At 39.1% G+C, this 57,671-nt stretch carries 56 protein-coding genes and 1 other annotated feature (2 of these 57 running past the window's edge); of the genes, 51 read left to right on the top strand and 5 right to left on the bottom strand.

Annotated features, from left to right (window positions below; genetic code table 11):
• From IGL13_RS12275 to IGL13_RS12235, 9 genes are all read left to right on the top strand, one after another.
• A protein-coding gene (locus IGL13_RS12275; protein ID WP_002354903.1) for a PTS system mannose/fructose/sorbose family transporter subunit IID crosses the window boundary here: on the top strand, positions 1-58 show its 3' end. Its footprint begins 815 nt before the window's first position; 58 of the gene's 873 nt are visible here — the last part of the coding sequence; the start codon falls outside the window, past its left edge; it ends in the stop codon at positions 56-58.
• 21 nt (positions 59-79) lie between these two features.
• A complete protein-coding gene (locus tag IGL13_RS12270) occupies positions 80-586 on the top strand; it encodes a PTS system mannose/fructose/N-acetylgalactosamine-transporter subunit IIB (RefSeq protein ID WP_002354904.1) in 507 nt (168 codons plus the stop codon).
• Positions 587-663: 77 nt separating this feature from the next.
• A complete protein-coding gene (locus tag IGL13_RS12265) occupies positions 664-1,116 on the top strand; it encodes a PTS sugar transporter subunit IIA (RefSeq protein ID WP_002354905.1) in 453 nt (150 codons plus the stop codon).
• A gap of 23 nt (positions 1,117-1,139) precedes the next feature.
• Positions 1,140-2,213 carry a mannonate dehydratase gene (uxuA, locus tag IGL13_RS12260; protein WP_002388613.1) on the top strand — a complete coding sequence of 358 codons (1,074 nt, stop codon included), beginning with the start codon at positions 1,140-1,142 and terminating at the stop codon, positions 2,211-2,213.
• 4 nt (positions 2,214-2,217) lie between these two features.
• Positions 2,218-2,871 carry a bifunctional 4-hydroxy-2-oxoglutarate aldolase/2-dehydro-3-deoxy-phosphogluconate aldolase gene (locus tag IGL13_RS12255; protein ID WP_002354907.1) on the top strand — a complete coding sequence of 218 codons (654 nt, stop codon included), beginning with the start codon at positions 2,218-2,220 and terminating at the stop codon, positions 2,869-2,871.
• A gap of 312 nt (positions 2,872-3,183) precedes the next feature.
• Positions 3,184-3,654: an ASCH domain-containing protein gene (locus IGL13_RS12250; protein ID WP_002354908.1), complete on the top strand. Its 471-nt coding sequence runs from the start codon at positions 3,184-3,186 to the stop codon at positions 3,652-3,654.
• Between the two features lie 175 nt (positions 3,655-3,829).
• Positions 3,830-4,048, top strand: coding sequence for a YdbC family protein (locus tag IGL13_RS12245; RefSeq protein ID WP_002381076.1), 219 nt, complete (start codon positions 3,830-3,832; stop codon positions 4,046-4,048).
• A 16-nt stretch (positions 4,049-4,064) separates the two neighbouring features.
• Positions 4,065-4,949, top strand: a complete 885-nt coding sequence (locus IGL13_RS12240; RefSeq protein WP_002359037.1) for a YicC/YloC family endoribonuclease — start codon at positions 4,065-4,067, stop codon at positions 4,947-4,949.
• A gap of 55 nt (positions 4,950-5,004) precedes the next feature.
• Positions 5,005-5,310 (top strand): hypothetical protein, encoded by a 306-nt coding sequence (locus tag IGL13_RS12235; RefSeq protein WP_002383233.1) that lies wholly within the window; start codon positions 5,005-5,007, stop codon positions 5,308-5,310.
• A 43-nt stretch (positions 5,311-5,353) separates the two neighbouring features.
• Here the strand turns inward: IGL13_RS12235 and IGL13_RS12230 are convergent, their stop codons facing one another.
• Positions 5,354-6,835 (bottom strand): DUF1958 domain-containing protein, encoded by a 1,482-nt coding sequence (locus tag IGL13_RS12230; RefSeq protein WP_002389422.1) that lies wholly within the window; start codon positions 6,833-6,835, stop codon positions 5,354-5,356.
• Between the two features lie 222 nt (positions 6,836-7,057).
• On the opposite strand from IGL13_RS12230, the gene gmk reads away from it, so the two are divergent.
• The 11 genes from gmk to IGL13_RS12175 all read left to right on the top strand — a co-directional run bounded on the left by gmk (position 7,058) and on the right by IGL13_RS12175 (position 18,770).
• Positions 7,058-7,672: a guanylate kinase gene (gene gmk / locus IGL13_RS12225; protein ID WP_002354915.1), complete on the top strand. Its 615-nt coding sequence runs from the start codon at positions 7,058-7,060 to the stop codon at positions 7,670-7,672.
• A 4-nt stretch (positions 7,673-7,676) separates the two neighbouring features.
• Positions 7,677-7,979 carry a DNA-directed RNA polymerase subunit omega gene (rpoZ, locus tag IGL13_RS12220; RefSeq protein ID WP_002354916.1) on the top strand — a complete coding sequence of 101 codons (303 nt, stop codon included), beginning with the start codon at positions 7,677-7,679 and terminating at the stop codon, positions 7,977-7,979.
• A gap of 154 nt (positions 7,980-8,133) precedes the next feature.
• A complete protein-coding gene (gene priA, locus IGL13_RS12215) occupies positions 8,134-10,566 on the top strand; it encodes a primosomal protein N' (protein ID WP_002378816.1) in 2,433 nt (810 codons plus the stop codon).
• Positions 10,567-10,592: 26 nt separating this feature from the next.
• Positions 10,593-11,087, top strand: a complete 495-nt coding sequence (gene def, locus IGL13_RS12210; protein ID WP_002371656.1) for a peptide deformylase — start codon at positions 10,593-10,595, stop codon at positions 11,085-11,087.
• The gene (gene fmt / locus IGL13_RS12205; protein ID WP_002378815.1) at positions 11,080-12,021 is read left to right on the top strand and encodes a methionyl-tRNA formyltransferase; all 942 of its coding nucleotides are present in this window, start codon (positions 11,080-11,082) and stop codon (positions 12,019-12,021) included. Before def ends, fmt begins: the two co-directional genes overlap by 8 nt.
• 5 nt (positions 12,022-12,026) lie before the next feature.
• Complete coding sequence (rsmB, locus tag IGL13_RS12200; protein ID WP_002354921.1) at positions 12,027-13,406, top strand: 16S rRNA (cytosine(967)-C(5))-methyltransferase RsmB; 1,380 nt, start codon at positions 12,027-12,029, stop codon at positions 13,404-13,406.
• A gap of 1 nt (position 13,407) precedes the next feature.
• On the top strand, positions 13,408-14,157 hold the full coding sequence (locus tag IGL13_RS12195; protein WP_430604607.1) for a Stp1/IreP family PP2C-type Ser/Thr phosphatase: 750 nt from the start codon (positions 13,408-13,410) through the stop codon (positions 14,155-14,157).
• On the top strand, positions 14,154-16,310 hold the full coding sequence (gene ireK / locus IGL13_RS12190; RefSeq protein WP_002370103.1) for a serine/threonine protein kinase IreK: 2,157 nt from the start codon (positions 14,154-14,156) through the stop codon (positions 16,308-16,310). Before IGL13_RS12195 ends, ireK begins: the two co-directional genes overlap by 4 nt.
• Before the next feature lie 248 nt (positions 16,311-16,558).
• Positions 16,559-17,452: a ribosome small subunit-dependent GTPase A gene (rsgA, locus tag IGL13_RS12185; protein ID WP_002378814.1), complete on the top strand. Its 894-nt coding sequence runs from the start codon at positions 16,559-16,561 to the stop codon at positions 17,450-17,452.
• A gap of 23 nt (positions 17,453-17,475) precedes the next feature.
• On the top strand, positions 17,476-18,129 hold the full coding sequence (rpe, locus tag IGL13_RS12180) for a ribulose-phosphate 3-epimerase (protein WP_002354925.1): 654 nt from the start codon (positions 17,476-17,478) through the stop codon (positions 18,127-18,129).
• Positions 18,126-18,770, top strand: coding sequence for a thiamine diphosphokinase (locus tag IGL13_RS12175; RefSeq protein ID WP_002361010.1), 645 nt, complete (start codon positions 18,126-18,128; stop codon positions 18,768-18,770). Before rpe ends, IGL13_RS12175 begins: the two co-directional genes overlap by 4 nt.
• Positions 18,771-18,872: 102 nt before the next feature.
• Here IGL13_RS12175 and rpmB read toward each other — a convergent pair whose 3' ends face one another.
• A complete protein-coding gene (gene rpmB, locus IGL13_RS12170; RefSeq protein ID WP_002354928.1) occupies positions 18,873-19,061 on the bottom strand; it encodes a 50S ribosomal protein L28 in 189 nt (62 codons plus the stop codon).
• Positions 19,062-19,327: 266 nt separating this feature from the next.
• Between rpmB and IGL13_RS12165 the strand changes: the two genes are divergently transcribed.
• The 20 genes from IGL13_RS12165 (at position 19,328) to IGL13_RS12070 (ending at position 43,648) form a co-directional block, all read left to right on the top strand.
• Entirely contained in the window at positions 19,328-20,236 is a 909-nt protein-coding gene (locus IGL13_RS12165; protein WP_002401681.1) for an ABC transporter ATP-binding protein, read from the top strand.
• Complete coding sequence (locus IGL13_RS12160) at positions 20,229-21,470, top strand: ABC transporter permease (RefSeq protein WP_002365363.1); 1,242 nt, start codon at positions 20,229-20,231, stop codon at positions 21,468-21,470. The genes IGL13_RS12165 and IGL13_RS12160 overlap by 8 nt, the downstream gene beginning before the upstream one ends.
• 228 nt (positions 21,471-21,698) lie before the next feature.
• A complete protein-coding gene (locus IGL13_RS12155; RefSeq protein WP_025187359.1) occupies positions 21,699-23,027 on the top strand; it encodes a sensor histidine kinase in 1,329 nt (442 codons plus the stop codon).
• 1 nt (position 23,028) lies between these two features.
• Positions 23,029-23,748 (top strand): LytR/AlgR family response regulator transcription factor, encoded by a 720-nt coding sequence (locus IGL13_RS12150; protein WP_002388606.1) that lies wholly within the window; start codon positions 23,029-23,031, stop codon positions 23,746-23,748.
• Between the two features lie 211 nt (positions 23,749-23,959).
• Positions 23,960-24,322, top strand: coding sequence for an Asp23/Gls24 family envelope stress response protein (locus IGL13_RS12145; protein ID WP_002354933.1), 363 nt, complete (start codon positions 23,960-23,962; stop codon positions 24,320-24,322).
• An 82-nt stretch (positions 24,323-24,404) separates the two neighbouring features.
• Entirely contained in the window at positions 24,405-26,081 is a 1,677-nt protein-coding gene (locus tag IGL13_RS12140) for a DAK2 domain-containing protein (protein ID WP_002354936.1), read from the top strand.
• Between the two features lie 115 nt (positions 26,082-26,196).
• Complete coding sequence (gene recG, locus IGL13_RS12135; RefSeq protein ID WP_002370092.1) at positions 26,197-28,233, top strand: ATP-dependent DNA helicase RecG; 2,037 nt, start codon at positions 26,197-26,199, stop codon at positions 28,231-28,233.
• Positions 28,234-28,335: 102 nt separating this feature from the next.
• A complete protein-coding gene (gene plsX, locus IGL13_RS12130) occupies positions 28,336-29,337 on the top strand; it encodes a phosphate acyltransferase PlsX (protein ID WP_002354938.1) in 1,002 nt (333 codons plus the stop codon).
• 136 nt (positions 29,338-29,473) lie between these two features.
• Positions 29,474-29,713: an acyl carrier protein gene (acpP, locus tag IGL13_RS12125; RefSeq protein WP_002354939.1), complete on the top strand. Its 240-nt coding sequence runs from the start codon at positions 29,474-29,476 to the stop codon at positions 29,711-29,713.
• Between the two features lie 263 nt (positions 29,714-29,976).
• Positions 29,977-31,017 carry an oligopeptide ABC transporter ATP-binding protein Opp2D gene (gene opp2D / locus IGL13_RS12120; RefSeq protein ID WP_002365359.1) on the top strand — a complete coding sequence of 347 codons (1,041 nt, stop codon included), beginning with the start codon at positions 29,977-29,979 and terminating at the stop codon, positions 31,015-31,017.
• The gene (gene opp2F, locus IGL13_RS12115) at positions 31,017-31,961 is read left to right on the top strand and encodes an oligopeptide ABC transporter ATP-binding protein Opp2F (RefSeq protein ID WP_002354942.1); all 945 of its coding nucleotides are present in this window, start codon (positions 31,017-31,019) and stop codon (positions 31,959-31,961) included. Before opp2D ends, opp2F begins: the two co-directional genes overlap by 1 nt.
• Positions 31,961-32,923 carry an oligopeptide ABC transporter permease Opp2B gene (opp2B, locus tag IGL13_RS12110; protein ID WP_002354943.1) on the top strand — a complete coding sequence of 321 codons (963 nt, stop codon included), beginning with the start codon at positions 31,961-31,963 and terminating at the stop codon, positions 32,921-32,923. The genes opp2F and opp2B overlap by 1 nt, the downstream gene beginning before the upstream one ends.
• A 27-nt stretch (positions 32,924-32,950) precedes the next feature.
• Positions 32,951-33,874, top strand: coding sequence for an oligopeptide ABC transporter permease Opp2C (gene opp2C / locus IGL13_RS12105; protein WP_002365358.1), 924 nt, complete (start codon positions 32,951-32,953; stop codon positions 33,872-33,874).
• Between the two features lie 28 nt (positions 33,875-33,902).
• Positions 33,903-35,681, top strand: a complete 1,779-nt coding sequence (gene opp2A / locus IGL13_RS12100; protein ID WP_002365357.1) for an oligopeptide ABC transporter substrate-binding protein Opp2A — start codon at positions 33,903-33,905, stop codon at positions 35,679-35,681.
• A 329-nt stretch (positions 35,682-36,010) separates the two neighbouring features.
• The gene (rnc, locus tag IGL13_RS12095) at positions 36,011-36,703 is read left to right on the top strand and encodes a ribonuclease III (RefSeq protein WP_002354946.1); all 693 of its coding nucleotides are present in this window, start codon (positions 36,011-36,013) and stop codon (positions 36,701-36,703) included.
• A 20-nt stretch (positions 36,704-36,723) separates the two neighbouring features.
• Positions 36,724-40,302, top strand: coding sequence for a chromosome segregation protein SMC (gene smc / locus IGL13_RS12090; RefSeq protein ID WP_194180216.1), 3,579 nt, complete (start codon positions 36,724-36,726; stop codon positions 40,300-40,302).
• A gap of 24 nt (positions 40,303-40,326) precedes the next feature.
• A complete protein-coding gene (locus IGL13_RS12085; RefSeq protein WP_002354948.1) occupies positions 40,327-41,154 on the top strand; it encodes a Cof-type HAD-IIB family hydrolase in 828 nt (275 codons plus the stop codon).
• Between the two features lie 2 nt (positions 41,155-41,156).
• Entirely contained in the window at positions 41,157-42,485 is a 1,329-nt protein-coding gene (ftsY, locus tag IGL13_RS12080) for a signal recognition particle-docking protein FtsY (protein WP_002385216.1), read from the top strand.
• 159 nt (positions 42,486-42,644) lie between these two features.
• Positions 42,645-43,130: a cupin domain-containing protein gene (locus IGL13_RS12075; RefSeq protein WP_002381091.1), complete on the top strand. Its 486-nt coding sequence runs from the start codon at positions 42,645-42,647 to the stop codon at positions 43,128-43,130.
• A 119-nt stretch (positions 43,131-43,249) separates the two neighbouring features.
• Complete coding sequence (locus tag IGL13_RS12070) at positions 43,250-43,648, top strand: VOC family protein (RefSeq protein ID WP_002354951.1); 399 nt, start codon at positions 43,250-43,252, stop codon at positions 43,646-43,648.
• 50 nt (positions 43,649-43,698) lie between these two features.
• On the opposite strand, the gene IGL13_RS12065 is transcribed toward IGL13_RS12070, so the two are convergent.
• Both IGL13_RS12065 and IGL13_RS12060 read right to left on the bottom strand, forming a co-directional pair.
• Positions 43,699-44,595: a YitT family protein gene (locus IGL13_RS12065; protein ID WP_002365354.1), complete on the bottom strand. Its 897-nt coding sequence runs from the start codon at positions 44,593-44,595 to the stop codon at positions 43,699-43,701.
• A 189-nt stretch (positions 44,596-44,784) separates the two neighbouring features.
• On the bottom strand, positions 44,785-45,291 hold the full coding sequence (locus IGL13_RS12060) for a cysteine hydrolase family protein (protein ID WP_002378810.1): 507 nt from the start codon (positions 45,289-45,291) through the stop codon (positions 44,785-44,787).
• 170 nt (positions 45,292-45,461) lie between these two features.
• On the opposite strand from IGL13_RS12060, the gene gshAB reads away from it, so the two are divergent.
• Both gshAB and IGL13_RS12050 read left to right on the top strand, forming a co-directional pair.
• Complete coding sequence (gshAB, locus tag IGL13_RS12055) at positions 45,462-47,732, top strand: bifunctional glutamate--cysteine ligase/glutathione synthetase (protein ID WP_002378809.1); 2,271 nt, start codon at positions 45,462-45,464, stop codon at positions 47,730-47,732.
• Between the two features lie 190 nt (positions 47,733-47,922).
• Positions 47,923-48,024: a putative holin-like toxin gene (locus IGL13_RS12050; RefSeq protein WP_224561205.1), complete on the top strand. Its 102-nt coding sequence runs from the start codon at positions 47,923-47,925 to the stop codon at positions 48,022-48,024.
• A 185-nt stretch (positions 48,025-48,209) separates the two neighbouring features.
• Here IGL13_RS12050 and IGL13_RS12045 read toward each other — a convergent pair whose 3' ends face one another.
• Positions 48,210-48,662: a YueI family protein gene (locus IGL13_RS12045; RefSeq protein ID WP_002378807.1), complete on the bottom strand. Its 453-nt coding sequence runs from the start codon at positions 48,660-48,662 to the stop codon at positions 48,210-48,212.
• Between the two features lie 184 nt (positions 48,663-48,846).
• On the opposite strand from IGL13_RS12045, the gene IGL13_RS12040 reads away from it, so the two are divergent.
• The 9 genes from IGL13_RS12040 to IGL13_RS12000 all read left to right on the top strand — a co-directional run.
• Positions 48,847-49,794, top strand: a complete 948-nt coding sequence (locus IGL13_RS12040; protein WP_002354960.1) for an ABC transporter permease — start codon at positions 48,847-48,849, stop codon at positions 49,792-49,794.
• Complete coding sequence (locus IGL13_RS12035; RefSeq protein ID WP_002371665.1) at positions 49,791-50,756, top strand: iron chelate uptake ABC transporter family permease subunit; 966 nt, start codon at positions 49,791-49,793, stop codon at positions 50,754-50,756. Before IGL13_RS12040 ends, IGL13_RS12035 begins: the two co-directional genes overlap by 4 nt.
• The gene (locus IGL13_RS12030) at positions 50,753-51,508 is read left to right on the top strand and encodes an ABC transporter ATP-binding protein (protein ID WP_002354962.1); all 756 of its coding nucleotides are present in this window, start codon (positions 50,753-50,755) and stop codon (positions 51,506-51,508) included. The genes IGL13_RS12035 and IGL13_RS12030 overlap by 4 nt, the downstream gene beginning before the upstream one ends.
• 38 nt (positions 51,509-51,546) lie before the next feature.
• On the top strand, positions 51,547-52,500 hold the full coding sequence (locus tag IGL13_RS12025; protein ID WP_002359060.1) for a siderophore ABC transporter substrate-binding protein: 954 nt from the start codon (positions 51,547-51,549) through the stop codon (positions 52,498-52,500).
• Positions 52,501-52,780: 280 nt separating this feature from the next.
• Positions 52,781-53,026 (top strand) — a binding site (T-box leader).
• Positions 53,027-53,075: 49 nt separating this feature from the next.
• Positions 53,076-54,719 carry a peptide ABC transporter substrate-binding protein gene (locus tag IGL13_RS12020; protein ID WP_002359061.1) on the top strand — a complete coding sequence of 548 codons (1,644 nt, stop codon included), beginning with the start codon at positions 53,076-53,078 and terminating at the stop codon, positions 54,717-54,719.
• A 21-nt stretch (positions 54,720-54,740) separates the two neighbouring features.
• Entirely contained in the window at positions 54,741-55,961 is a 1,221-nt protein-coding gene (gene pepT, locus IGL13_RS12015; protein ID WP_002354968.1) for a peptidase T, read from the top strand.
• Positions 55,962-56,046: 85 nt separating this feature from the next.
• Positions 56,047-56,604: a GNAT family N-acetyltransferase gene (locus tag IGL13_RS12010; RefSeq protein WP_002386268.1), complete on the top strand. Its 558-nt coding sequence runs from the start codon at positions 56,047-56,049 to the stop codon at positions 56,602-56,604.
• A gap of 34 nt (positions 56,605-56,638) precedes the next feature.
• Entirely contained in the window at positions 56,639-57,250 is a 612-nt protein-coding gene (locus tag IGL13_RS12005) for a YktB family protein (protein WP_002368423.1), read from the top strand.
• Positions 57,251-57,635: 385 nt separating this feature from the next.
• On the top strand, positions 57,636-57,671 hold the 5' portion of the coding sequence (locus IGL13_RS12000; RefSeq protein ID WP_174082762.1) for an LPXTG cell wall anchor domain-containing protein. 306 nt of this gene lie beyond the right edge of the window; only the first 36 of its 342 coding nucleotides appear in the window; it begins with the start codon at positions 57,636-57,638; its stop codon lies off the right edge, out of view.

The following is a 57,671-nucleotide window of genomic DNA, read 5'->3' as shown; positions in this document are numbered from 1 at the left end:
AGCATTATTGTGGTTAACAGGTATTTTAATTGTCTTAGCAACAGTCGGTATTTTATAAAAAGAAAAGGACGTGAATCAGATGGGCGTAGTAAATTTAGCAAGAGTAGATGAACGATTAATTCATGGACAAGTGATGGTGACCTTGTCCCAAAAAAGTGGCGTTAATTCCATTTTCGTTGTTGATGAAGTGGTGGCAAAGGATAAATTTATGCGTGATTTATACAAAAGTGCAGGCAGTCGGACAGGACAAAAAACCATTGTCATTACGCCGGAAAAAGCTAAATTTTATTGGGATGAATACCAATTCAAAGAGTACAACTGTATTTTAATCGCTAAAACCGTCTCTGTAATTTATGACTTAGTAAAACACGGAGTCCCTATGAAGGAGTTAAACATCGGCGGTATTGCACAGAAGAATCCAGAAAAAGATTTATTAGTAACCAAATCAGTTTATTTAAACAAAGAAGATGCCGAAAAATTAAAAGAACTACATGAGGTGTATGGCGTAGAAGATATTTATTTCCAAGCAACGCCTTCTGCACCAAAAACTAGTTTAAAAGAGGTTTTAGGCAAATTTAATTTATAAAAAAGGCCAGTCGCTTGAGTCATTGCATGACTGTTTGAAGTAATGACTCAAGCCACCGAACTGAAGGAGGAACTTTTATGTTAGGGATTGTGATTGCTACACATGGTGCACTAAGTGACGGTGCGAAAGACGCAGCTACCGTGATTATGGGCGCAACCGAAAATATCGAAACCGTTAATCTAAATAGTGGAGACGATGTCCAAGCACTAGGCGGACAAATTAAAACAGCGATTGAGAACGTCCAACAAGGGGATGGCGTGTTGGTCATGGTTGACTTATTAAGTGCGAGTCCTTACAATCAGGCAGTTTTGGTGATTAACGAACTCGAACCAGCTCTACAAAAGAAAATCTTTGTGGTGAGTGGTACCAACCTACCAATGGTCTTAGAAGCGATAAACCATCAATTATTGGGCACACCGATTGCTGAAGCGGCGCAAGCGATTGTTGCGCAAGGCAAAGAAAGTGTGCAAGCATGGGATATTTCTATGACTTCCTTTGAGGATGAAGAGGATGAGGACGATGATTTTTAAGAATGTAGTAAAGGGTGAAAGCAATGAAATGGGGATTTAGATGGTACGGAGCGGCAGGCGATGCCATTCCGTTAAAACACATTCGACAGATTCCAGGAATTACTGGCGTTGTCGGTACCTTGTTAAATAAACTACCAGGTGATGTTTGGACAGTAGCCGAAATTCAGGCACTTAAACAATCGGTGGAACAAGAAGGATTAGCACTTTTAGGAATTGAAAGTGTTGCTATTCATGATGCCATTAAAGCGGGAACGGATCAACGAGACCACTATATTGATAATTATCGCCAAACGTTGCGTAACTTGGGGAAATGTGGAATTTCCTTAGTGTGCTACAGCTTCAAACCTATTTTTGGTTGGGCTAAAACGGACTTGGCGTATGAGAATGAAGATGGTAGCTTATCGTTGTTATTTGATCAAGCTGTGGTAGAGAACATGCAGCCAGAAGACATGTATCAATTGATTCACAGTCAGTCAAAAGGATTCCGGTTACCAGGTTGGGAAGAGGAGCGTTTGCAACAATTTCAAGAATTGAAAGCCATGTATGCCGGCGTAACGGAAGAAGATTTGGTCGAAAATTTGCGCTACTTTTTAGAACGTGTGATTCCTGTCTGTGAAGAAGAAAATATCAAAATGGGGATTCACCCCGATGATCCACCTTGGGAAATTTTTGGTTTGCCAAGAATCACTAAAAATTTAGCGGATTTAAAACGGATCCTTTCCTTGGTGGACTCACCAGCAAATGGGATTACATTTTGTACAGGTTCCCTCGGTGCGGACCCGACGAATGATTTGCCTACTATGATTCGTGAAATAGGTCACAGAATTAATTTTGTTCATTTCCGCAATGTGAAGTATTTAGGTGAGCATCGTTTTGAAGAAACGGCGCATCCGAGTGTCGCTGGTTCGTTAGATATGGCGGAATTAATGCAAGCACTGGTAGATGTAGGGTATGAAGGTGTTATTCGTCCTGATCATGGGCGGGCAATTTGGGATGAAAAAGCGATGCCTGGTTATGGTTTATATGATCGAGCAATGGGGTTGACCTATATTCAAGGACTGTACGAAGCAACCAAAGCCAAACAAAATAGGAAGTGACAGAATGGAAACAAAAGTTGAAAAAAATCAACTGTATCAACAATTAGCGACATGTAAACTTTTACCACTATATACTGCAACAGATTTACGCTATTTGCCACAAGTAGAATCAGTCTTAGTAGAAAACGAATTACCGTTTATTGAAGTCACTTTTCGGAGTCAGCTGGCCTTGCCTGCCATCAAACAACTTGCTGCTTCAGGGAATTTAATAGTAGGCGCAGGAACTGTTCGAACCTTGAAAGAAGCCCAAGAGGCAGTAGCGAACGGTGCACAGTTCATTGTTTCCCCAGCGATTGTTCCAGAAGTCATTGATTTTTGTCTGGCAAATGAGGTGCCTATTTTTCCAGGAACAGCTACGCCTGGGGAGATTCAGCGAGCGCTGGCGTATGGCTTACGAGTGGTTAAATTTTTCCCAGCCGATATTTACGGCGGGTTAAAAGCCATTAAAAGTTTAAGCGGTCCGTTTTATGATGTTCAATTTTTACCAACTGGTGGGATTGATGAAACAAACTTTATAGAGTATGTGGAAGCCAAAGAAGTATTAGCAGTGGGCGGCTCCTTTATTTTATCGGAAAAGATGCTTCAAGAAGATGAAGCTTCGGCACGCCAGCATGTTCAATCTTTACTCACGAAAATCAAAGAACGACAAGCAAAATAAAAAGATGAGGTCGGGACAGAAGCGTTTAACTCCGAGAAATAAGAAGGAATTTCCGAAAATTGTTCTGTAATTTTTGGAGAATTTCGGCTTATTTCCGAAGGAGTTGCTTCTGTTCCCGCCGTTTATAAGTTTTTGAGCGTGGAGCAAAAATCCAAAGTGATTTTTGTCCCACGCTCTCTTTTTTTTTGTCCAAATGTTACTGACATTATTTTAGTTTTCATTTTGTAAAAATAGTATAGGAGAAAAGCAATCAGTTATGTATAATTAGTGAAAGAAGGTTGCGTGAAGTAAAAATAAAAAGGAGAGCAAAGGATGTTAAAAAATGTAGAAGTGTTCTGGCAAAACTTTTTAGATAAACATGAATTAGATATGTTGATGCCCGATGTGTGGATGTTTGGTGATGGCTCTTCTGAGATGGGTAATCGTTTGGGTCAATTGGTTGTTTCTGGTCGTAAGACAGCGACATGTTCTTCTTTAGATATTTATAAGATGGAAGAAGAACAACTCCCTAAAGCTGGTCAATACGACATAATTTTAGATGGTCAGTCTCAACCGCTGGCTATTATTCGAACAACCAAAGTTGAAATTATGCCCATGAATAAGGTCTCAGAATCTTTTGCGCAAGCGGAAGGTGAAGGAGATTTGACGCTGGATTATTGGTATGAAGAGCATGCGCGGTTCTTTAAAGAAGAACTGGCCCCCTATCAGCTACAATTTTATCCCGACATGTTGTTAGTTTGCCAAAGTTTTGAAGTGGTGGATCTTTATACAGAAAAAGAATAAACAGAGAAGCGGTGACTGACACGATTGAAACGAGCAGTTGTCGCTTTTTTTACTGATTTTTTGAAAAAGTTGCGTATGTTTATATAGACAGGGTGATAGAAAAGAGATGTGTATTTTAAGTGTCGAGGAAAAGATGGTACAATAACCTAAGGAATACTAACAAGGAGTGAATGTTATGAAAGAAGAATTTTCATATGAAATTTTAGAAGAAGTCGCTGTGTTATCTGAGAATGCTCGTGGCTGGCGTAAAGAATTGAATTTAATTAGTTGGAATGGTCGTCCACCAAAATTTGATTTGCGTGAGTGGGCCCCTGATCACGAAAAAATGGGTAAAGGCATCACCTTAACCAACGAAGAATTTGCTGAATTAAGCAAAACAATTAAATCCATGTAAAAGGAGCACCCTGTCAATGAAAAGTATGACTGGATTTGGAAAAAAGACCATTCAAAATGAAAATTATCAATTGGATGTTGAAGTCAAAAGTGTCAACCAGCGGTTTTTAGATATTCAATTGCGTATGCCAAAGGAACTGAATGCCTATGAACTGGTGATTCGGCAAGTAATCAAACGCACGTTAAAACGTGGGCGTGTGGAAGTCTATGTAAATCTCCAAAAAATCGGCAACAATCAAAAAGAAGTGCGCGTGCAGTGGGACTTAATTGATCAATTATTAACTTCGGTAGATCAACATTTAAAGGAAAACTATCCGGAAGCAACGTTTGATGCAGGGGACACGGTCAACCATTTATTAAAGCAAAATGATTTTGTCGAAATAGTGGAAGCAGAAATCGTTGATCAGACATTTGAACCATTTCTTGTTCAAGCATTTGAAGCAGCCATCGCTAGTCTTGACCAAAGCCGTGTGCAAGAAGGAACGCAAATTAAACAAGTCCTGCTTGACTATGTAGCAGTGTTGACCCAATCAATTCAAGAACTGCAAGCTTTTGTGGGTGTTTTTGAACAAGAATACCGTCAACGTTTTGAAGCGAAATTAAACGAATGGTTAGGTAGCCAAGTGGATGAAACACGCTTATTAACAGAAATGGCCATTTTATTGGAAAAAGGCGATATTCATGAAGAATTGGATCGTTTGGATATCCATATTGATAAGTTGCATCAGTTGCTTGACGAAACAGAACCAGTGGGCCGAGAACTAGATTTCTTAATTCAAGAAATGAACCGTGAAGTCAATACGATTGGTTCGAAATCAAGTCCAATTGAAATAAAAAATAGTGTCGTTCAAATGAAAACAACCTTAGAAAAGATTCGTGAACAAATTCAAAATGTCGAATAGAGAAAATGGTTTCGTGTTTTTCCAGAAAACGCTATAATATAGAAGTAACGAATAAATGACAGAGGTGAAAGCAATGACTAAATTTTATGATGTAACCTTTCAAGAATTAAGTGGTCGTTCTGTGGTAAAAACAGAAGTCGCTTCAGACAGAGAACCATTTGACGTCTGGCAAGATGCTTGTGCAAGCTATTCTGAAACAGAATTAAATATCCAAATTAACGAAGACACGTTTGTTACTTTGAATCGTCACTTTGTTGTTCGCATTGACGTGAAAGAAGTTGACGGCCCTGTCGACAAACAAGTTCGTCGTCGCGATGAATTGATGAACGTGGTCAATACGCTTTCTAATATGGGCTTATAAAAAATACCACCAAGCATTTCACGCTTGGTGGTATTTTTTTTAATTAGAATAAAAGAAACAAGCCAACGGCGCATAAGAAAGAAAGAACTGCGGCACTTAAAAAGATTGTCCGCATGGCTGCAGTTTTACTGCTTTCTTTGCCGTGTTTTTTCTGACGTTCTAAACGTTTTTGAAGCTGACGGGTAATTACTGAGAAGATTAGCCCGAAAAGGACTAAAACACTTGTGGCAATCGATTTGGGAATAAAATGATTCGGTTCTGCAACGGTGGTATCCCCAGAATGTTCGTTTGATTCTTCCGCAGCTTCAGCTGTTGTTTGTTTTGGCTTAACTTCTTGGTAAGCCACTTTCGGCGCTTGAACAGTACTATTTAACAATGTCAAAGGCGTGTCGACTTGCACCTGCCCTGCTACTAATTTAAAAGTAGGCTGACTGCCTTTGGGAACGACACCGTATAAATCGTTAGCCAAAGTGACTTTTTTGTGATCAATGGTTTGTGGTCCTTTGTCTAAAAGTTTTTTGCGTTCGTATGTCGTATAGGCATAGTCCAGCAAAGCATTCCCAGCCACATGCCGTTCGTATTCACCATCTTGGTTTTGCCAATTACCAACGCCTAAAATGACTTCAATTAAACGGAAATCTCCTTGTTTGACAGTCGCAATATAGTTAAAACCGCCTGTTGGACTAGAGCCTGTTTTTAAACCATCCACGCCTTGGTAGCCATACTTAGCGCCTGGTAAAGAATAATTGTACGCTTCAAACGTTTCCTCGTAAGGCGTGCCGACCATTGTTTTCACCACTGGTTTATTGGTGATTTCTAAAATTTCTGGATAATTTTTCAGAAAATGATAGGTTAGTGAAGCTAAATCTCTAGCTGTAGAGACGTTATCGCCATTTGGGTCAATTCCTTGCATTTGATACAGGCCGTTAAAGGCACTTGCTTGCGCCCCACTGCAGTTGTAATAGGTAGTATTTGTCATCCCTAATTCAGCCGCTTTTTGATTCATTAAATGAACAAAGTCAGTAGGCTGGTTCCCTGAAATTAAATTTGCCAACATGAGAGTCGCCACATTAGAAGAGGGGACAGCAATCATTTTTAACAGTTCACGGACTGGATAAGCCACACCTAACGTAATTTTGTTATTACTAATGGCATATATTTTAGAAATATCGACATCTTTTTGCGTAGCAGTCACAGTCGTATCCATTGTAAATTTTCCTTGCTCCATTGCTTCAAAGGCCAAGTACATGGTCATCACTTTGGCAATACTGGCAGGATTCCACGCTAAATCTGGTTGCTGCGACCAGAGAATTTCTCCAGAATCAGCATCAACAACGATGGCTGCTTTGGGAATGCCATCCGCTTTCAGGGTCGTCCCCATTTTTTTAGCAATTGCGGTAATATCTTCTTCTGCGTGAGTCACAGTAGGTTGGGCAAAAAAGGCCCCACAACTGACAACTAAGCCTAGCAGAAACAATGTAAATGGTTTAATTCGTGCGATGTTTCTCAGTCCTTTCTTATTCACGTTTTTTCATCCTAAAGGAGTCATCACTTCATTTTACTTAAAAAATGGCTGCCTGTATAGGAATTCTAGGTAATTTGTTTAAAAAAAGAACAAGTTATGAAAGCCAAATTAAAGAAGAAATGTTATTTTTTCAGTGAATCTCCAAGAAAGTCTTGAAAATTGCAGAAAAAAAGTGCAAAATAGAACTAATACTGTGAAATTATGTTTTGAAAGGAAGTCGTTATGTCAGAGCGCGGGTTATTAATCGTATTGTCAGGTCCTTCAGGAGTGGGGAAAGGGACTGTAAGAAAGGCTATTTTCGACAGTGAAGAAAATGATTTTCAATATTCAATCTCAATGACCACTCGGAAACAGCGAGAAGGCGAAGTGGATGGAGTAGATTACTATTTCCGTTCAAGAGAAGAATTTGAAGCGATGATTGAAGCTGGAGAAATGTTGGAATATGCGGAATATGTTGGTAACTATTATGGGACACCATTAACGTATGTTAACCAGACGCTAGATGAAGGCAAAGACGTCTTTTTAGAAATCGAAGTCCAAGGGGCTAAACAAGTCAAAGACAAAGTGCCTGATGGCGTATTTATCTTTTTGACACCTCCCGATTTAGCGGAATTAAAATCAAGAATTATTGGCCGCGGAACAGACGAAATGTCTGTGATTGAAGAACGAATGGCTGTGGCCAGAGAAGAAATCGAAATGATGGCGCTGTATGATTATGCGGTAGTGAATGATGAAGTTCCTTTAGCCGTGCAACGAATTAAAGACATTATCGCGAGTGAGCACTTCCGTGTTGACCGTGTAATTGGAAAATATATTAAAATGTTAGAGGAGATGTAGCCTTATGATGTTAAAACCGTCAATTGACTCATTGTTAAAAGAAGTCCCTTCAAAATATTCTTTGGTTATTTTAGCAAGCAAACGTGCGCATGAATTAGATGAAGGCGTTCAACCAACCGTTGAATCCTTTGATTCTGTAAAAAGTGTGGGTCGTGCGTTAGAAGAAATCGAAGCAGGAACAGTGATCAGTGATCCAAATCCTGAAGAAAAACGCGAACGTCTACGCATTGAACGTGAAGAACGCAAACGCCAACGTGAACAAGAACAAAAAGAATTAGAAAACCGTTTACGTGACGAAAAAAATTAATTGAATGATTGTCAACGAATGGAGAAAGCCGTCTGTCTATTTCAGAGGCTTTCTCTTCGTTTATTCTGAAAGGTGCCAACGAGACACACAAGACAAATCAGTCAATCTTTAGTACAATAGGCAAAGAGAATTTACATAAAAAGGAGGACGCACCATGCAAAAAGTAGCCAAAGTTATTGTGGATGTACCAACGATGCAAACCGATCAACCATTCACTTATTTAGTTCCTGAAAATTTAAATGAGCAATTGGCTGTCGGCATGCGTGTAGAAGTGCCTTTTGGTAACGGTAATCGGCATGTTCAAGGGTTTGTTCTAGCCATTGAACCAATGGCTGCAACGGTTCTTGACGAAACCAATGTTCAGTTGAAAGAACTAGTGGCGGTGTTGGATTTAAAACCTGTTTTAAATACAGAAATGTTGGCTTTAGCTGATTATATGAAGGAAAAAACGTTTGCTTTTAAAATCACTTGTTTGCAAACCATGTTGCCTAGCGTAATGCGTGCCGATTACCAAAAATATATTTATTTAACGGATGAGCTTTCTGAAGAATTACAAGATCAGTTATTTTATGGTTTAGAGGAAATTTCGTGGGACCAAGCGCAAGAACGTGGGCTTTTGCCTCAACTAATGGCGTTGCGTAAACAGCAAAAAGTCGATATTCGCTACGAAGTTACGACGAGAAATAAAGTCAAAATGGTCCGCTTCATTCAAGCCGCTAAGGAATTTGAACAACTAGAGGAAATTCGTTTGGGGTTACGCAAGGGAGCTAAGAAGAAAGAGCAACTTCTTTACTATTTACAACGCTTGGGCACTGAAAAAGTCACCGCTGTGAAGGAAATGAAAGAATTAGGTTTCAGTACCGCGCTTTTAAATGAAGCGGCCAAAAACGGCTGGTTAACGTTCATTGAAAAAGAAGCGTATCGTGATCCGTTTGCTAATCAGACGTTTGAAAAAACGACTGCGTTATCTTTGAATGCAGAACAACAGGTGGCTGTGGAAACAATCTTACAATCTGTCCAAGAACAGCAAAGCCAAACCTACTTATTGGAAGGTATTACAGGAAGTGGGAAAACAGAAGTTTATCTACAGGTCATTGCAGAAGTTCTTAACCAAGGCAAAACAGCCATTATGCTTGTCCCTGAAATTTCTTTAACTCCGCAAATGGTGCAACGCTTTAAAAGTCGCTTTGGCGAACATGTTGCTGTAATGCACAGTGGCTTATCGCAAGGTGAAAAATACGATGAGTGGCGGAAGATTGAACGAGGAGAAGCGGAAGTGGTGGTTGGCGCGCGTTCAGCCATTTTTGCGCCAATCGAAAACATCGGCGTGATCATTGTTGATGAAGAACACGAGGCAAGTTATAAACAAGAAGAAACCCCCCGCTACCACGCGAGAGATTTAGCGATTTGGCGTTCGGAGTACCATCATTGCCCTGTTGTTTTAGGCAGTGCCACGCCGTCCTTGGAATCACGCGCTCGCGCACAAAAAAATGTTTATCAGCGGTTACGATTAACACAGCGTGCCAATCAAGCGGCAACCTTGCCTACGATTGATGTAGTGGATATGCGGCAAGAAGTAGAAAATGGCAATGTCTCTTCTTTTTCCATGTCGTTGCAAGAAAAACTCCAAGAACGCTTAGAGAAAAACGAACAAAGTGTTCTCCTACTTAATCGCCGTGGCTATTCGTCATTTGTGATGTGTCGCGATTGTGGCTATGTGTTGCCGTGTCCGAATTGTGATATTTCCTTAACTTTGCATATGGATAGTAAAACAATGAAATGTCATTATTGTGGGCATGAAGAACGGATTCCTTATCGCTGTCCTAACTGTGGCCAAGATAAAATTCGCTACTACGGAACAGGCACACAAAAAGTAGAAGAAGAATTACAAACGTTGTTACCAGACAGTCGTATTCTCCGAATGGATGTTGATACGACCCGTCGCAAAGGTGCGCATGAAAAAATTTTGCGAACATTTGGTGAAGGACAAGCGGATATCTTATTAGGCACACAGATGATTGCCAAAGGACTGGACTTTCCAAATGTGACGTTAGTCGGTGTCTTAAATGCTGATACCGCCTTGAATTTACCCGATTTTCGTTCCAGTGAACGGACCTTCCAGTTATTGACACAGGTCAGCGGTCGCGCTGGTCGCGCTGAAAAACCGGGGGAAGTCATCATTCAATCTTTTAACCCCGAGCATTATGCGATACAATTGGCAAAAGCCCAAGATTATGAAGATTTTTATACAAAAGAAATGTATATTCGTCATCGTGGGGATTATCCACCGTACTATTTTACGGTCCAAATTACGGCCAGTCATCCTGAAGAGAATGAAGCAGCGAAACAAATGTTTCAAATTGCGACGAAATTAAAACAAGGCTTATCGCCGCAAGCTATTTTGTTGGGACCAACGCCTAACGCAATTATGCGTGTCAATAATCGATACTTTTATCAAGTGATTATCAAGTATAAACAAGAACCAATGCTTCAACCATTATTGAAAGAAATTTTAACCGATACACAACGAGCAACGGCTCGTGGTTTAAAGCTTTCCATTGATGCAGAACCCATGAATTTTATTTAAAAAATACAGCTTTGAAAGGAGCACTTATGCGCTATCCAGTTGTGATTCACCCGAACGAACACTTAAAAATGAAGGCTCAACCTGTGACGATTATTACCGATGAAATTGTGCAGTTACTAGAGGATATGTATGAAACAATGCTGGCCCATGATGGGATTGGCTTAGCAGCCCCGCAAATTGGCAAAAATTTGCAAATGGCAGTAATTGAAATTGATGAAGAATCTGGTCGTTTTGAACTAATTAATCCAGTGATTATTGAAAAAAAGGGAACCAGTATTGATGTGGAAGGCTGTTTAAGTATTCCAGAAACATATGGAACCGTTGAACGAGCAGATGAAGTGACTGTCCGTTATTTTGACCGTGAAGGTGAAGAAATGGAAGTTACGGCTTACGGCTATTTAGCTCGAGCTTTTCAACACGAAATTGATCATTTGAATGGCGAGTTATTTATCGACAAAATGATTGAGAAAATTGCACCAGAAGATTTAGAAGCGTATATGGAGGAACATTTTGATGACTAAAATTGTATTTATGGGCACACCAGCCTTTTCTGTTCCGATTTTAGAAAGTTTAATCGAGGCAGGCTATGACGTTCAAGCGGTTGTCACGCAACCAGATCGACCAGTTGGCCGAAAAAAAGTGATTACCCCAACGCCTGTCAAAGAAGCAGCTTTAAAACATAACTTATTAGTCTTACAACCAGAGAAAATTTCAGGTTCTCCTGAAATGGAAAAAGTGATTGACTTAGCACCAGATTTAATTGTGACAGCAGCCTTTGGACAATTTTTACCAGAGCAAATCTTAAAAGCGCCCAAACTAGGTGCGATTAATGTCCATGCCTCACTTTTACCGAAATATCGTGGCGGCGCACCTGTACATTACTCGATTATTGAAGGAGAAAAAGAAACAGGCGTCACGATTATGGAAATGGTGAAAAAAATGGATGCTGGCGCGATTTTAGCGCAACGTGCAATTCCGATTACGAAACAAGATGATGTAGGCACCATGTTTGAAAAATTAAGCATTCTAGGAAAAGAACTTTTATTAGAGACGTTACCTAAGCTAATTGCTGGCGAAATCACGCCTATTCCACAAGTGGAAGAAGAGGCTACTTTTTCACCCAATATTACCCGGGAACAAGAACGAATTGACTGGCAAAAAACTGCTGAGGCAATTGATAACCAAGTGCGTGGTATGCGTCCTTGGCCAACAGCGTTCACAACCTATCAAGGGACCAACTGGAAAATTTGGGCAGTGACACCACTGACTGAAACAACAACCAGCGCCCCAGGAACGATTATCCAACGTAGTAAAAAAGCGCTATGGATTGCTTGTGGCGAAGGGACAGTTCTTCAAATTGATCGCCTGCAACCAGCAGGTAAAGGTCAATTAACGATTCAAGAATTTTTAAATGGCGTTGGTCAAAATGTCGCAGAAAAAGATAAGGTGGACTAACAAAAATGGCTGAAAAAATCCCCAAGAAATTAAAACGTTCTGTTCGATACGTTGCTTTAGAAACCATCGAACGTGTGGATAAAGGTGGGGCGTACTCCAATCTTTTACTTAATGAAATGATGACAAAATCAGAACTAAGCGAGAAAGATGGCCGCTTGTTTACAGAACTTGTCTACGGCACAATTAGTCGCAAATTATTGTTGGAATACTACTTAACACCATTTGTTAAGAAACCGCAAAAAGTCGATAATTGGGTGAAAAATTTATTGATTTTATCGTTATATCAATTACTTTATTTAGATAAAGTGCCCGATCATGCAGTCATTAATGAAGCGGTTGAAATTGGCAAACGTCGTGGCAATCCTGGGATTGGTAAATTCGTGAATGGCGTGCTGCGGGCGTTCCAACGAAATGGAGCACCTAGTTTGGCCGCAATTAGCGATCCAGTTGATCGTTTAGCCACGGAAATTAGCATGCCACGTTGGTTAACAGAAAAATTACTTGCCCAATTAGGCGAAGAAGAAACACGGCAGTTAGGTTTGTCATTATTTGAAAAAAGCCATGCGAGTGGTCGAGTAAACACACGGTTTATTTCACGAGAAGAAGCGCTGGAAGAATTACAAGAAACAGGGATTGCCGCGAAGGAAAGTCAACTTTCCCCTTATGGTGTTGTCGCTGAAAAAGGCTACTTAGCTGGCAGTGAACTGTTTATTAACGGTTGTTTAACCATTCAAGATGAAAGCTCTATGCTCGTGGCTCCAGCGATGCAAATTGAACCGCATCATCGTGTCTTGGATGCTTGTGCGGCTCCTGGTGGCAAAACGACTCATATCGCAACTTTTTTAGAGGCTGAAGCAGGTGGTCGTGTGACCTCTTTAGATATTCATGCGCACAAAATTAAGCTAATTAATGAAAATGCGCAACGCCTCCATGTGGCGGATGTCGTCCAAGCAGAAAAGCTTGATGCGCGACAAGTGGCCGAAGAATTTCCCGCAGAAACCTTTGATCGGATTTTAGTTGATGCACCATGTTCAGGCTTAGGGCTAATGCGCCGTAAACCAGACATTAAATACCATAAAACGGCCAATGATTTTCAAAATTTACCTAAAATTCAGTTAGAAATCTTAGAAAGTGTTGCCCCAACACTAAAACAATGGGGTATAATGGTCTATAGCACTTGTACTATTACGCCAGAAGAAAATCAGGAAGTGGTGGCAGCCTTTTTAGCCAAACACCCTGAATTTGAAAAAATTGAAATTGTTGCAAATGAAAACGTCCAAGCAGTAGTAAAAGAGCAAGAACTTGTTCTGTATCCCCATCAATACATGACAGATGGCTTCTTTATTTGCTGTATGCGGAAAGTTAGTTCAAATGAGGTGAAATAATTTGGAAATCAACGTTCAATCAGATGTCGGTCGCAAAAGAAATACGAACCAAGATTATGCCAACGTTTTTGAGAACCAACAACACATAACCTTTGCTGTTTTAGCAGATGGCATGGGTGGCCACCAAGCAGGTGATGTCGCTAGCCAAATGGCAGTCAATAATTTAGGTGAGAGTTGGTCCAATGCGTCTGTCGACTCAGCTGAAAAATCTGCACAGTGGTTAATTCAAGCAATTCAAAAGGAAAATGAAAAAATTTATGAACGCGGACAATCGAAACCAGAGTATTTAGGAATGGGGACAACCGTGGTTGGTGCCATCCTTTTACCGGATTCATTTGTCTTAGCAAATGTTGGGGACAGTCGTGCTTATTTAGTTCGTGACCAACACATGTTACAATTAACAGAAGATCATTCTTTAGTGAATGAACTAGTAAAATCAGGGGAGATTACTCGTGAGATGGCTGCAAATCATCCACGAAAAAATGTCTTAACACGTTCTTTGGGAATGCCTGGTACTGTCGAAGTCGATGTAACCAATCATGAATGGCTGCCTAATGACTATTTACTGTTATGTTCGGACGGCTTAACCAATATGGTTTCTGAGACAAAAATTTTAGAAATTTTAGAGACGTCAGATCCCTTAGAATCCAAATTAAGCCAACTCGTTGCTCAAGCAAATGAAGCGGGTGGTTTAGATAACATTACCGTGTTAGTGATACACTTTGACGAACGGAAGGAGGAAAACCAATGATAGAAATCGGCAAGAAGCTGAATGGTCGATATCACATTATTGGCAGCATCGGAAGCGGCGGCATGGCCAACGTCTATTTAGCACACGATTTAATTTTAGACCGAGACGTTGCAGTAAAAGTCTTGCGCTTTGACTTCCAAAACGATCAAGCCGCCATCCGACGTTTTCAGCGTGAAGCACTAGCCGCAACTGAGCTGGTTCACCCGAATATCGTCAGTGTGTACGATGTAGGCGAAGAAGATGGACTACAATATTTAGTCATGGAATATGTGAAAGGAATGGACTTAAAACGTTACATCCAAACGCATTTCCCAATTCCTTATTCCACAGTTGTGGACATTACGCAACAAATTTTATCTGCTGTCGCAATGGCACATGAACATAGAATTATTCACCGGGATTTAAAACCGCAAAACATTCTGATTGACGAACACGGCACAGTCAAAATTACTGACTTTGGGATTGCGATTGCCTTGTCAGAAACGTCAATTACGCAAACGAACACAATGTTAGGTTCGGTGCATTACTTATCGCCAGAACAAGCGCGCGGAAGCATGGCGACCAACCAATCAGATATTTACGCTGTGGGAATTATTCTCTATGAAATGCTAACAGGGAATGTACCTTTTGATGGTGAATCAGCCGTAACGATTGCCTTAAAACATTTTCAAGAAGAAATTCCCTCTGTTAAAATGTTTGATCCAGGGATTCCTCAATCATTGGAAAATGTGGTTCGTCACGCAACCGCAAAAGACCCAAGCGATCGCTACAAAACAGCGAATGAGATGGCAGAAGACTTATACACGTCCTTGTCAGCCAGTCGTTTAAACGAACCTGCGTGGGAACCAACGGCTTTATTAGGAGAAACGAAAGTATTAACTCCGATTCCCGAAGACATCGCTGAACCGGAAGAGACAACGCCTGTCGAAGTCCCAGAAGATATCGCAGATGACATTTTAGCTGAACAACCACCGAAGAAAAACCGTAAAAAATTGTGGATTGGCTTAGCAATTGCGGCATTAATTGCTTTAGCAATAGGTGGCTTAGCCTTTGCAATGTCGGGTGGTAAAGACGTTGAAGTTCCTGATGTTACAAATGAAACGAAAGCGGACGCTTCACAAGCGCTACAAAGTGCCGGGCTGAAAGTCGATAGTGAAACCAAAAAAATTCCCGATGATAAGATTGAAGAAGGCAAGGTGGTCAAAACAGACCCCGAAGCAAAATCATCTGTGAAAAAAGGCCGATCTGTTACTTTGTACATCAGCTCTGGAACAGAAAAAATTGAGATGGCCGATTATACAAACGAATCGTATGAATCTGCTGTCGAAGCCTTGAAAAAACTAGGGTTTTCAGAAGACCAAATTACAACGAAAAAAGAATACAGTGATTCTGTGTCTACAGATAACATTATTAAACAAAAACCAGCTGCAGGTAAAAAAGTTGATCCGAAAAAAGACAACGTCACTTTAACGGTCAGTGAAGGACCAGAAGCGGTTACTTTGCCTAGTTACGCCGGTTATTCTTACACAAATGCAGTAAATGCACTGGCACAATTAGGTATTTCTGAATCTCAAATTACGCGTGTCGACCAAGCAAGCGATACGGTAGAACCAGGTTTAGTCATTACGCAAGACCCCGCACCAGGTGGCACCGTGACACCTAAAAATGGCCAAGTGACGTTATATGTAAGTAAAGGTAGCGACAAAGTGACACTTTCTGATTATAGCGGAATTTCTTACGATAATGCGGTAAGTCGCTTAATTGCTTTAGGTATCCCAGAATCTCAAATTAAACGAGTGGACGAAGAAAGCGACAAAGTTGAAAAAGATACCGTGATTAGTCAAGAACCAGCTTCTGGTACCGCTGTTGATCCGAAAAATGACACGATTACTTTACATGTCAGCAAAGGCAGTGACTCAGTAACTGTTCCTGATATTTCAGGTTATTCGCCAAAAGCTGCAGAAGACAGCATCAATAACGCTGGCCTTAAAATCAATGAACAAGGATTATCTGGCTCTGGCGATGGCCAAGTCGTTGAACGAACTAGCCCATCCGCTGGCAGCAAAGTTAAAAAAGGCGACTCTGTTACGGTTTATTATTCAAAAGCAAATGATTCAAAAAGCACCACTAGTGAAAGTAGTACGAGTAATTAAGACAAGAGGTTGGGACAGGAGTGTTTAGCTTCAAGAACCCAGTAGGTACTGTTTAACATCTATTTGCTTTTCAAATAGTGTTTCTCAGCAATAAGAAGAAGCTGCTCCTGTCCCGCCGTTTATCTTAAGATTTAAGTCTAGGAAGGTAAGTCATTTCGACTTATGTCCTAGGCTCTTTTTAATTAATAGAATCGAGAGGCTCCCTTGATTTCTCTGCCACTATCCTGTATATTCGAAAGTAGTTAGGAGTGGTTTATCTGAAAGGTCAAATCAGAAAAGCGTTAAGCGGTTTTTATTATGTATACGCAGATGGAGAAACATATCAAACAAGAGCGCGAGGGAATTTTCGTAATCGAAAAATTACGCCACTCGTGGGAGATGAAGTACTTTTTGAAAGCGATAATTTAACAGATGGTTATGTGTTGGAAATTTTACCAAGACGAAATGAATTAGTGCGCCCGCCTGTTGCAAATGTGGATCTAGGTGTGGTTGTCATGAGTATGGTTTCGCCAAATTTTTCGTTTAATTTGTTGGATCGTTTCTTAGTCAGCTTAGAGTATAAGGATATAGAACCAGTTATTTATTTAACGAAAGTTGATCTATTAGATGAGCCGCAACGTCAACAAGTCACTGAAATTAAACAGATTTATGAAGCGTTAGGTTATGCGGTGATCGCTTCGGAAGACGTAGAAGCCACCAAAGAATTAGAACGCTTTTTCCCAGAACGGTTGACTGTTTTTATGGGACAATCAGGCGCTGGAAAATCAACATTGTTGAATCAAATTTCACCAGAATTACAACTAGCAACTGCGGAAATTTCCCAATCTTTAGGACGGGGCAAACATACGACCCGTCACGTGGAATTGATTCCGTTATACGACGGTTTGGTCGCTGATACACCAGGATTTAGTGCCATCGATTTCTTGGAGATGGAAGCAGTGGAATTACCAAAGCAATTTCCTGAATTTGTTGCCGCGGCCTCTCACTGTAAGTTTCGTGAATGTATGCACCACAAAGAACCTGGTTGTGAAGTGAAACGTCAAGTGGAAGCGGGAACCATTGCGACGAGTCGTTACGAAAATTATTTACAGTTTTTAATGGAAATCGAGAATCGACGACCTGTTTATAAGAAAAAATCATAGCAAATATAAAGGGAGCGAGCCAAATGAAACTAGCACCATCCATTTTAAGTGCCGATTTTGCCAATTTAGAAAGAGATATCCGTTTAGTAGAAGAATTAGGAGCAGATTATATTCATGTTGATGTTATGGACGGTCAATTTGTGCCCAACATTACCTTAGGACCGAATATCGTTTCAGCGATTCGTCCAGTGACAAAACTACCATTGGATGTTCATTTGATGATTGTACAACCTGAAAACTATATCAATGCCTTTGCGGAAGCCGGTGCGGATATTATTACCGTCCATCAAGAAGCAACACCCCATATTCATCGTGCCTTACAAATGATTAAAAATGCGGGTGTGAAAGCTGGCGTAACCATCAATCCTGGGACACCACTTTCGATGATCGAAAATGTATTAGATTTGGCAGATCAAGTCTTGGTAATGACTGTCAATCCAGGCTTTGGCGGACAATCATTTATTGAAAACTCACTAGAAAAAATTGCTCAATTAAAAGAATGGAAAGAAACAAAAGGATACACCTATGAAATTGAAGTCGATGGCGGGATTGTTCCTGAAACTGCCGCACGTTGCAAAGAAGCTGGTGCGGAAGTGTTTGTTGCAGGCTCCTACATTTATAATGCTGAAAATCCTCAAGAACGAATCGATGCACTGAGAGCAGTGCTAGACAAATGAGTCGTGTCTTACTGGTAGCTGGGGGCAATCCAAGTGATTGGCCAACCATTGAACCAGCTACGTATGATTATTTCGTAGGTATTGATCGCGGCTGTCTCCATTTATTAGAGGCCGATTTACCGTTACAATTAGCGGTGGGCGATTTTGATTCATTATCACGAGAAGAATACCATTTTGTCCAAGAAACTGCCGAAACACTCATCCAAGCACCTGCTGAAAAAGATGATACAGATACACAATTAGCGCTTCAAGAAGCTTTACAACGATTTCCACAAGCAGAGATGACGATTATCGGTGCGACAGGGGGCAGAATTGACCACCTGTTAGCCAATCTTTGGTTACCCTTTGAACCACGATTTCAAGGCGTACTTCGTCAAATCCGTCTATGCGATCGTCAAAATAGCATCCAGTATTACGCCCCTGGTTCGTATATCGTACCAAAAGAGCCAGATAAAGAATATCTGGCCTACTGCTGTTTGACGCCTGTAGAAAACTTGACGCTACGACGCAGTAAATATTTATTAACCAATCAAGATGTTCCTTACCCAACATCGTATGCAAGTAATGAATTTATCGAAGAAGCCGCTGCTTTTTCCTTCGATGCAGGGATGATTGCGGTTATTCAAAGTAAAGACAAGTAAAAAGAGGTTGGACCTTCATCAATGCGATGAAGGTCCAACCTCTTTTTTTATGCAATAAAAAAAGCCGAACAACGAACGTCCAGCTTTGCTTATTTAAGTTTATTAAACACGTTCGATTTTACCAGATTTCAAAGCACGAGTTGACACCCAAACTTTTTTAGGTTTACCATCGATTAATACGCGAACTTTTTGTAAGTTAGGTTTCACAGTGCGTTTTGTTGAGTTCATCGCATGTGAACGGTTATTACCACTTGAAGTCTTACGACCAGTGAAGTAACATACTTTTGCCATTTTAAGTTTCCTCCTTTGCCTTGATCTTGGAGCGATAATATTCAGCTCATACTAACTTAATTTATCATATTAGGCACTGATTTGCAAGAAGATTTTTAGTGACTAACAACAAAAGTAGCTTGTCAGGTGATAGTTTTTCATTGTCTGATTTTAAATACTTAAGAAATCCATGCACAAACGTAAGACGATAAAGATGAAAATTTAAGAGTTCAAGAAAAAAATGTAGTGGTCCGTGTTTGATTAATATAATTAAAGTACTTAGATAAATGAAAAAGGAGGAAAATATGAGCTTAGAAATTAAAAAGTTGAAAAAGAAAATGAATGAGCAGGAAATTATTAAAGGAATCAATTTGACTATTCCAGAAGGCGAAATTTATGGCTTCTTAGGCGCAAACGGTGCAGGTAAAACTACTATTTTCCGCCATATTTTAGGCATCTACTCTCCTGATGAAGGGGAAATAACATGGCAGGGACGTAAAGTTGATCGCTTTGATGCTAAAGAGGTCGGTTATCTTCCAGAAGAGCGTGGCCTATATCCGAAAAGAACGGTGAGACAACAATTAACTTTCTTTGGGAAGCTCCGTAAAATGAAAAAGAAAGAAATTGAAAAAAGTATCCTCTTTTGGCTGGATTTTTTTAAGATACAAAAGAATGTAGATCGAAAAATTAGTGAATTGTCAAAAGGGAATCAACAAAAGATTCAATTTATTGCGTCGATCATTCATGGACCAAAGCTTGTCATTTTGGATGAACCATTCTCTGGGCTAGACCCGATTAATGCGAATCAACTAAAAGAAGCAATTCTTTTTTTGAAGGAAAATAGTGCTACGATAATTTTCAGCTCTCATCAAATGGCAAACGTAGAAGAAATCTGTGAAAACATTTGTATGATGAAAAAGGGTGAGGTTCTTTTAGAAGGAAATTTAAAAGAAATCAAAGATGAAACGGATAAAAGAAAAGTGATTGTTCAGGCTGATTTTGACAGAGAAATATTAAAACAAGATTTTGAAATAGAATCGTATAAAGAAGAAAATGATGTTATTTCTTTTTATGTAAAAGATGAATGTACTGCGAAGAAAATTCAAAAATTTATTTTTCAATCAGAAAATATTCAGCAATTCAGAATTGAGCCAATTTCGTTAAATGATATTTTTCTAGAAAGAGTGGGTGAGTAAAGTGAAAAATATAGTGACGATTGCTTTAGAAACATACAAACAAAAAGTCGTGTCAAAAGTGTTTGTTATTATACTGTTGGTTTTGATGGTAGGGACATTTTTGGGAATGAATTATGAAGGGATTCTAAAAAAAGAGGAACCAAGTAAAGAAACCATCCTTGTTGTTTCAAATAATCAAGAAACTGTTACTATGCTGAAAGAAGTTGGTAAAGGTACCAATCTGAACTTTGTTGACGGCGGTCAAAAGTTATCAGATGCTGAGAAAGAGCTGAAAGATAGAGCGAGTAAAACCATTTTGAAAATTGAAAAGAGTAGCGCTGGTCTATACGAAGGAAAAATTTATTACGAAGGAGCTCTCCAATATAATGTGTCTGAACAATTACAAAGTCTTGTAACCACTGTAAATCAATCGATTAAATTAAATCAATTAAATATTGATGCGGCGCAACAACAGTTTTTGAATGAAAGCACACGTTTATCCTTAGAATCTTTAGCTGGAAATCAAGATAATTCGGTTCAAACATTAATACTAGTTTATATTGTTGGCTTTATTCTCTACATTGCAGTTATGCTCTTTTCTACAATGGTTGCTCAAGACATTGCGGTGGAAAAGAGTTCAAGAGTTATGGAAATTTTACTCACAACAATTACACCAGTTCAGCATTTAATTGGTAAAATTGTTGGCATTGGGCTAGTTGGGGTAACGCAAGCAGCAGCAATTTTTGGGGCTGCGTATGCATCTTATGGAATTTTTGGAGATAGTACAGGAGTATTTGACTTTTTGAGTGAAGGCAAAAATAGTCAAGCAATCATCTTAGCTGTCATATGTTTCGTTTTAGGTTATTTGCTATATTCTGTTACGGCTGCTATTTTAGGTTCTGTTGTTTCCTCTGTTCAGGAAGTTCAACAGTTGATGTATATTTTGATTATTCCTTTATTTATTGCGATGTTTATGGTAATGATTCTTGCAACTGGATTAGGAAGTAACCAAGCGACTATAATTTCATCTTATATACCGTATCTATCACCGATAGTCATGTACGCACGTTATATGCTGGGGGATGCATCGTTAAATGCTTTTGCAGTAGCGATGGGAATTAATCTGGTCTTTACTATGATTTTAGCGTTTCTAGGCAAAAGTGTTTATCAAGGGGGCGTATTTATTTATAGTGGAGATAAACTTATAAATGTTTTCAAAAAAGCGTTTAAATCTGGGAAATATTATGTTAGATGAGTATAAAAAATCTTGTCGCAACTCTCATGTATAAAACATTTATTTTGATAAATAAAAAAGTAATTGAAATTGTACACTCAGTATAGCGAGTGTACAATTTTTGTTTATAGCGTAATAGTCGGGCGCTGAAAACTACTTTTTCTCAGTTTCACTTGTAAAGAAAGCTTGAATTGTCTTTTATTAGAGTATATACTTTTTTTATTAACTGAAATATAAGGAGGTTTTAATTTGGTGAGGTTTGTTTTTATTCTAAGTAATATCACGGCAGTGGTTCAAGTGTTCTTTAATTATCTAAAGTCAAAAGTAGTAAAGCTTAATAAAAAAATTACTTTACATAGTATTTTCGGATTGATGGTTATCGCAATTTTGAATGGCAAAATAATTTCTGCTATAGGAATGTATGGATTTGCTTGGATTTATTTGAGTATAATAATTTTAGGTTATTTTTTTATCTCTAAAAGCCTTATTAAAGTTTTAGGTATAAATTCTTATATCGTCATTATTTCAGCTGTAAGTGGTCAGTTTGTATCCTTTATAAAGGAAAAAATATTTGGCACAGAACTAATTTTTTCAAGTAATTTAACCATGTTTTTACATAGTACATTTCGGCTAGCACTATCAGTAATTCTGACGATATTAATGATAAAGGGGATAAAAAAACTAGAAAAAAAGTTTTCTATTATCAATGAATGTCTTCTGCTTTTTAATTTGATAGGAATCGGCACAATGATTATCTACTATACCAGCCTGGTTTTAGGAAAATATTTGGGGAATAACAAGGAAATAATTGTAGTAAATTCAATCTTTCTCACGCTCTATTTAGTCGTTTCATTAATTTCTTTTATTGTGTATCTTAGTTCGCTCAAAAATAAATATGATATTCAACAGAAGGAAACAGAATATTTAGAAAATCAGAGATATATGGAGGCAATGGAGAAACAATTCAAGGAGATTCGGAAGTTTCGGCATGATTATAAAAATATCCTAAATTCATTAGAAGATTTTATTGTGAGTGGAGATTACGAGAGTCTTAATGACTATTATTTCAGTAAAATAAAGAAAGCATCAAAATGCATTGACCAAAATAGGTTCAAGTTAGAAGCGATTGGAAACATTCGAGTAAGAGAAGTTAAAAGTCTCCTTGTGTCTAAGTTGATTTCAACGCAAGAAAAAGGAATGGATGTACAGTTAGAAGTGACTGAACCAATTGAAGAATTAGCCATTGATTCAATTTCTTTGGTTAGAATACTAGGTATTTTTTTAGATAACTCTATAGAAGAAATCGAATTTTTAGGTGAGGGTAAGCTTGTAATCGCTGTATATAAAGATGCCTCTGCTGTACATATTATTATCCAAAATTCATGTAGGAAAAATTTACCAAAATTCCATCTACTTAAGCAACGCGGTTTTTCATTAAAAGGCACTGATAGAGGAATGGGATTGAGTAATGTTCAAGAATTGCTTCAATCCCTAAATAATGTTCAACTAGCTACCTCCATCAGTGATGGATGGTTTACTCAAAAATTGACGATTGAAAACAATAGGAGGTGCGAATAAGGTGATTTCTATTATTATTTGCGAAGATGATTGGCGACAACGACAAATGTTGGAAACCTATGTTAAAAATTACATAATGATGGAAAGTCTTGATATGGAACTGGTTTTTTCAACAGGAAATCCGTTAGAAGTACTTGAATTTGTCAAAAGTCAGTCTAGAATAATTGGGTTATATTTTCTAGATGTTGATTTACAACATGAAATGTCAGGATTAACCTTAGCAGCTAAAATCAGAGACTACGATAATTTAGGTAAAATCGTTTTTGTCACAACACATGGGGAACTGTCCTATCTGACGTTTACGTATAAAGTGGAAGCGCTGGACTATATCATTAAAGACAACAAAGAACATCTACAGCAGAAAATCTGTGAAAATATTCAATTGGCTCATGAACGTATAACTAGTGAACGTGGAGATACAAAAAAATTATTTAAATTTAAGGACGGCGATACCATTCGGTCTGTAGATATGACAACAATCATTTTTTTTGAATCTTCTTCCGTATCGCATAAAATTGTTTTACATCTTGAAAACGGAGAAATTGAATTTTATGGTTCCTTAAAGGAGATTGAAGAACAGTCTAATGACTTTTATCGTTGTCACAAATCATATTTAATCAACCGCAAGCATATAAGTAAAGTTATAAAAAGCGAACGGATTGTCGAAATGAGTAATGGAGAAAGATGTTTAGTCTCAGTGAGAGCCATGAAAAACCTCTAAAATCAGCAGACAAGATTCAATGAACCAAGTCGAATCTTGTCTTTTTCTGCATTGACAATGCACGACAAACGTTGTAAATTGTACAAATGTTGGTAATTATGAGGAAGGGTCTATAATATCTGACGAACTTCCTTTTAATTAAAGGCTGGATATGATAAAATGTTATGGAAGAAAATAGGGCGAATGTGCTCTTATAAGGAGGCTTTCATCAATGGCTGTAAAAATTCAAACACCCGCAGGTACCATTGAGATTACCAATGATGTGATCGCTACAGTAGTTGGCGGAGCTGCGACAGATATTTACGGAATTGTCGGAATGGCAAGCAAAAATCAAATTAAAGATAACTTAAACGATATTTTACGTCGTGAGAATTACTCACGTGGTGTCGTTGTTCGTCAAGAAGACAACGGAATCGCAGTGGATGTCTACACGATTGTTAGTTATGGTACAAAAATTTCTGAAGTTTCTCGTAACGTCCAAGAAAAAGTAAAATATAATCTTGAAACATTATTAGGTGTCACTGCGAATTCAGTTAACGTTTTTGTTCAAGGAGTTCGTGTATTACCGGATTAGAGGTAGTGTACTGTCAACGATGCAATTGCACAAGGAAGTCGTGTGTTGCCGTTAGCGGTAAATCTGAAGGAGGATTTTTTAGGTGAATGTAACAGAAATCAGCGCAGGTCAGTTCCAGGAAATGGTCCAGGCAGGTGCGACTCGTCTGCACACAAATGCAGAATATGTCAACTCATTAAACGTTTTCCCTGTACCCGATGGTGATACAGGAACAAATATGAACTTATCAATGACCAGTGGTGCAAAGGCTGTGGCCGATTCTCGCTCTGAAAAAGTAGGAGAATTAGCAGGTGCGTTATCCAAAGGGTTATTAATGGGTGCTCGTGGAAACTCTGGGGTTATTTTATCTCAATTATTCCGCGGCTTCTCAAAACAAATTCCTGAGGTTACAACATTAAATGCCAAAGACTTGGCCGCTGCATTTACACATGGTGTAGAAACAGCGTATAAAGCAGTGATGAAACCCGTTGAAGGAACAATCTTAACTGTTTCTCGTGAAGCGGCGCGTTCTGGTGAACGTAAAGCGAAAGAAACAGATGACTGTATCGAAGTTATGACAGCTGTTGTAGCAGGCGCTAAACGTGCCTTAGCGAAAACACCTGATTTATTACCTGTCCTAAAAGAAGTCGGCGTTGTAGATAGTGGGGGTCAAGGACTACTATTTATCTATGAAGGATTTTTAGAAGCGCTTAGTGGTGAATTTTTACCAACTGAAACGTATGAACCAAGTCCTGCCGAAATGGACGAAATGGTTAATGCTGAACATCATCGTGGTGTTAGTGGTCACGTTGCGACAGAAGACATTAAATTTGGCTATTGTACAGAAATTATGGTTCGTATCGGCGAAGGCCCAACCGTGGACAGCGCTTTTGATTATGAAACATTCAGAAACTACTTAAATGAACTAGGCGATTCTCTATTAGTCGTTAACGATGACGAAATTATCAAAGTTCACGTGCACACTGAGCATCCAGGTGAAGTAATGAACTACGGCCAAAAATTTGGTTCGTTAGTAAAAATAAAAGTAGACAATATGCGTTTACAACATGAAACGTTAGTTGAACGCGATGCTCAGCAAGAAGCGTTGACTGAAAAAGTTCGCGTACCGTTTGCTGTGATTGCTATTGCAGCCGGTGAAGGCGTTCAAGAATTATTCCGAAGTTTAGGTGCAAGCTACATTATTAGTGGTGGCCAAACAATGAACCCAAGTACGGAAGATATTTTAAAAGCAGTCAAAGAAGTGAATGCAGAGCAAGTCATTATTTTACCAAACAACAAAAACATCTTTATGGCGGCTGATCAAGCAGCAGAAGTTGCCGATGTACCAGTAGCGGTTGTTCCATCTAAAACCATTTCTCAAGGAATGACAGCAATGTTAGCTTTCAATGATCAACAATCATTAGAAGAAAACAAAGCAAGTATGACGGAAATGTTAGACAGCGTTGTGAGTGGTCAAGTAACCACAGCTGTTCGTGACACAACCATTGATGACGTTGAAATTAAAAAAGATGACTTCTTAGGAATGATTGATGGTAAAATCGTCGTTTCTGAAGCAGATCGTTTTAATGCATCATTAGACACGTTGAACCGCATGATTGATGAAGACACTGAAATCGTGACAATTATTGTCGGCGAAGATGGCTCGGTTGAAGAAGCTGAAAAGCTAATCGCTATTTTAGTTTCTGAAAACGATGAACTAGAAACAGAACTTCATGAAGGTGGACAACCTGTGTATCCATACTTATTCTCAGCAGAATAGGTTTTCGTGATGAAAAAATAAAAACGAATAGGCTGGTTCATTAGTTAGGGCTAATGAACCAGCCTATTTAATGAATGATCCATTTTTTTGCGTATATTAATGAGGAGGGGATTTTATGGACATCACAGATTTAGTCAGCGTATTGCCCGGTGTTGGCCCAAAACGTGCTGAAAATTTACAAGAACTGGGGATTGCTACAATTGAAGACTTATTGACGTATTATCCCTTCCGCTACGATGATATCCAAGAAAAGGATTTAAGTGAGATTCAGGATCAGGAAAAAGTTACGCTAAAAGGGCTAGTGGTTTCGGAAGCAGTCGTTAGTCGGTACGGTTATAAGAAGAGCCGGTTAACGTTTCGAATGATGCAAGAACATGCGGTCATTAATGTTTCCTTCTTCAATCAACCTTTTTTAAAAGACAAAGTAGTTCTTTCCGAAGAAATTGCTGTTTATGGCAAATGGGATGCCAAGAGAAAATCATTAAATGGCATGAAAATCTTAGCTTCTAAAGGAGACAATGAAGATTTCGCCCCCATTTATCATGTGAATAAAAAAGTCCGCCAAAGCACGTTGGTTCAGTTAATCCGCACTGCTTTTGAAGAGTATGGTTCACTGGTTGAAGAGATTTTACCGAATGATTTATTAGAAAAGTACCGCTTGATGCCTAGAAAAGAAGCAATGTGGGCGATGCATTTTCCCAGTAATCCAGAAGAAAGCCATCAAGCTAAACGGCGAGTAGTCTTTGAAGAGTTTTTCCTTTTCCAACTTAAAATGCAAGGACTGAAGAAACAAGAAAAAGCGGAAAAAAATGGTTTAGCTATTCAATATGACGTGGATCGCTTAAAAACGTTCACCCAAGGACTGCCTTTTGAATTGACAGGCGCCCAAAAAAAAGTGACCAATGAAATTTGTCGAGACTTGCGAAGTCCGAAGCATATGCAACGATTGCTTCAAGGTGACGTGGGGAGTGGGAAAACGGTAGTGGCTGCGATTGCGCTATACGCCACCATGACCGCTGGCTTTCAAGGAGCGTTGATGGTTCCGACTGAAATTTTAGCGCAACAGCACATGGAAAGCTTACAGCAGTTGTTTGATCCATTAGAAGTTCGGACGGCCTTATTAACAGGTTCCACCAAAACGAAAGAACGTCGTCTAATTCTCGAAGAACTGGCCAATGGCGAGATTGACATTGTGGTAGGGACCCATGCTTTGATACAACAAGATGTCAGTTTCCATCAATTAGGTTTGGTAATCACCGATGAGCAACATCGTTTTGGTGTGAACCAGAGAAAAATATTAAGAGAAAAAGGCTTAAAACCAGATGTTTTATTCATGACGGCCACTCCGATTCCTCGAACGCTGGCCATTACAGCCTATGGCGAAATGGATGTATCAATCATTGATGAAATGCCAGCTGGACGGATTCCAATCGAAACACGTTGGATTCGGCCGCCGCAGTTAGATACTGTTTTAGAATGGATGGAAAAAGAGCTGGCTCGAGGACATCAAGCCTATATTATTTGTCCATTGATTGAAGAATCAGAAGCCTTAGATGTGAAAAACGCAACAGAAATTTTTGAACATATGCAAAGCTTTTATTCCCCAAGATATCAAGTGGGATTACTACACGGTAAAATGAAAAACCAAGAAAAAGATGACATTATGCAGGAGTTCAAAGACAATCAGCTACAATTATTGGTTTCTACCACCGTTATTGAAGTTGGCGTGAATGTACCAAATGCCACGGTGATGTTAATTATGGATGCGGACCGGTTTGGGTTAGCACAATTACATCAGTTACGGGGACGTGTTGGGCGTGGCTCCAGTGCATCTTATTGTATTTTAGTGGCCAATCCGAAAAATGAAATGGGCGTTGAGCGTATGAAAATCATGACAGAAACCACCAATGGTTTTGTCTTGAGTGAGCGTGATTTGGAACTTCGCGGACCTGGGGAAGTGTTCGGTGCACGGCAATCAGGGGTGCCCCAATTTGCGGTAGGAGATATCGTGACGGACTTTAACATTTTAGAAGTTGCGCGCCAAGAAGCAAGTGCCCTATGGAAAGTGAAAGAGTGGTGGCAATATCCTGCTTATCAAGGCTTAGCCAATCGAGTGAAACCCCAAGATGAGGCAGCCCAATTTTTCGATTAGAAGAGGTAATTTTTGAAGCCAGAAAGTAAAAGCCAATGCGTATTTCTTTGAAAAAAATATGTTATACTTGTTAGGAAACAAAAAAGTAGGAGGGAATCACTCATGAAAATTGCTGTAGATGCAATGGGTGGAGATAACGCCCCACAAGCAATTGTTGAAGGGGTTATGCTAGCCAAACAAGACTTCCCAGACATTGAATTTCAATTATATGGAAAAGAAGCCGAAATAAAAAAATACATCACCGATGAAAAAAACATTACGATTATTCATACCGATGAAAAAATTGCTAGTGACGATGAGCCAGTTAAAGCAATCCGTCGTAAGAAAACTGCTTCCATGGTTTTAGCAGCGCAAGCAGTTAAAAATGGGGAAGCCGATGCGATTTTTTCTGCAGGCAACACCGGAGCGCTATTAGCAGCGGGTCTGTTCATTGTCGGCCGCATCAAAAATGTGGAACGTCCCGGTTTGATGTCAACTTTACCTGTCATGGGAGAACCAGACAAAGGGTTTGACATGTTAGATTTAGGAGCCAATGCAGACAATAAACCAGAACATTTGGTTCAGTATGCCGTTTTAGGTTCATTCTATGCTGAAAAAGTTCGGAACGTTCAGAATCCTCGTGTCGGTCTATTAAATAACGGAACTGAGGAAACAAAGGGCAGTGAATTAACGAAAAAAGCCTTCGAATTGTTAGCAGCAGATGAAACGATTAATTTTGTCGGAAACGTTGAAGCACGAGAATTATTAAATGGCGTAGCTGACGTGGTGGTGACAGATGGCTTCACAGGAAATGCCGTTTTAAAATCCATCGAAGGCACAGCTATGAACATGATGAGCTTGCTGAAAACAGCGATTCTTTCTGAAGGTGTCAAAGGAAAAATGGGCGCCTTATTATTAAAGAATGCGTTGCGTGGCATGAAAGACGAAATGGACTACTCAAAACATGGGGGAGCGGTTTTATTTGGCTTAAAAGCGCCAGTCATTAAAACGCATGGGGCCACGGGTCCTGATGCCGTCCGCTACACCATTCGTCAAATTCATACAATGTTAGAAACCCAAGTTGTCCCACAACTAGTGGAATATTATGAAGGCAAAGCAGAGTAATTTGCAATTGTCTTGACATCAGTTTGTTACTCAAATGAAAAAAAGATGGACAAATACCCAAATTGTGAGTACAATGTATCTTAGCGTTTTAGTAAAAGAAAGAACCTTTTTTCAAAAGCAGTGGAGGTGAATACAGTTGACTCGTGAAGAAGTACTTCAAAAAGTAGCGAAGATTATCTCAAACCACTTTGATATTGAAGCGGATCAAGTAACAGATCAATTAAACATTAAAGATGATTTGAACGCTGACTCAATTAGCGTAATGGAGTTTGTTTTAGAACTTGAAGATGAATTTGGAACAGAGATTTCAGATGAAGATGCAGAAAAAATTGAAACAGTTGGTGCCGCTGTAGATTATATTGTGAGTAATTCATAAAAAATAATAAGACAAAGTCGATTGACATTCGTGTTGATCGACTTTTTTTGCGTACATAATGGTTATTTTATTAAGCAATAAGGCTATTTTTACACATATTTTTGTAAAAAAAATCATACATGTAAAAAAATAACTGCGAAAAAAGTTATTTTATCTTGCTTTTTATGGAATAATTCTATAAAATTATGAAAAAACAATGAGCTGTAAATTAACATTGATAAAAATTAGAAAGTGCTATCATTAAATATTAGTTAATTTATATAATGTTTTTGAAAGGACGTAAGGGGTGCGTATGGATGCAAGGAAATGAACAATTACTAGAGGTTTCAGGATTAGAAACAGCATTTAGAATCAAAGATGATTATTATAATGCCGTCGATGATGTTTCATTTGAATTGAAGAAAAATGAGATTCTGGCAATCGTCGGAGAATCTGGTTGTGGAAAAAGTACCTTAGCAACAACGATTATGGGCTTACATGATCCCAATCATACCAAAATTACTGGGGAAATTTTATACAACAATTTAAACTTAACTACGTTTAATGAAACATTGTACAACAAAGTCAGAGGAAACGATATTGGGATGATTTTCCAAGATCCGTTGTCTGCACTGAATCCGCTCATGCGAATTGAAGACCAAATTAAAGAAAGTCTAACGTATCATACCAAAATGACCGCACAACAAAAACAAGCACGGGCCATTGAACTGTTAGATCAAGTGGGGATTCCCAACCCAGAGCGTGTCGGGAAACAGTATCCTCATGAATTGTCTGGCGGCATGCGCCAACGGGTGATTATTGCCATTGCAATCGCGTGTAAACCACCGATTTTAATTGCAGATGAACCCACAACGGCCTTAGACGTTACCATTCAGGCACAAATTCTCGATTTGTTAAAAGATTTACAAGAAGAAACAGGGAGCGGCATTATTTTAATTACCCATGACTTAGGTGTAGTTGCGGAAATGGCTGATCGTGTAGCGGTTATGTATGCGGGTCAGTTTGTAGAAGTAGCCACTGCTGAAGAATTGTTTAGTCATCCGAAACATCCATATACACGTTCCTTACTTCAGTCCATTCCCCAAGAGAATTCAGATGAAGAAGAACTTCATGTGATTGAAGGGATTGTTCCTTCGTTAACCAAATTACCTAGAAAAGGTTGTCGGTTTGCCCCACGAATTCCTTGGATTGATGCATCGGAACATGAAGAAAATCCAACATTACATGAAGTTGCACCGAATCATTTTGTTCGTTGTACATGTTATAAACATTTTCATTTTAGAGACGGGGAAGGGGAAGCGTAATGACAGAAATTATTCAAATTAAAGATTTAAAAGTTCATTATCCAATTCGCAGCGGCTTCTTCAATCGAATCACTGATCATGTTTTGGCGGTTGATGGTGTGGATTTCATGATTGAACAAGGTAAAACATATGGGTTAGTTGGTGAGTCGGGTTCTGGAAAATCAACGACAGGAAAAGCAATTATTGGTTTAGAAAAAATTACAAATGGTGAAATTATTTATCAAGGACAAGATGTAACCAAGCCGCGAAGTCGAAAAGCGATTGGATACAACAAAGATGTCCAAATGATTTTCCAAGATTCGATGTCAAGTTTAAACCCTAAAAAACGAGTACTAGATATTATCGCCGAACCAATTCGAAATTTTGAACGGTTAAGTGACCAAGAAGAAAAGAAAAAAGTCAAAAGTTTGTTGGACATTGTGGGGATGCCAGAAGATGCGTTGTACAAATATCCTCATGAATTTTCTGGTGGGCAACGCCAACGTTTAGGCGTCGCCCGAGCGGTGGCTACCAGCCCCAAATTAATTATTGCAGATGAACCTGTTTCAGCACTGGACTTATCTGTGCAAGCACAGGTATTGAATTTTATGAAGAACATTCAACAGGAATATGGGTTAAGTTACTTATTTATTTCCCATGATTTGGGCGTAGTTAAACATATGTGTGACAACATTGCCATTATGTACAAAGGCCGTTTTGTAGAAATCGGTACACGCCAAGATATTTACACTAATCCACAACACATTTATACCAAACGCTTACTTTCAGCAATTCCTAAAATTGACGTAGCGAACCGAGAAGCTCACAAAGAAGAACGAAGAAGAGTTGAGCAAGAGTATCGGGAAAATCATAAAGACTATTATGATGAAAATGGGCGGGTTTATAACTTACATGCGATTAGTCCAACCCACCAAGTAGCGTTAAAAAATGGAGGTGCTGAATAATGTGGAAAACAATTTTACGCCGTTTGTTATTGATGATTCCGCAAGTGATTATTTTAAGTGTCTTGATTTTCCTGTTGGCTAAAATGATGCCAGGTGATCCGTTTACAGGATTGATTAATCCGAACCAAGACCCGAAAGTGATTGAAGCCATGCGCGAAGCTGCCGGATTAAATGATCCTTGGTACGAACAATATTTCCGTTGGATTGGCAATGCCTTACATGGAGATTTTGGGCATAGTTTTATCTTTAAATTACCTGTGTCCACACTCATTGCTGGTCGGGTGGGGAATACGATTGCATTGGCCGCTGTGTCAGTTATAATCACGTATTTAATCGCCATTCCTTTCGGTTTAATTGCTGGCCGTTACCAAAATTCATGGTTTGACAAAATGGTGGTTATCTACAACTTCTTCAGTTTTGCTGTGCCATTATTCATCTTTGCCTTGATTATGCTCTTTATTTTTGGGTATCGCTTAGACTGGTTCCCAACGAGTGGAACCGTGACTGTTGGTTTGGCTGAGGGAACGTGGCCGTATTATTTAGATAAACTGAAGCATTTAATTTTACCAGGGGTCACTCAAGCGTTGCTAGGGACAGCGGTCACTATTCAATATTTGCGCAGTGAAGTGATTGATGTTAAAAACATGGACTTTGTTCGTACTGCTCGTTCAAAAGGAGTGCCAACGAATAAAATTTTTAATCGACACATTTTTAGAAATGCAGCATTACCAATTGCCTCTCAATTAGGTTATGAAATTACTGCTTTGATTGCCGGATCAGTCGTTATTGAAAAGATTTTTGCTTTCCCAGGAATTGGAAAATTATTTATTGATAGTATCATTCAACGTGACTATTCCGTTATTACCGCTCTCGTGTTGATTTTGGGATTGGCAACCCTTATCGGAACCTTAATTTCTGATATTGTAATGAGTATTGTTGATCCAAGAATTCGAATTCAGTAGAAAAAACACGAAGAAAGGGTGATAAAAATGGAATTGACAGAAGAAAAAAGAGAAGAAGTCTTACAAGAAAGTATTCCACCAATGGGCTTTCGGATGATTGCGCGAGAATTCGTCAAAGAAAAAATGGCGATGTTTTCTTTAATCCTTTTGGTCATTATCTTATTAGCCGTTTTTATCGGTTCGTTAGTGTTAGACCAAAGTGCCGTTATGCATGTAAGTATTTTAGATAAATATGCGGAACCAGGTACCGTTACAATGAATGGCACCAAGTTCATTTTAGGTGCCGATGAAGGTGGTCGTGATGTTTTAGGACAATTGATTATCGGGGCTAGGAACTCGATTTTAATCGGTTTTGCCATTACGATTATTACGTCTATTATCGGGGTCGGTTTAGGGATTATTTCCGGTTATTATGGAGGCATGATTGATAATATTTTGATGCGTATCGTGGATTTTATTATGATTTTGCCAATTATGTTAATTATTATTGTGTTCGTTTCCGTGATTCCTAAATATAGTATCTGGTCCTTTATTTGGATTATGTGTGCGTTTTATTGGGTTGGAAAAGCGCGGTTGTTCCGCAGTAAAACGTTATCTGAAGGGCGCCGAGATTACGTTAGTGCCTCTAAGACAATGGGAACAAGCGATTTTAAAATTATGTTTCGAGAAATTATGCCGAATTTAAGTTCATTAATTATTACGAACTTAACGATTAATTTCGCGGCCAATATTGGGATCGAAACAACGTTAACTTTCTTAGGCTTCGGGTTACCACAAAGTGTCCCAAGTTTAGGAACCTTAATTGGCTACGCCAGCAGTGGGGATGTATTAGTCAATAAACAATGGGTTTGGTTACCTGCATCAATTCTAATTTTAGTCTTGATGTTAAGTATAAACTATGTTGGACAAGCATTTAAGCGCTCAGCAGATGCACGACAACGATTAGGCTAATTAGCCAAAAAATGAGGGAGGAAAAGAGATGAACAAGAAACGGATTTTAGGTGCAATCACGTTAGCTTCTGTGTTAGTATTCGGGTTAGCTGCATGTGGTGGCGGCAATAAAGGCGGGGGCAATAAAGCAACGGAAACAGAAGACATTTCAAAAATGCCAATCGCTGTTAAAAATGATAAAAAAGCAATTGATGGCGGGACATTAGATGTCGCTGTAGTTATGGATACACAATTCCAAGGACTTTTCCAGCAAGAATTTTATCAAGACAACTATGATGCACAATACATGCTTCCAACGGTACAGCCATTATTTAACAATGATGCAGACTTTAAGATTGTCGATGGGGGTCCTGCGGATCTGAAATTAGATGAAGATGCCAATACAGCAACCATTAAATTACGTGACAATTTGAAATGGTCTGACGGTAAAGATGTGACAGCCGATGACGTGATTTTCTCTTATGAAGTCATTGGTCATAAAGATTATACAGGGATTCGTTATGATGATAACTTTACGAATATTGTTGGCATGGAAGACTACCATGCTGGTAAATCACCAACCATTTCTGGCATAGAAAAAGTCAATGATAAAGAAGTTAAAATCACTTATAAAGAAGTTCACCCAGGAATGCAACAATTAGGTGGCGGTGTTTGGGGTTCAGTTTTACCAAAACATGCCTTTGAAGGAATTGCTGTTAAAGACATGGAATCAAGCGATGCAGTTCGTAAAAACCCTGTAACTATTGGACCATACTACATGAGTAATATTGTGACAGGTGAATCTGTTGAATACCTACCAAATGAGCATTACTACGGTGGCAAACCTAAATTAGATAAATTAGTGTTCAAATCTGTTCCTTCTGCGAGCATTGTAGAAGCGATGAAAGCGAAACAATACGATATTGCATTATCAATGCCAACAGATACGTATCCAACATACAAAGATACTGAAGGGTATCAAATCTTAGGACGTCCCGAACAAGCCTACACGTATATTGGCTTTAAAATGGGTACGTTTGACAAAGAAACCAATACAGTGAAATACAATCCAAAAGCTAAAATGGCAGATAAAAGCTTACGTCAAGCCATGGGCTATGCAATTGACAATGATGCAGTCGGCCAAAAATTCTACAACGGCTTACGAACAGGGGCAACAACGTTAATCCCACCAGTCTTCAAGAGCTTGCATGATAGCGAAGCGAAAGGCTATACGCTTGATTTAGACAAAGCGAAAAAATTATTAGACGATGCTGGTTATAAAGACGTAGACGGCGATGGCATTCGCGAAGACAAAGAAGGCAAACCACTAGAAATCAAGTTTGCTTCAATGTCAGGCGGCGAAACTGCACAACCACTTGCTGATTACTATGTCCAACAATGGAAAGAAATTGGCTTAAACGTAACGTATACAACAGGACGCTTAATTGATTTCCAAGCATTCTATGATAAATTGAAAAATGATGACCCAGAAGTAGATATCTATCAAGGCGCGTGGGGCACAGGTTCAGATCCTTCACCAACCGGCTTATATGGTCCAAACTCAGCCTTTAACTATACACGTTTTGAGTCAGAAGAAAATACTAAATTACTTGATGCGATTGATTCAAAAGCATCATTTGATGAAGAAAAACGTAAAAAAGCCTTCTACGATTGGCAAGAGTATGCCATTGATGAAGCGTTTGTAATCCCAACGCTTTACAGAAATGAAGTCTTGCCTGTCAACGACCGTGTAGTTGACTTTACGTGGGCAGTTGATACGAAAGATAATCCATGGGCAACGGTGGGTGTCACTGCGGAAAAACGTTAAACAACGTTCCGCTGATTTAATAGAGATAGAACGAGGTCGGGACAGAAGTGTTTAACTCCGAGAAATAAGAAGGAGTTGCTTCTGTTCCCGCCGTTTATCAGTTTTTGAGCGTGGCGCAAAAATCCAAAGTGATTTTTGTCCCACGCTCTTTCTATCTCTTACGTAAACAAACGCTTTTATCTCAGTCATAGCTCTATTTATTTATTTTTTTCTAAAAAATAATGAGAACACAGTGAATAACAGGCTTTTTCTGAATAGAACCATTTAAAAAAAGTGAAAAAAAAAGTATAATGAAACAAGGTGTAAATAAATGTAAAGGAATGTGGAGAATGGACAATCAGTTAACAACAGAGTTAAAAGAACGTTACGGCATTGTTTTCCATGATGTCAATCTATTAGAGCAAGCTTTTACTCATTCATCCTATGTGAATGAGCATCGCTATTTAAAATTATCCGATAATGAACGTCTTGAATTTTTAGGAGATGCAGTTTTAGAATTAATTGTTTCACAATATTTGTATTTAAAATTCCCAGAACTTCCAGAAGGAAAATTAACGAAGATGCGCGCAGCCATCGTTCGGGAAGATAGTTTAGCCAAATTTGCGAAAGAATGTCACTTCGACAACTACATTTTATTAGGTAAAGGAGAAGAAGCATCGGGCGGACGAACACGTGCATCATTATTATGTGACTTATTTGAAGCCTTTTTAGGTGCCCTCTACTTAGACCAAAAAGTTGGCGCAGCCAAGAAATTTATTGAAGACGTTATTTTTCCGAAAATTGATGCCGGTGCTTTTTCACATGAGATGGATCACAAAACACAATTACAAGAAGTTTTACAACGCAAAGGCGATGTTTCAATTGAATATCGCTTAATTAAAGAAGAAGGCCCTGCTCATGACCGCACCTTTTTCACTGAAGTTTACATGAATGGTGAACTCATTGGGTTAGGCCAAGGAAAATCGAAGAAGTTAGCTGAACAGGATGCCGCTGAGCGGGCACTGAAAAGTATTCCTCAGTAAGGCTGGAAGGAGCAATATTCGTGTATTTAAAACGAATTGAAATTACAGGATTTAAATCATTTGCAGATAAAACCATTATTGAATTTGAAGATGATGTGACAGCAGTGGTTGGTCCGAATGGAAGTGGGAAAAGTAATATCACGGAAGCCGTTCGTTGGGTATTAGGTGAACAATCTGCGAAAAACCTTCGCGGTGGCAAAATGAACGACATTATCTTTGCCGGTTCGGAAGGTCGTAAGCCGCTAAATATTGCGGAAGTTACCGTGACGTTAGACAACAGCGACCATTATTTAGCATTGGATTATAGTGAGATTAGTGTCACCCGTCGTTTAAAACGAACGGGCGAAAGTGACTTTTTTATTAATAAACAAGCGTGCCGTTTAAAAGATATTCAAGATTTATTTATGGATTCAGGGTTAGGCAAAGAATCTTTTTCAATTATTTCGCAAGGGAAAGTTGAAGCGATTTTTAATAGTAAACCTGAAGACCGTCGAGGGATTTTTGAAGAAGCAGCGGGCGTTTTAAAATACAAACAACGAAAGAAAAAGGCTGAACAAAAGCTTTTCGAAACCGAGGACAACTTAAGCCGTGTCCAAGATATCATTTACGAGTTGGAAGACCAATTAGTTCCTCTAGCCGCCCAAGCAGATGCGGCTAAAAAGTATTTAGCTTTGAAAGAAGAACTTACCGAAATTGATGTCAATTTAACTGTGACCGAAATTCAAGAAGCAAAAGCTATTTGGGAAACGAAAACGCAAGAATTAACAGCCATTGAAGAAAAGTTAGCTGGCGCAAGTAAACAAGTCCACGACCTAGAAGGCAAATTGGTACGTTTACGAAGCAAGCGCAATCGTTTAGATGAACAAATTGAAACGGAACAACAACAATTATTACAAGTGACAGAAGCGTTGAAACAAGCAGAAGGACAAAAAAATGTTTTAATTGAACGTTCTAAACACACCTCCCAAACGGCAAGCGAATACGAAGAGACATTGGCAGAAACGGCCGAAAAAATTGTTCGTTATCGAGAAGAATTGCAGACGCTGGAAACAGCAATCGCAGAAAAAACGGCACAACGTCAGACGTTAAAAGAAGCATTGGCTTTGGCAACGAAAGATGTGGAAAAATATAGTAAGTCTTCTAAAGAATTAATGGAAGAATTGCGCAGTCAGTATGTGGAAGTTATGCAAGAACAAGCCAATACAGCCAATGACTTAAAATATTTAGAACGACAATATCAACAAGAAACAGCTAAAAATCAACAATCGCTAGCAAAACACGAAGCGCTAGAAGAACAGATGGTTGAAGCTCTCGCAATGAAAGAGACGCTAGAAAAAGAGCAAAAAGTCGCAAAACAAGGCTTACAAGAACAACTGGAAGAATACACCGCGTTGAAAGCAACGCTTGAAGCCAAACGTGAACGGTTAGCACAGCGTCAAAATGATATGTACCAAGCGATGAATCAAGTGCAACAAGCGAAGGCACGCCAAAAAAGTTTGCAAGAAATTCAAGAAAATTACGCTGGCTTCTATCAAGGCGTGAAAGCTGTATTGCGTCACAAAAACCAATTAACTGGGATTGTTGGCGCAGTGGCTGAGTTAATTGAAGTGCCTAAAGAATATACGTTGGCGATTGAAACGGCCCTAGGTGGTGCGGCGCAACATATTGTTGTGGAAAATGAGAAAGATGGTCGAGCAGGCATCACCTTCTTAAAACAACAACACAGTGGCCGAGCAACCTTTTTACCATTGACCACCATTAAGCCACGCTCTGTATCGGCGATGGTTCAGAATCGTTTGGCTGGTGCACCGGGCTTCGTGGGGATTGCCAGTGAATTAGTTCGTTATCCAGAACAAGTACAAACCGTTATTCAAAATCTCTTAGGCGTCACGATTTTAGCGGCAGATTTAACGAGTGCCAACCAGTTAGCAAAATTAGTCAATTACCAATATCGCGTTGTCTCATTGGAAGGCGATGTGATGAATCCTGGCGGTTCGATGACTGGGGGAGCCAATAAACGTGGCAACCAAGGAAGCCTATTTTCACAAGCGCAAGAACTTCAAACAATTACTGAACAAATGACTCAATTAGAAACACAACTAAGAAGTGTAGAACAAGAAGTCCAAGCGCTCTCGCAAGAAGTGAAAACAGCCACGGAACGTGCAGAAATGTTGCGCTCTGCTGGTGAACAAAATCGCTTAAAACAACAAGAAATTGACAATAAATTAGCCAATCAAACAGAAACGATTACTCGTTTAACAAAAGAAAAACGCTTGTTTGAATATGAATCACGGGAATTGCATCAATTCTTAACTGAATATCAAACGAAAAAAGCTACATTGACAGAGCAACAAGCAAGCTTAACGGCAACGAAAGAACGTTTAGATGCTGAAATGAAACAAGTGGAACAAGAAGCTAGCCAAATGGAAACCTTTAAAGCCCAAGCGCAAGAACGCTTGACGACAGTTCAAGCAGAACAAGCAGTAGCGGCGGAACAATGTGCCCATTTTGCTCGTCAAAAGCAAGACAAACAAGAACAATTGGACGAATTGTTGATTCGAGAAACGGCCATCCGTCAACAGCTACAACAATTAAGTAGCCATTCTAGCGATCACCAGTTAACCGAAGAAGGCTTAGCGGCACAAGTCGCGCAATTAGCGGAGAAACAAACAGCGTTGCAAACGTCTTTACAAACGGCACGCAGTCAACGACAAGCGTTGCAAGAAGAAGTAGACGAGTTAGATACAAAATTAGCGGAAGAAAACAAACGCCAACAACAGTATTTAGCAGATAAAACACAAATCGAAGTCCTAAAAAATCGTGCAGAAATGCAATTAGATAGCTCGTTAAGTTACTTACAGGAAGAATACAGCTTAACCTTTGAAGCTGCCTATGAAGCGTATTTCCCAATCGATGATTTAGCGCAAGCGCAGCAAACAGTGAAACGCCTAAAACAAGAAATTGAGCGGTTAGGACCTGTTAACTTAAGTGCCATCGAGCAATTTGAACAAGTCGATGAACGCCATCAATTTCTAGTCAGTCAACGTGATGATTTATTAAATGCGAAAGAACAATTATTTGAAACCATGGATGAAATGGACCAAGAAGTGAAAGAACGGTTTAAAGAAGTCTTTGAAGCAATTCGTGGCCAGTTCAAAGTGGTATTTCCTAATATGTTTGGTGGCGGACGGGCAGAGCTGGCGCTAACCAACCCAGAGGATCTCTTGAATACAGGGATTGAGATTGAGGCGCAACCACCAGGGAAAAAATTACAACATTTAAGCTTGTTGTCTGGAGGCGAACGGGCATTAACGGCGATTGCATTACTCTTTTCAATTATTCGTGTTCGACCAGTTCCGTTCTGTATTTTAGATGAAGTAGAAGCAGCTTTAGATGAAGCCAACGTTGCTCGTTTTGGTCATTATTTAAGCGAATTTGAAGATGGCACACAGTTTATCGTGGTGACACATCGTAAAGGGACAATGGAAGCCGCAGATGTTTTATATGGCGTGACTATGCAAGAATCTGGGGTTTCAAAAATCGTTTCAGTTCGCTTGGAAGAGGTCAAAGAAGGTGGCGCAATTGAAAAAAGCAATTAGCCAGAAGCAAGGAGGAGCGAACGTTTGATAAAATTAGTTGCTATTGATTTAGATGGAACATTATTAAATAGCCAAAAAGAGATTTCTTTACGGAATAAACAAGCACTGATGGCTGCGAAACAAGCAGGCGTGAAAGTTGTTATCTGCACAGGTCGACCTTTGGCAGCTATTGGTCCTTACTTAGAAGAATTAGGTTTACAAGAGGAAGGCGATTATAGCATTACTTTTAACGGCGGATTGGTTCAAAAAAATGATACAGGGGCCATTATTGAAAAAACATTGATGCCCTTGGAAGCGATTCATGAGCTGTACCAATTAGCAACCACACTCAACATGCCGTTTGATGTCTTATCCGATGAGGTCGTGATGCAACTGCCTTCTGCCCCAAATTATCCTTCAATTTATAGTTCTCTAAACAAATTATTAACCTTTGAGTCCTACAAATTAGAAGAGTTAACCCCGAATCGAATTTATAACAAAGTTGTTGTTGCGATTGATGAAGCGTATTTAAATGAACGCATCAAGGAAATTCCGGCCTCCTTTTATGAGCGCTTTGAAATTATTAAAACGCGAAATAACTTATTAGAATTTATGCCAAAAGGGATTACGAAAGCCTATGGTATTTCCTTGTTAGCCAAAGATTTAGGAATCCGTGCAGAAGAAATCATGACCCTAGGGGACGAAGAAAATGATTTACCGATGATCGAATACGCTGGCTTAGGTGTCGCCATGGCAAATGCGATTCCATTAGTTAAAGAAGCCGCAGATGTCGTTACAGACACGAATGACCAAGATGGCGTTGCCAAAGCGGTCGAAAAATATATTTTAACGCCGTTGGAAGGAGGCCAATAAGAATGGGATTTTTTGATAAAATAAAAAAAGCTTTTTCCGCTGAAAAAAAGGAAGAAGAAAAACAAGAGATAATTGAAGAAACAGTAGACGAAACACCTAGTGATGAATCAGCGCCTGCTGAATCAAAAGAAACCGCAGCAGAAGAGGCGCAAACAACGCCAGAAACGACAGCGGAAGAAGTCACAGAAACAGCCGATTTAACAGATAACGCTGAAATGGAAAAATTAGCTGGCGTAGAAGAAGCATTAGAAGAAGAGCCAGAAGAAATCCTGACAGAGGAAACACAAGAAGTTGTTGTGGAAGCGCCTGAGGAAGAAAGTAGTGTCGTAACTCCGTTGGCAGAACCAACAGACACGCAGGTTTCAGAAGAAATTGAAGAGTCGAAAGAAGAACAAGTCCAAGAAAAATATGAAAAAGGTTTGGAAAAAACACGTAAGACATTTGGTCAACGGTTGAACGAATTGTTTGCTAATTTCCGGAGCGTTGATGAAGATTTCTTTGAAGAATTAGAAGAAACGTTAATTGGTGCAGACGTAGGCTTTGATACATCCTTAAAAATTACAGAAGCCTTGCGACAAGAAGTGAAACTGCGAAATGTGAAAAAACCAGCTCAAGTTCAAAATACCATCATTGAAAAAATGGTTGATTTGTATGAAGAAGCAGGAATTAATGAAAATAATGCGATTAACTTACAGCCAAATGGCTTAACCGTGATTTTATTTGTTGGTGTTAATGGAGTTGGTAAAACAACCAGCATTGGTAAATTAGCCCATCAATACAAGTTGGAAGGAAAGAAAGTTTTAATGGCCGCTGCCGATACGTTCCGAGCGGGCGCCATCGATCAATTAGTTGTTTGGGGTGAACGGGCTGGCGTTGAAGTTGTGCGTGGGAATGCTGGCGGCGATCCAGCAGCGGTCGTTTTCGATGCAGTGGAACGTGCCAAAGCAGAACAGGCCGATGTTTTGCTAGTGGATACAGCAGGTCGTTTACAAAATAAAGTCAACTTAATGAAAGAATTAGAAAAAATCAAACGAGTCATCCAACGAGAAATTCCAGATGCGCCTCACGAAGTTCTCTTAGTCGTGGACGCAACTACTGGGCAAAATGCGATGACACAAGCCAAACAGTTCAAAGAAACAACCGATGTCACTGGCTTAGTTTTAACCAAACTAGACGGAACAGCCAAAGGTGGTATTGTCATTGCTATTCGGAATGAATTACACTTGCCAGTGAAATTAGTTGGTCTAGGTGAAGGCATTAACGATTTAGAACCATTTAATGCCAACGATTTCGCAATGGGCTTATTTAAAGGCTTATTAAAAGATGTTTAGTTGTAGAAAATAACAGGTTTGGGAAGAACGTGGGACAGGAGTATTTAGCTTCAAGAATGAAGAAGCTACTCCTGTCCCGCCGTTTATTTTAGGATTAGGACGGATGTTCTAAGTTCTTTCTAAATTGTTTCTGAAAAAAATGAAGGAGTGAGGGAGAAGATGACAGAACAAATGTGGATTGAGAAGTTAGGATTAGAAGCGCATCCTGAGGGCGGTTATTTTAAACAAACCAATAAAAGTGAACAATTGATTCCAACCAAACGAGGCGAACGGGCGTTGCATACAGCGATTTTGTTTCTATTAAATACAGAAAGTCCGTCACATTTTCATCGTTTAAAAGCGGATGAATTATGGTTTTTTCACGATGGTCAGCCATTAACCGTTCACTGTATTTTTCCTGATGGAACGTATCAAGCTGTTCAGTTAGGGAAAGACTTAGTTCAAGGACAACAGCTTTCGTTCTCAGTTCCTGCCGGCACAATCTTTGGCTCTACAGTAGCGACAGGATTTGCGTTAGTCAGTTGTGTGGTTACACCAGGCTTTGAGTTTGAAGACTTCGAGTTATTTACTCAAGCGGAATTGTTAAACGATTATCCACAACATAGTGAAATCATTCAGCACTTGGCTTATCGAGAATTACCTTAAGAAAACGTTTTAGTAACATTTCTTTTATGAATATGCTAGTATAAATCAAACAAGCTTGTTGATTTTGTCGCAACGCACACTTAGCTGTCGTAGATGATTAAAAGAAAGGGATGAATCACATGGGCACAATGGTTTTTGTTAACTTCCCAGTAGCGGATGTCCAACGTTCTACAGCATTTTATGAAAAACTTGGATTCAAAAAGAACGAGGAATTTTCAACAGAGGAAGCTAGTTCGATGATGTGGGATGATCAATTTTGGATTATGTTGTTGAACCATGACTTTTATGGAAAATTTATCCAAGAAAAGCAAATTATTGATGCGCAAACAACCAGTGGGGCATTAATTTCCTTTAGTTTAGAGAGTGCCGAAGCCGTAAAACAGTTTGGCGAAACCGCCAAAGCTAACGGAGGCAACTGTTACCGAGTTGATATGGGAATACCAGAAGAGCAAATGTATGGCTTAGAGGTGCAAGATTTGGATGGCAATAGCTTAGAACCTGTCTGGATGAAGATGTAAAAAGAGCCGCAAAATCTCTACAGATTTTGCGGCTCTTTTCCTACAAAAAACTATTGTAAATTATTGGCATTAGTAGCTTCAACACCATAAGAATCAGCTACTTTTTTCAAGCTAAATCCTTTTCCGTAGACTTCACTCGCACTCATTGAAATCAAAAAAGCTTCTTCATCAATCTCAAGAATGGCTTCTTTTAAGCGGGGAAAATCTTTTTCACGAATGACAGTCATTAAGAGCATGCCTTTCGCGCTTCGATAACCGCCTTCGATTGGCACCAAGGTCACACCTTTATCTAGTTCACGTAATAAGCGTTCTTGAATAGCGACATATTTTGGTGAAATAATCATCACATTCTTCGAGCGAACCAGACCAACTTGAATCATGTCAACGACACGACCAATTGTAAATAAACAAATTAAAGAGAATAGCACAATATCTGCATTAAAAGCATACATTGCTGATAAAATGACTAAACCATCGACGAATAAAATAGCAATACCTAAGGAAACTTTGAAGTATTTATTGACAATTTGTGAAATGATTGCTGTCCCACCAGTTGAAGCATTGCCACGGAAAACCAAGCCTAGGCCAGCACCTGTAATAATACCGCCAAATAATGCTGCTAGAAAAATATTATGTGTTAAAACAGGCATCCCCGAAGTAATTCCTACAAAAAATGGATAAATAAGGCTGCCATAAATGGTTTTGACACCGACCTCTTTCCCAAGAAGTAAGAAACAAAGCACTAAAAGAGGAATATTGATGGCGTAAAGAACAATGGCGGGACTAATCCCGAAAACATAATTAATAACAATACTAATGCCATTGGCTCCGCCTGCGACAAGTTTATTTGGCAATAAGACCGCATTGATTGAAATGGCCAAAATGAATGCACCGACTGTTACATAGGCGGTGTCTTTTAAACGTTGGGCTGTAAAAAATTTGTTCATAAAATACCTCCAATTATTTATTAGTTTAGTGAATGATGACATAAAAAAAGACAGAACATGAGAGACAAGCCTAATCGACTTATGTCCCACACTCTAAATCTTCAACTAATCAACTGAACACTTTTTCCTTATACTAACATGAAATACGACAAGAAAACATAGTGAACAAACAATTTTTTGGAAAAGCCCTCAATTTATTGAAGGCAAAAAAGTCAAAAAGCGGCCAGCCCAAATAGCTTCATGATGTTGGATAATTTGTGCTGCGGTTAAATGTCCATTATCCAAGGTGGAAGTGGTTTTCGGTGTCATCAAACACGTATAGCCTAAACCATGAGCCATCCGAATTGTAGTGTCCACACAAAACTCGGTTTGGACACCAGCAATTTCTAACGTTTGAACGGCTTGTTCCGTCAATAAATCATTTAAATTTGTTTGGTAAAAGGCATTCGCATGCGTTTTGCGGATGAAAAAATCTGTGGGCTGTGCATCCAGCTTTTCAAAAAGTTGCCAAGAGTCTGAGTCAAAAGGTAATTCGGTTTCTTCATGTTGAACAAAAATAATGGGCGCATGGTGTTGGCGGTAGACAGCAATACGCTGATTGACCTTTTCCAACACTGCTGGCAGACGGTACAATTGCTGCGACGGACTTTCGATGCCTTTTTGAAAGTCAATTAAAAGTAATGCACGATTTTTCATGAGCAATCCCCACTTTCTATAAACTAGTTGTTTTCAGTATAACGGAAAAAGGCGCTCTCTAAAAGTGTCTCGAAAATTCCCAAGTGAACGTTCAAAAAAACAGCATATTTACTCGTTTTCCTATATAATAGTAAGAGAAACAGATAGTTTGTAGAAAGAAAGGCGACAAGATGAATTATAGAGAATTAATGCAAAAGAAAAATGTTCGTCCTTACGTATTGATGGCTCGTTTTGGTTTAGAAAAAGAAAACCAACGTAGTACACGAGAAGGGCTTTTAGCGACAACTGATCATCCCACGGTTTTTGGTAACCGTTCTTATCATCCATATATTCAAACAGATTTTAGTGAAACACAATTAGAACTAATCACGCCTGTAGCAAATAGCGGCACAGAAATGCTTCGTTTTTTAGATGCCATTCACGATGTGGCTCGTCGTTCGATTCCAGAAGATGAAATGTTGTGGCCATTAAGTATGCCGCCACAATTACCAACAAAAGATGAAGAGATTAAAATTGCTAAATTAGATCAATATGATGCAGTGTTATATCGTCGTTATTTGGCAAAAGAGTATGGCAAACGAAAACAAATGGTCAGCGGAATTCATTTTAATTTTGAATATGACCAAGCCCTGATTCAGCAATTATATGATGAACAATCCGAAGTGACAGATTGCAAACAATTTAAAACGAAAGTGTACATGAAAGTTGCCCGTAACTTTTTACGTTATCGCTGGTTAATTACGTATCTTTTTGGGGCTTCACCAGTTAGTGAAGACGGCTACTTTAGAGTCTATGACGACCAACCGCAAGAACCCATTCGCAGTATTCGGAATAGTACGTATGGCTACAGAAATCATGACAATGTGAAAGTATCGTATGCCTCATTGGAACGCTATTTAGAAGATATTCATCGCATGGTGGAAAATGGTTTACTTTCTGAAGAAAAAGAATTTTATGCGCCTGTGCGCTTACGTGGCGGGAAACAAATGTCTGATCTGCCTAAAACAGGTATTCGCTATATCGAGTTGCGTAATTTAGACTTAAATCCTTTTTCACGTTTAGGCATTGTGGAAGATACCGTGGATTTCTTACATTATTTCATGTTGTATTTATTGTGGACAGATGAAAAAGAAGAAGCGGATGAATGGGTGAAAACTGGGGATATTTTTAATGAACAAGTGGCTCTTGGTCATCCTCATGAAACGATTAAGTTAATTGCAGAAGGCGATCGGATTTTTTCAGAAATGATTGATATGTTAGATGCTCTAGGCATTCGCAAAGGCAAAGAAGTTGTCGGTAAGTATTATCAACAACTGCGGAATCCACAAGACACCGTTTCTGGCAAAATGTGGACGATTATTCAAGAAAACTCCAACAGTGAATTGGGTAATATTTTTGGAAACCAATATCAAAGTATGGCCTTTGAACGCCCTTATCAATTAGCTGGTTTCCGTGAGATGGAATTATCCACACAAATTTTCTTATTTGATGCGATTCAAAAAGGTCTGGAAATCGAAATTTTAGATGAACAAGAGCAATTTTTGAAACTGCAACATGGCGAGCACATTGAATACGTCAAAAATGCCAACATGACTAGCAAAGATAACTACGTGGTACCATTGATTATGGAAAACAAAACCGTGACAAAGAAAATTTTGTCTGCAGCAGGTTTCCATGTGCCTGGCGGTGAAGAATTTTCATCTTTTATTGAGGCACAAGAAGCACATTTGCGCTACGCCAATAAAGCGTTTGTCGTGAAACCAAAATCAACGAATTACGGTTTAGGAATTACCATTTTTAAAGAAGGCGCTTCGTTGGAAGACTTTACGGAAGCGTTACGGATTGCTTTTAAAGAGGACACAGCGGTTTTAATTGAAGAATTTTTACCTGGAACAGAATATCGGTTCTTTGTGTTAGATAATGATGTAAAAGCCATCATGTTGCGCGTGCCAGCCAATGTTACCGGTGATGGCAAACACACTGTAGAAGAATTGGTGGCCGCTAAAAATAGTGATCCATTGCGGGGGACCAATCACCGTGCACCACTAGAGTTAATCCAGTTAAATGATTTAGAAAAACTAATGTTGAAAGAACAAGGTTTAACTATCTATTCTGTGCCAGAAAAAGAGCAAATCGTGTACTTGCGAGAAAATTCTAATGTTAGCACGGGCGGGGATTCGATTGATATGACCGATGTCATTGATGATAGTTATAAACAAATCGCCATTGAGGCCGTAGCTGCTTTAGGAGCCAAAATTTGTGGCATTGATTTAATCATTCCTGACAAAGACGTAAAAGGCGCACGTGATAGCTTAACGTACGGGATTATCGAAGCAAACTTTAATCCAGCCATGCACATGCATGTGTATCCATACGCTGGACAGGGTAGACGCTTGACAATGGACGTTTTAAAACTTTTATACCCAGAAGTGGTTCAATAAAAAAAGAATACCGCCAAAAAATTCATAATAGATTTTTTGGCGGTATTCTTTATAAAAACGTTTTCTTGGTGAACCCAATAGGTTATACTAAAACTATTACCAATGAAAGTTGTATGACGGTGGCTCTGAGTTAGAGAGGCAGGTGATGCCTATGTGTATCCGATGCACTTTAACGAAAGGAGCATTTTTTTTGTCAATCGAAGCGACATTGGAATTGATGATTAGTTTTGCAGCGTTTGTTGCACTACTGATTTTCGGTATCCTTGAAGCAACGAAAAACGATAAAAAATAACCGTTCATAAGCTTAGACGGCTGAACGGTTAAAGAACAACAAAAACTTAACTCAGTAAGCCACCAGTTCTTATAACTGGTGTTGGTATAAAAGGAGAGGTATGTACCCGCATACCTCTCTTTTTCATTTTCATAATAGCATAATTCTATTATAAATGGAAGCGCTCATAACTTTCCTTGAGCTTTTTATGAGTGAAATAGTTTTTGCCAAAAGCTTTTTTTAGCTGTTGGCTCTTCTTTTGGCGTTTCTGTTGCTTGAGGATATTTTTCTGTAACGTCAATCACAGGTTCATCGACTGCATGTTTTTCAGCTAACAGTAAGCCGAGAGAGTCAGGGTTGTTCTCCACAAAATTGTTAACAATCTTAAAGGTTGCGCCATGCTGATTTAATAATTTAATATAGGTACTTTGCAGGTCAGAAGAGATTTCGCCATTTAAAAGTACTGTAACTTCAGGATGCTTCGCTAATTCTTCTAATAAATGTTTTTGGTTCTGTGCATCTTTCATTTCAGCGACGGTCATGGAGAGACGGCAGCGTTCACGAAATGTGCCCATGTATTTGTGTTGTTCTTCAGGATTAACGAGGGGCGTACCGTACATTCCTTTATCCAGACGTTGTTGTAAGTCATCATTCGCCATTCAGTAACACTCCTTTCCTAACATTTCCCTCCATTATAGCATATCTTAGATAAGTCGTTGGTCAGTCGGCTTGAGAAGAAGTTTTTAAGAAAGGAAAAAAAGTGGTTGCATTTGTGATGGTTTTCTCATACACTGTAACTAAGAATGAGAATCATTCTCAATTAAATAAAAATGGAGTTTTCTCATGAAAAAGATTGGTTTGTTTGTTCTACTATTACTTTTCAGCTTATTGTCATTAGTGATAGGGGTGAAGGACATTGCACTTTCTCAGTTGTTTCAATTAGATGCGCAGCAACAATTTGTTTTATTTACCACCCGTGTTCCCCGCACGTTGAGTTTAATCATTGCTGGTAGTACGATGAGTATTTCTGGATTGATTATGCAGCAACTCACACAAAATAAATTTGTCGCTCCTAGTGTCGCTGGAACAACCGATAGTGCAAGGTTGGGTATTTTAGTCGCAATGTTATTTTTCCCAACAGCTCCGTTTCTCTATCGAACGGCAATTGCTTTTATTTTTGCGCTAAGCGGGACCTTGTTATTCTTAGCGCTCATTCGATTATTACCAAGTAAGAATCAAGTGATGGTCCCTTTGGTGGGCGTGATGTTTGGTAACATTCTAGGTTCAATTGCCACATTTTTTGCCTATCAATACCAATTGGTTCAAAATATGTCTGCTTGGTTACAAGGAAATTTTTCCACAGTTATGAAAGGGAATTATGAATGGTTATTCTTAATGATTCCTTTGTGGTTTGTTATTTATTTATTTGCTTATCATTTCACTGTCGTTGGTATGGGTGAAGCATTTGCAAATAGTCTTGGCGTCCATTACCAGCGAATTCAGTTTTTAGGTTTGACGCTGGTTGCTTTAGCAAGTGCCATCGTTTTATTGATGGTGGGGAATATTCCGTTTTTAGGGGTTGTGATTCCCAATCTCGTGTCTTTACGTTATGGCGATCATATGAAAAATACCTTGTGGTTAACTGGGATTTGCGGGAGTTTGTTCTTGTTAATCTGTGATATTTTAGCACGAGTATTGATTGCCCCCTATGAAATTCCTGTCAGCGTGGTTGTCGGAACATTAGGGAGCATTTTGTTCATTTTATTATTACTAAGGGGGCGCAAACAATGAAACGGCCTTTAAAAAAATGGCTTTCATTACTTTTGCTTTTAGCTGCCGTAGTAATTGTGAGCCTTTGTTATTTAACTTATAACACGTATGGCAATTGGTCCTTTGCTTTGGCGTTACGAGGCAAAAAGTTATTGGCTTTTATTTTTGTTGGAATCGCTGCGGCTTTTTCAACTATTAGTTTTCAAACAGTCACGCAAAATCATTTCCTAACGCCAAACATTTTAGGGATGGATTCCTTGTATGTCTTTGTGCAGACGGTGTTATTTTTTCTTTTAGGAGGCGCACAAGCGTTAGGCCAAGTAAGTCTTGGGTCGTTTTTGATGAACGTCTTTTTAATGGTGTTTTTAAGTACTAGTTTATCGTATTTTCTATTACGCAAAAATCAATCCGATTTATTTTTATTATTGATGATTGGCATGATTTTAGGTACTTTTTTCAGTAGTATTAGTACGTTTTTACAAGTGATTATGGATCCTAACGAATACGACTTACTCCAAGGAAAGTTGTTTGCCAGTTTTGGTAACGTCAATAGTCAGTATCTCGTTTTCGTTGGTGTGGCGGTACTCATGATTTGTGGGATACTTTGGCGGGAAAGTTACCGTTTAGACGTTTTACATTTAGGGAACCATCAAGCCCAGAATTTGGGGATTGCTGTGAATCAGTTTCAATTAGTGTTGTTGTGTTTGATCAGTAGTCTGGTCGGCTTATCAACAGCATTAGTGGGACCGATTACATTTTTAGGTTTTATCGTGGCCAATATGAGTTATCAATTCATGAAAACCTATCGCCACCGAGAACTGTTTGTGGCAGGGAGTTTAATAGCAGTCTTTTTACTGGTGTTCGGTCAATTGATGGTTGAACAGGTCTTTCATTTGAATACCCCGCTCAGTGTGGTGATTCAATTTGTTGGGGGCGTTTATTTTATATGGAAAATTATTGCAGAAAGGAAGCAACGCACATGATCCAGATGAGTGATGTATCAAAAAAATATGGCGATAAATTTGTCGTTTCAGACATTGATTTACCTATTTCTGAAGGCAAATTAACGGCCTTTATTGGACCAAATGGCGCTGGGAAAAGCACGCTGCTAGCCATGATGAGTCGCTTAATTCCCAAAGATACCGGGGAAATTTATCTGGACAAGCAAGAAGTAAAAACCTGGAAGCAATCAGCTTTTTCACAAAAAATTGCCCTTTTAAAACAAGCCAACGGTGTACAACTTAAATTAACTGTGCGAGAACTGGTCAATTTTGGTCGTTTTCCTTATTCCAAAGGTCGCTTAAAAAGCGCTGACCACGAAAAAGTAACAGAAGCACTGGAACAATTGGGCTTAACTGAAATGGCAGAAGAATACATTGATACCCTTTCTGGGGGCCAATTACAAAGGGCGTATATTGCCATGATTTTAGCCCAAGATACCGATTATATTTTATTAGATGAGCCCTTAAATAACCTCGACATGAATTATGCGGTTCAAATGATGCAGATTCTTAAACGCTTAGTGGATGAACTAGGAAAAACGATTCTGATTGTTCTACATGATATTAATTTTGCCGCAAGCTATGCAGATGAAATTGTCGCCATGAAAGGCGGAAAGCTCTATGCGCATGGCGCAACAGAAGAAGTTATTCAAACAAGTATTTTAAATGATCTTTATGAAATGAATATCCGGATTTGTGAAATTGAAGGAAAACGCTTTTGTCTTTATCACTAAATCGGGCAATTTAAAAATAACATTTTTGGAGGAAAAGAATGAAAAAGAAATTTTTAGCAATGATGGCAGTTTCAATGATGGGACTGTTAATGTTAAGTGCTTGTCAAACAAATAAAAAAACAGCAGATTCTGCAACAACAGAAACAACAGCTAAAACGGAAGTCACAGTCAAAGACACCAATGGTCAATTAACCGTTCCCAAAAATCCTCAGAAAGTCGTTGTTTTTGATAATGGTTCCTTGGATACAATGGATGCACTAGGTGTCGGTGACCGCGTGGTAGGTGCGCCAACTAAAAATATCCCTGCGTATTTGAAAAAATACCAAAAAGTTGAATCAGCAGGCGGCATTAAAGAACCAGATTTAGAAAAAATCAATCAACTAAAACCAGACTTAATTATTATTTCTGGTCGTCAACAAGATTATCAAGAACAATTAAAAGCCATTGCGCCAACCATTTACTTAGCTGTAGATGCCAAAAATCCTTGGGCATCAACGAAACAAAATATCGAAACGTTAGGCACTATTTTTGATAAAGAAGAGGTAGCTAAAGAAAAAATAACTGGCTTAGAAAAAGAAATTGCTGACGTGAAAAAACAAGCAGAAGCTAGCGCGAATAATGCGCTTGTTGTGTTAGTTAACGAAGGACAACTTTCCGCTTACGGAAAAGGCTCTCGTTTCGGTTTAATTCATGATACATTTGGCTTCAAAGCAGCAGACGATAAGATTGAAGCTTCCACTCATGGGCAAAGTGTTTCTTACGAATATGTTTTAGAAAAAAATCCTGGGATTCTCTTTGTGGTAGATCGCACCAAAGCAATTGGTGGCGACGATTCAAAAGATAACGTCGCTGCAAACGAATTGATTCAAAAAACCGATGCTGGTAAAAATGATAAAGTCATTATGCTTCAACCAGATGTTTGGTATCTAAGCGGTGGTGGATTAGAATCAATGCATTTGATGATAGAAGATGTTAAAAAAGGATTAGAGTAAAAAAAGCCTAGGACAAAAATCACTTTGGATTTTTGTCCTAGGCTTAAAAGCTGATAAACGGCGGGAACAAAAGCAACTCCTTCGGAAATAAGCTGAAATTCTCCAAAAATTAAAGAACAATTTTCGGAAATTTCTTCTTATTTCTCGGAGCTAAACACTTCTGTCCCGACCTTCTTAATGAAAAACAAAAAAGTTTTAAATTAAAAATGTGGTTGACGGCCTCGAAAATGTTTGCTAAACTATCCGTAAATCAGTATGATTGATGAAACAAATAAAAGAACAAAATGTGATGAGAAGGAAAGTACTTTTTAAAATAGCTTGCAGAGAGCCTCGTTTGGTGAGAAGAGGTAGTGACGTTAAAGGGGAAAATGGCCTTTGAACAGGTTGGTTGAAGCCGTTCGCTTAAACCAATTCAGGTGCGCCTGTTATAGCGCTACAGTATGATTGTACTGGAAACGAGCGGATCTTTTTTAGCGAAGAGATCAACAAAGGTGGTACCGCGATTGCATAAGCATTCGTCCTTTTTAGGACGAATGCTTTTTTTATTTGTTTAAAAAATATGAGGGGGCAACAACATGAAATTGGGGAAAAAAGTAGTAGGTTTGATTGCAACAGGGTTTCTTTTAGCCGCATGTGGCGGAACCAAAGAAGCGGCAGAGAAAGTAGATTCGGGAAATTTAGCAGCTGAACAAAAAATCAGTATTAGTTCACCTGCACCAATCTCAACATTGGATACAACACAAACAACAGATAAAAATACCTTTACAATGGCACAACATTTATTTGAAGGCCTGTATCGGTTTGATGATGATAGTGCCACGGTGCCAGCTCTAGCTAAAGATGTCAAGATTAGTGACGATGGGCGCAAGTATCACTTTACCTTGCGGGAGGGGATTAAGTGGAGCAATGGCGAGCCAATCACGGCCCAAGATTTTGTTTATTCTTGGAAAAAACTGGTGACACCAGCGACTATTGGACCGAATGCTTATTTACTAGACAGTGTTAAAAATAGTTTTGAAATACGCAACGGTGAAAAGTCAGTCGATGAATTAGGGATTTCAGCCCCTAATGACAAAGAATTCATTGTTGAATTAAAACAGGCCCAACCTTCCTTCTTAGCAGTCGTTTCGATTGCTTGGTTAGCGCCACAAAATCAAAAATTTGTCGAAGCGCAAGGTAAAGATTATGCCTTGGATAGTGAACATTTACTTTATAGCGGGCCATTTACGCTAGCCAATTGGGATGCGACTTCAGATACTTGGACATTGAAAAAAAATCCAGAATACTATGATGCGGATCAAGTGAAACTGGAAGAAGTTGCGGTTAGCACAATCAAAGAAGATAATACTGGGATTAACTTATATCAAGCGAATGAACTAGACTTAGTTCGCATTAACGGACAATATGTTCAACAATATCAAGATGATCCAGGCTATGTCAGTCATCCAGATGTGGCCAACTACTTCTTAGATTTCAACAAAAAAGAAGGAACGCCATTAGCGAATGTTCATTTACGAAAAGCGATTGGCCAAGCAATTGATAAAGAAGCCTTAACACAAAGTGTCTTAAACGATGGGTCAAAACCCCTCAACGGATTGATTCCAAGTAAACTTTATGCGAATCCAGAAACAGATGAAGATTTCCGAGCTTACAGTGGCGAATATTTGAAAAATGACGTCAAAAAAGCTCAAGCTGAATGGACGAAAGCCCAAGCGGATGTCGGTAAAAAAGTGAAACTTTCATTGCTGGCGGCAGATACAGATCAAGGAAAACGAATTGCTGAATATGTTCAAAGTCAGTTGCAAGAAAATCTGCCAGGTTTAGAAATTACCATTTCATCGCAACCAAGTAATAATGTGAACCAATCGCGACGTGAAAAAAATTATGAGTTGTCTCTTTCAGGATGGATTGCCGGCAGTAGTGAATTAGACTCTTACTTTAACTTATATGCAGGAGAATCAAGTTACAATTATGGCAATTATCATAATGCCAAATACGACCAACTGGTAGAAGATGCACGAACGATTAATGCCAATAATCCAGAGAAACAGTTTGCAGAATACAAAGAAGCGGAAGACATCTTGTTGAACCAAGATGCTGCCCAAGTACCGCTGTATCAAAGTGCCTCAAATTATCTAATCAATCCTAAATTGAAAGGCATTAGTTATCACTTGTATGGGGATTATTTCCACTTGCGCAATGCTTATTTAACAGAATGATTCAGGAAGAAGGAGTAAAAAATGGAAAAATTAGTCGAACGATTTTTAACTTACGTGAAAGTTAACACCCGTTCAGATGCCAACAGTCAAACCACACCGACGACGGTCGGTCAAGTGGTTTTAGCCAAAATGATTGAAACAGAACTTCATGAATTAGGTTTGGCCGATGTGCATTATAACGAACAAAACGGCTTTTTAACGGCACGGTTGCCTGGTAACCAACCTGCAGCGAAGAGCATCGGGTTGATTGCACATCTGGATACGGCGGATTTTTCAGCAGAAAACATCCGTCCCCAAGTCATCACTAATTATGATGGTCAAGATGTCCTCTTGAATCAAGAACAAGGCATCGTTTTATCAGTTGCTGAATTTCCCAATTTAAAAGAGTATCAAGGGGAAACGTTGATTACTACAGACGGAACCACACTTTTAGGAGCAGATGACAAAGCGGGAATTGTCGAGATATTAGCTGCTGTTGAGTATTTTTTGGCACATCCAGAAGTAGCGCGGGGGGATGTTTGGCTTGCCTTCGGTCCAGATGAAGAGATTGGACGCGGGGCCGATCAATTTGATGCGCCGAACTTCCCAGTCGCTTTTGCGTATACAATCGACAGTGGCCGCGTGGGACATTTCGAGTATGAAACGTTTAACGCCGCTCAAGCTGTGATTACAATTGAGGGAACCAGTGTCCATCCGGGAACGGCCTATGGTTCGTTAGTGAATGCCATTAAATTAGGCGAACAACTTGATCAATCACTACCGCAAAAGGAAGTACCAGAACAAACACGTGGAAATGAAGGATTTTATTTACTCAATAAATTTACAGGAAGTATTGAAAAAGCAGAACTTGTCTATATCATTCGGGATCATGATCAAGAAAACTTTCAAGCGAGAAAGCAATTTTTGGAAAAACAAGTCCAACGTTTAAATGCGCTGGCGGATAAACCCAGACTAACAATTACTTTCCAAGACCAATACTATAATATGAAGGAAATCATCGAAAAAGATTGGACTCCTGTAGAATTGGCCGTCCAAGCAATGGAAAGTTGTGACATTGAACCAATCATCACACCATTTCGTGGCGGGACAGATGGTTCTAAGATTTCTTTCATGGGCATTCCCACGCCTAATCTATTTACAGGTGGCGAGAATTTTCATGGGCAATATGAATTCATTACCGTTGAATCAATGGCCAAAGCTGTTCAGACGATCATTGCCATCATTCGCTTAAACGCTAATTAAAGAAACACGCAAGGGAAATGCCGATTTTCCTTGCGTGTTTCGCTGTTTTTCGGTAAAGTATGTAGAAAAGTAGGGAGTTTTGCTCATGAATTATCCATTGATTTTTGCAGAAAACCAACGAATCGAAACCGAACGCTTGATTTTAAGGCCCGTCACATTAGCCGATGCAGAGGATATGTACGAATATGCTTCAGATGAGGAAACGGTCCGCTATGTGTTTTTGAAAAACCAAACAATCGCTGAAACAAGACAAAACATTGCTAAATTTTTTATGGGGGAACCTTTAGGAAAATATGGGATTGAAGTGAAAGAAACGGGCAAAATGATTGGCACGATTGATTTGCGGGTCAATGAAACCAATAATATTGGAGAATTAGGCTATGTCTTGAACCGTGCCTTTTGGGGCAATGGCTACATGCCTGAAGCCGCGACGGCGTTAGTTGAACTGGGTTTTGCAAAAATGAAACTCATGAGAATCTTTGCTTTACATGATCAAGACAATCCAGCTTCTGGTCGTGTCATGGAGAAAATTGGTTTTACCTACGAAGGAACACTACCCAATGCTCGAATTAGTAAAGGGAAAATTGTCACAGATGTTTATCGTGGGATGACACTGGAAACATGGCAAAATCGACAAAAATAGAAGCGGAAGACAAGTTAAGAGAGGAATTAGAGAAATGTTGATGTTTACAGAAAAAGAATTTGCAGCCTTTGAAGTTGCTGGATTAGATGAACGAATGGCGGTTATCCGTGCGCAAATTCAACCTATTTTTCAAGAATTAGACACGTATTTTGCCGAACAACTAGCGCCTGAACTAGGAACGGAGTTGTTTGTCCATATTGCGCAACATCGCCGTCGCACCGTGTATCCACCAGAAAATACTTGGTCAGCACTTAGTCCGAATAAGCGCGGGTATAAAATGCAGCCGCATTTTCAATTAGGCATTTGGGGCGACTATGTGTTTATGTGGTTGTCATTCATTGATAATCCTAAAAATGAAAAGCAGATTGCGCAAGCCTTTTTAGAGAATCAGCAATTATTCCAAGCATTACCAGAAGATACGTATGTTTCCTTGGATCATACGGTTCCTCAAATTACTCCGCTGCCAGAAACGGATTTAGAAAAAGCCTTAACTCGTTTTAGAGATGTAAAAAAAGGTGAGTTTGAAATTGGGCGCATCATTCCCAAAGATAGTGCCTTGTGGCAAACCCCTGAAAAAGCACGCGCTTATATGTTGGCAACCTATCAACAACTCCTGCCATTGTATCAATTAGCTGTTGCCCAATAAGAGAAACAGACAGTTATTTTGTGTTTTAGTGTTATTTTATCGAATTATCCAATCGTCAAAAATGAGAAAAGCTCACAATGTTAGTTTTAATTACTAACATTGTGAGCTTTTCTTTAGTTTTTTTGAAAAAAATTAAGGGATGACTGGCTGATTTCTATGGAAAAGTACGTTTTGATAGCCTTTTTTGCTTAAATAACAAGAGTAGCAACCTTTGCTTAATAAGGGATTTTCGCGAATAGATGTTGTCAAATGAAAAAAAATGATGTTTTGAACAAAGAGTTCTTTGCTATTATAAAGGTATGAAAAAGGTTGTTTACGCATTCTTTATATAGAAGAATGTGAATGAGTTAAAAGGAGGTTTTTAAATGAAAAAAAGCGTTATTTAATAATTGCGTGTTTACTATTTTCCCCTAGTTTTTTT

The organism is Enterococcus sp. DIV1937, from assembly GCF_050535975.1.
Lineage (GTDB): Bacteria > Bacillota > Bacilli > Lactobacillales > Enterococcaceae > Enterococcus > Enterococcus faecalis.
This window is presented reverse-complemented; position numbering and strand designations above follow the sequence as displayed.

Bases quoted from the DNA above. Each gene is read 5' to 3' on its own strand.
- IGL13_RS12175 (WP_002361010.1), top strand. From the start codon at position 18,126: ATGAGTCGTGTCTTACTGGTAGCTGGGGGCAATCCAAGTGATTGGCCA.
- IGL13_RS12145 (WP_002354933.1), top strand. From the start codon at position 23,960: ATGGCTGTAAAAATTCAAACACCCGCAGGTACCATTGAGATTACCAAT.
- IGL13_RS12165 (WP_002401681.1), top strand. From the start codon at position 19,328: ATGAAAAAGGAGGAAAATATGAGCTTAGAAATTAAAAAGTTGAAAAAG.
- IGL13_RS12270 (WP_002354904.1), top strand. From the start codon at position 80: ATGGGCGTAGTAAATTTAGCAAGAGTAGATGAACGATTAATTCATGGA.
- IGL13_RS12025 (WP_002359060.1), top strand. From the start codon at position 51,547: ATGAAAAAGAAATTTTTAGCAATGATGGCAGTTTCAATGATGGGACTG.
- ireK (WP_002370103.1), top strand. From the start codon at position 14,154: ATGATAGAAATCGGCAAGAAGCTGAATGGTCGATATCACATTATTGGC.
- rpoZ (WP_002354916.1), top strand. From the start codon at position 7,677: ATGATGTTAAAACCGTCAATTGACTCATTGTTAAAAGAAGTCCCTTCA.
- IGL13_RS12245 (WP_002381076.1), top strand. From the start codon at position 3,830: ATGAAAGAAGAATTTTCATATGAAATTTTAGAAGAAGTCGCTGTGTTA.
- opp2C (WP_002365358.1), top strand. From the start codon at position 32,951: ATGGAATTGACAGAAGAAAAAAGAGAAGAAGTCTTACAAGAAAGTATT.
- IGL13_RS12030 (WP_002354962.1), top strand. From the start codon at position 50,753: ATGATCCAGATGAGTGATGTATCAAAAAAATATGGCGATAAATTTGTC.
- plsX (WP_002354938.1), top strand. From the start codon at position 28,336: ATGAAAATTGCTGTAGATGCAATGGGTGGAGATAACGCCCCACAAGCA.
- priA (WP_002378816.1), top strand. From the start codon at position 8,134: ATGCAAAAAGTAGCCAAAGTTATTGTGGATGTACCAACGATGCAAACC.
- IGL13_RS12075 (WP_002381091.1), top strand. From the start codon at position 42,645: ATGACAGAACAAATGTGGATTGAGAAGTTAGGATTAGAAGCGCATCCT.
- IGL13_RS12065 (WP_002365354.1), bottom strand. From the start codon at position 44,595: ATGAACAAATTTTTTACAGCCCAACGTTTAAAAGACACCGCCTATGTA.
- IGL13_RS12265 (WP_002354905.1), top strand. From the start codon at position 664: ATGTTAGGGATTGTGATTGCTACACATGGTGCACTAAGTGACGGTGCG.
- rsmB (WP_002354921.1), top strand. From the start codon at position 12,027: ATGGCTGAAAAAATCCCCAAGAAATTAAAACGTTCTGTTCGATACGTT.
- uxuA (WP_002388613.1), top strand. From the start codon at position 1,140: ATGAAATGGGGATTTAGATGGTACGGAGCGGCAGGCGATGCCATTCCG.
- opp2B (WP_002354943.1), top strand. From the start codon at position 31,961: ATGTGGAAAACAATTTTACGCCGTTTGTTATTGATGATTCCGCAAGTG.
- rnc (WP_002354946.1), top strand. From the start codon at position 36,011: ATGGACAATCAGTTAACAACAGAGTTAAAAGAACGTTACGGCATTGTT.
- recG (WP_002370092.1), top strand. From the start codon at position 26,197: ATGGACATCACAGATTTAGTCAGCGTATTGCCCGGTGTTGGCCCAAAA.
- gmk (WP_002354915.1), top strand. From the start codon at position 7,058: ATGTCAGAGCGCGGGTTATTAATCGTATTGTCAGGTCCTTCAGGAGTG.
- fmt (WP_002378815.1), top strand. From the start codon at position 11,080: ATGACTAAAATTGTATTTATGGGCACACCAGCCTTTTCTGTTCCGATT.
- pepT (WP_002354968.1), top strand. From the start codon at position 54,741: ATGGAAAAATTAGTCGAACGATTTTTAACTTACGTGAAAGTTAACACC.
- gshAB (WP_002378809.1), top strand. From the start codon at position 45,462: ATGAATTATAGAGAATTAATGCAAAAGAAAAATGTTCGTCCTTACGTA.
- IGL13_RS12005 (WP_002368423.1), top strand. From the start codon at position 56,639: ATGTTGATGTTTACAGAAAAAGAATTTGCAGCCTTTGAAGTTGCTGGA.
- IGL13_RS12250 (WP_002354908.1), top strand. From the start codon at position 3,184: ATGTTAAAAAATGTAGAAGTGTTCTGGCAAAACTTTTTAGATAAACAT.
- opp2F (WP_002354942.1), top strand. From the start codon at position 31,017: ATGACAGAAATTATTCAAATTAAAGATTTAAAAGTTCATTATCCAATT.
- IGL13_RS12240 (WP_002359037.1), top strand. From the start codon at position 4,065: ATGAAAAGTATGACTGGATTTGGAAAAAAGACCATTCAAAATGAAAAT.
- IGL13_RS12070 (WP_002354951.1), top strand. From the start codon at position 43,250: ATGGGCACAATGGTTTTTGTTAACTTCCCAGTAGCGGATGTCCAACGT.
- opp2D (WP_002365359.1), top strand. From the start codon at position 29,977: ATGTTTTTGAAAGGACGTAAGGGGTGCGTATGGATGCAAGGAAATGAA.
- IGL13_RS12020 (WP_002359061.1), top strand. From the start codon at position 53,076: ATGAAATTGGGGAAAAAAGTAGTAGGTTTGATTGCAACAGGGTTTCTT.
- rpmB (WP_002354928.1), bottom strand. From the start codon at position 19,061: ATGGCAAAAGTATGTTACTTCACTGGTCGTAAGACTTCAAGTGGTAAT.
- IGL13_RS12010 (WP_002386268.1), top strand. From the start codon at position 56,047: ATGAATTATCCATTGATTTTTGCAGAAAACCAACGAATCGAAACCGAA.
- IGL13_RS12060 (WP_002378810.1), bottom strand. From the start codon at position 45,291: ATGAAAAATCGTGCATTACTTTTAATTGACTTTCAAAAAGGCATCGAA.
- IGL13_RS12040 (WP_002354960.1), top strand. From the start codon at position 48,847: ATGAAAAAGATTGGTTTGTTTGTTCTACTATTACTTTTCAGCTTATTG.
- opp2A (WP_002365357.1), top strand. From the start codon at position 33,903: ATGAACAAGAAACGGATTTTAGGTGCAATCACGTTAGCTTCTGTGTTA.
- def (WP_002371656.1), top strand. From the start codon at position 10,593: ATGCGCTATCCAGTTGTGATTCACCCGAACGAACACTTAAAAATGAAG.
- IGL13_RS12235 (WP_002383233.1), top strand. From the start codon at position 5,005: ATGACAGAGGTGAAAGCAATGACTAAATTTTATGATGTAACCTTTCAA.
- rpe (WP_002354925.1), top strand. From the start codon at position 17,476: ATGAAACTAGCACCATCCATTTTAAGTGCCGATTTTGCCAATTTAGAA.
- IGL13_RS12045 (WP_002378807.1), bottom strand. From the start codon at position 48,662: ATGGCGAATGATGACTTACAACAACGTCTGGATAAAGGAATGTACGGT.
- ftsY (WP_002385216.1), top strand. From the start codon at position 41,157: ATGGGATTTTTTGATAAAATAAAAAAAGCTTTTTCCGCTGAAAAAAAG.
- IGL13_RS12255 (WP_002354907.1), top strand. From the start codon at position 2,218: ATGGAAACAAAAGTTGAAAAAAATCAACTGTATCAACAATTAGCGACA.
- IGL13_RS12035 (WP_002371665.1), top strand. From the start codon at position 49,791: ATGAAACGGCCTTTAAAAAAATGGCTTTCATTACTTTTGCTTTTAGCT.